The sequence below is a fragment of the Microbacterium sp. genome, assembly GCF_041641055.1.
Taxonomy (GTDB): domain Bacteria; phylum Actinomycetota; class Actinomycetes; order Actinomycetales; family Microbacteriaceae; genus Microbacterium.
Genome location: NZ_JBEPZB010000015.1, coordinates 1 through 57,671 on the forward strand (window position 1 = coordinate 1; position 57,671 = coordinate 57,671).

48 protein-coding genes and 1 pseudogene (1 of these 49 running past the window's edge) are annotated in these 57,671 nt (G+C 67.5%); 28 read left to right on the top strand and 21 right to left on the bottom strand.

Features of this window, described 5'->3' with window-relative positions; genetic code table 11:
* The coding region (gene rplI / locus ACESK8_RS10800; RefSeq protein WP_372968593.1) for a 50S ribosomal protein L9 at positions 1–225 on the top strand (225 nt) is incomplete at its 5' end.
* 229 nt (positions 226–454) lie between these two features.
* Here the strand turns inward: rplI and ACESK8_RS10805 are convergent.
* On the bottom strand, positions 455–1,837 hold the full coding sequence (locus tag ACESK8_RS10805) for a chaplin family protein (RefSeq protein WP_372968594.1): 1,383 nt from the start codon (positions 1,835–1,837) through the stop codon (positions 455–457).
* A 109-nt stretch (positions 1,838–1,946) separates the two neighbouring features.
* On the bottom strand, positions 1,947–2,972 hold the full coding sequence (locus tag ACESK8_RS10810; protein ID WP_372968595.1) for a hypothetical protein: 1,026 nt from the start codon (positions 2,970–2,972) through the stop codon (positions 1,947–1,949).
* Positions 2,973–3,526: 554 nt separating this feature from the next.
* Between ACESK8_RS10810 and dnaB the strand changes: the two genes are divergently transcribed.
* Together dnaB and ACESK8_RS10820 are read left to right on the top strand one after the other, a co-directional pair.
* Positions 3,527–4,900: a replicative DNA helicase gene (dnaB, locus tag ACESK8_RS10815; RefSeq protein ID WP_060928705.1), complete on the top strand. Its 1,374-nt coding sequence runs from the start codon at positions 3,527–3,529 to the stop codon at positions 4,898–4,900.
* Between the two features lie 271 nt (positions 4,901–5,171).
* On the top strand, positions 5,172–6,053 hold the full coding sequence (locus ACESK8_RS10820) for a Fic family protein (protein WP_372968596.1): 882 nt from the start codon (positions 5,172–5,174) through the stop codon (positions 6,051–6,053).
* 249 nt (positions 6,054–6,302) lie between these two features.
* On the opposite strand, the gene ACESK8_RS10825 is transcribed toward ACESK8_RS10820, so the two are convergent.
* Positions 6,303–7,121 carry a DNA/RNA non-specific endonuclease gene (locus ACESK8_RS10825; RefSeq protein WP_372968597.1) on the bottom strand — a complete coding sequence of 273 codons (819 nt, stop codon included), beginning with the start codon at positions 7,119–7,121 and terminating at the stop codon, positions 6,303–6,305.
* 50 nt (positions 7,122–7,171) lie between these two features.
* On the bottom strand, positions 7,172–8,068 hold the full coding sequence (locus ACESK8_RS10830) for an SDR family oxidoreductase (RefSeq protein ID WP_372968598.1): 897 nt from the start codon (positions 8,066–8,068) through the stop codon (positions 7,172–7,174).
* 157 nt (positions 8,069–8,225) lie between these two features.
* On the opposite strand from ACESK8_RS10830, the gene ACESK8_RS10835 reads away from it, so the two are divergent.
* Positions 8,226–8,783: a dihydrofolate reductase family protein gene (locus ACESK8_RS10835; RefSeq protein WP_372968599.1), complete on the top strand. Its 558-nt coding sequence runs from the start codon at positions 8,226–8,228 to the stop codon at positions 8,781–8,783.
* Between the two features lie 27 nt (positions 8,784–8,810).
* Here ACESK8_RS10835 and ACESK8_RS10840 read toward each other — a convergent pair whose 3' ends face one another.
* The 4 genes from ACESK8_RS10840 to ACESK8_RS10855 all read right to left on the bottom strand — a co-directional run bounded on the left by ACESK8_RS10840 (position 8,811) and on the right by ACESK8_RS10855 (position 11,935).
* The gene (locus ACESK8_RS10840; RefSeq protein WP_060928700.1) at positions 8,811–9,038 is read right to left on the bottom strand and encodes an RNA-binding S4 domain-containing protein; all 228 of its coding nucleotides are present in this window, start codon (positions 9,036–9,038) and stop codon (positions 8,811–8,813) included.
* Positions 9,039–9,068: 30 nt separating this feature from the next.
* Positions 9,069–9,884: a hypothetical protein gene (locus tag ACESK8_RS10845; protein ID WP_372968600.1), complete on the bottom strand. Its 816-nt coding sequence runs from the start codon at positions 9,882–9,884 to the stop codon at positions 9,069–9,071.
* Between the two features lie 64 nt (positions 9,885–9,948).
* Positions 9,949–11,265 carry a sensor histidine kinase gene (locus ACESK8_RS10850; protein ID WP_372968601.1) on the bottom strand — a complete coding sequence of 439 codons (1,317 nt, stop codon included), beginning with the start codon at positions 11,263–11,265 and terminating at the stop codon, positions 9,949–9,951.
* The gene (locus tag ACESK8_RS10855) at positions 11,258–11,935 is read right to left on the bottom strand and encodes a response regulator transcription factor (protein WP_372968602.1); all 678 of its coding nucleotides are present in this window, start codon (positions 11,933–11,935) and stop codon (positions 11,258–11,260) included. The genes ACESK8_RS10850 and ACESK8_RS10855 overlap by 8 nt, the downstream gene beginning before the upstream one ends.
* A 264-nt stretch (positions 11,936–12,199) precedes the next feature.
* On the opposite strand from ACESK8_RS10855, the gene ACESK8_RS10860 reads away from it, so the two are divergent.
* Positions 12,200–12,679: a hypothetical protein gene (locus tag ACESK8_RS10860; RefSeq protein ID WP_372968603.1), complete on the top strand. Its 480-nt coding sequence runs from the start codon at positions 12,200–12,202 to the stop codon at positions 12,677–12,679.
* 14 nt (positions 12,680–12,693) lie between these two features.
* Here the strand turns inward: ACESK8_RS10860 and ACESK8_RS10865 are convergent, their stop codons facing one another.
* The 3 genes from ACESK8_RS10865 to ACESK8_RS10875 form a co-directional block, all read right to left on the bottom strand.
* Positions 12,694–12,900: a CDGSH iron-sulfur domain-containing protein gene (locus ACESK8_RS10865; protein ID WP_372968604.1), complete on the bottom strand. Its 207-nt coding sequence runs from the start codon at positions 12,898–12,900 to the stop codon at positions 12,694–12,696.
* Complete coding sequence (locus ACESK8_RS10870; protein ID WP_372968605.1) at positions 12,897–13,937, bottom strand: iron-containing redox enzyme family protein; 1,041 nt, start codon at positions 13,935–13,937, stop codon at positions 12,897–12,899. Before ACESK8_RS10870 ends, ACESK8_RS10865 begins: the two co-directional genes overlap by 4 nt.
* A gap of 136 nt (positions 13,938–14,073) precedes the next feature.
* Entirely contained in the window at positions 14,074–14,523 is a 450-nt protein-coding gene (locus ACESK8_RS10875) for a carboxymuconolactone decarboxylase family protein (protein WP_372968606.1), read from the bottom strand.
* Positions 14,524–14,620: 97 nt separating this feature from the next.
* Between ACESK8_RS10875 and ACESK8_RS10880 the strand changes: the two genes are divergently transcribed.
* On the top strand, positions 14,621–14,800 hold the full coding sequence (locus ACESK8_RS10880; RefSeq protein WP_372968607.1) for a hypothetical protein: 180 nt from the start codon (positions 14,621–14,623) through the stop codon (positions 14,798–14,800).
* Between the two features lie 19 nt (positions 14,801–14,819).
* Here ACESK8_RS10880 and ACESK8_RS10885 read toward each other — a convergent pair whose 3' ends face one another.
* The 4 genes from ACESK8_RS10885 to sigJ all read right to left on the bottom strand — a co-directional run bounded on the left by ACESK8_RS10885 (position 14,820) and on the right by sigJ (position 18,628).
* Positions 14,820–16,205, bottom strand: coding sequence for an LLM class flavin-dependent oxidoreductase (locus ACESK8_RS10885; RefSeq protein ID WP_372968608.1), 1,386 nt, complete (start codon positions 16,203–16,205; stop codon positions 14,820–14,822).
* An 86-nt stretch (positions 16,206–16,291) separates the two neighbouring features.
* A complete protein-coding gene (pnuC, locus tag ACESK8_RS10890) occupies positions 16,292–17,020 on the bottom strand; it encodes a nicotinamide riboside transporter PnuC (RefSeq protein WP_372968609.1) in 729 nt (242 codons plus the stop codon).
* A complete protein-coding gene (locus tag ACESK8_RS10895; protein WP_372968610.1) occupies positions 17,017–17,544 on the bottom strand; it encodes an N-acetyltransferase family protein in 528 nt (175 codons plus the stop codon). Before ACESK8_RS10895 ends, pnuC begins: the two co-directional genes overlap by 4 nt.
* A 115-nt stretch (positions 17,545–17,659) precedes the next feature.
* Positions 17,660–18,628: an RNA polymerase sigma factor SigJ gene (gene sigJ / locus ACESK8_RS10900; RefSeq protein WP_372968611.1), complete on the bottom strand. Its 969-nt coding sequence runs from the start codon at positions 18,626–18,628 to the stop codon at positions 17,660–17,662.
* 135 nt (positions 18,629–18,763) lie between these two features.
* On the opposite strand from sigJ, the gene ACESK8_RS10905 reads away from it, so the two are divergent.
* From ACESK8_RS10905 to ACESK8_RS10930, 6 genes are all read left to right on the top strand, one after another.
* Positions 18,764–19,510, top strand: coding sequence for an SDR family oxidoreductase (locus tag ACESK8_RS10905; protein ID WP_372968612.1), 747 nt, complete (start codon positions 18,764–18,766; stop codon positions 19,508–19,510).
* 581 nt (positions 19,511–20,091) lie between these two features.
* Positions 20,092–25,644: a hypothetical protein gene (locus ACESK8_RS10910; protein ID WP_372968613.1), complete on the top strand. Its 5,553-nt coding sequence runs from the start codon at positions 20,092–20,094 to the stop codon at positions 25,642–25,644.
* A 327-nt stretch (positions 25,645–25,971) separates the two neighbouring features.
* Complete coding sequence (locus ACESK8_RS10915) at positions 25,972–27,492, top strand: SpaH/EbpB family LPXTG-anchored major pilin (RefSeq protein ID WP_372968614.1); 1,521 nt, start codon at positions 25,972–25,974, stop codon at positions 27,490–27,492.
* 86 nt (positions 27,493–27,578) lie between these two features.
* Complete coding sequence (locus ACESK8_RS10920; protein ID WP_372968615.1) at positions 27,579–28,604, top strand: class C sortase; 1,026 nt, start codon at positions 27,579–27,581, stop codon at positions 28,602–28,604.
* Positions 28,597–32,124, top strand: a complete 3,528-nt coding sequence (locus ACESK8_RS10925; RefSeq protein WP_372968616.1) for a SpaA isopeptide-forming pilin-related protein — start codon at positions 28,597–28,599, stop codon at positions 32,122–32,124. The genes ACESK8_RS10920 and ACESK8_RS10925 overlap by 8 nt, the downstream gene beginning before the upstream one ends.
* A 178-nt stretch (positions 32,125–32,302) precedes the next feature.
* Positions 32,303–33,961, top strand: a complete 1,659-nt coding sequence (locus ACESK8_RS10930) for a sigma-70 family RNA polymerase sigma factor (RefSeq protein ID WP_372968617.1) — start codon at positions 32,303–32,305, stop codon at positions 33,959–33,961.
* Between the two features lie 227 nt (positions 33,962–34,188).
* Here ACESK8_RS10930 and ACESK8_RS10935 read toward each other — a convergent pair whose 3' ends face one another.
* Positions 34,189–34,665, bottom strand: a complete 477-nt coding sequence (locus tag ACESK8_RS10935; RefSeq protein WP_372968618.1) for a hypothetical protein — start codon at positions 34,663–34,665, stop codon at positions 34,189–34,191.
* A gap of 161 nt (positions 34,666–34,826) precedes the next feature.
* On the opposite strand from ACESK8_RS10935, the gene ACESK8_RS10940 reads away from it, so the two are divergent.
* The 13 genes and pseudogenes from ACESK8_RS10940 to ACESK8_RS11000 all read left to right on the top strand — a co-directional run bounded on the left by ACESK8_RS10940 (position 34,827) and on the right by ACESK8_RS11000 (position 51,420).
* Positions 34,827–35,159 (top strand): hypothetical protein, encoded by a 333-nt coding sequence (locus ACESK8_RS10940; RefSeq protein WP_372968619.1) that lies wholly within the window; start codon positions 34,827–34,829, stop codon positions 35,157–35,159.
* Positions 35,156–35,893 (top strand): hypothetical protein, encoded by a 738-nt coding sequence (locus ACESK8_RS10945; RefSeq protein ID WP_372968620.1) that lies wholly within the window; start codon positions 35,156–35,158, stop codon positions 35,891–35,893. Before ACESK8_RS10940 ends, ACESK8_RS10945 begins: the two co-directional genes overlap by 4 nt.
* Complete coding sequence (locus tag ACESK8_RS10950) at positions 35,893–42,495, top strand: NucA/NucB deoxyribonuclease domain-containing protein (protein WP_372968621.1); 6,603 nt, start codon at positions 35,893–35,895, stop codon at positions 42,493–42,495. Before ACESK8_RS10945 ends, ACESK8_RS10950 begins: the two co-directional genes overlap by 1 nt.
* Positions 42,492–43,079, top strand: a complete 588-nt coding sequence (locus ACESK8_RS10955) for a hypothetical protein (RefSeq protein WP_372968622.1) — start codon at positions 42,492–42,494, stop codon at positions 43,077–43,079. Before ACESK8_RS10950 ends, ACESK8_RS10955 begins: the two co-directional genes overlap by 4 nt.
* 148 nt (positions 43,080–43,227) lie before the next feature.
* Positions 43,228–45,054 carry an RHS repeat domain-containing protein gene (locus ACESK8_RS10960; protein ID WP_372968623.1) on the top strand — a complete coding sequence of 609 codons (1,827 nt, stop codon included), beginning with the start codon at positions 43,228–43,230 and terminating at the stop codon, positions 45,052–45,054.
* 677 nt (positions 45,055–45,731) lie between these two features.
* Positions 45,732–45,836 (top strand): annotated as a pseudogene (locus tag ACESK8_RS10965) (RHS repeat domain-containing protein); the annotation flags it as partial.
* Positions 45,837–47,096, top strand: a complete 1,260-nt coding sequence (locus tag ACESK8_RS10970) for an RHS repeat-associated core domain-containing protein (protein ID WP_372968668.1) — start codon at positions 45,837–45,839, stop codon at positions 47,094–47,096.
* Complete coding sequence (locus tag ACESK8_RS10975) at positions 47,090–47,752, top strand: hypothetical protein (protein WP_372968624.1); 663 nt, start codon at positions 47,090–47,092, stop codon at positions 47,750–47,752. Before ACESK8_RS10970 ends, ACESK8_RS10975 begins: the two co-directional genes overlap by 7 nt.
* A 347-nt stretch (positions 47,753–48,099) precedes the next feature.
* Positions 48,100–48,486, top strand: coding sequence for a hypothetical protein (locus ACESK8_RS10980; protein ID WP_372968625.1), 387 nt, complete (start codon positions 48,100–48,102; stop codon positions 48,484–48,486).
* A 418-nt stretch (positions 48,487–48,904) separates the two neighbouring features.
* The gene (locus ACESK8_RS10985; RefSeq protein WP_372968626.1) at positions 48,905–49,228 is read left to right on the top strand and encodes a hypothetical protein; all 324 of its coding nucleotides are present in this window, start codon (positions 48,905–48,907) and stop codon (positions 49,226–49,228) included.
* 278 nt (positions 49,229–49,506) lie between these two features.
* Positions 49,507–49,752, top strand: coding sequence for a hypothetical protein (locus ACESK8_RS10990; RefSeq protein ID WP_372968627.1), 246 nt, complete (start codon positions 49,507–49,509; stop codon positions 49,750–49,752).
* A gap of 429 nt (positions 49,753–50,181) precedes the next feature.
* Positions 50,182–50,523 (top strand): hypothetical protein, encoded by a 342-nt coding sequence (locus tag ACESK8_RS10995; RefSeq protein ID WP_372968628.1) that lies wholly within the window; start codon positions 50,182–50,184, stop codon positions 50,521–50,523.
* A gap of 570 nt (positions 50,524–51,093) precedes the next feature.
* Positions 51,094–51,420 (top strand): low molecular weight protein tyrosine phosphatase family protein, encoded by a 327-nt coding sequence (locus tag ACESK8_RS11000; RefSeq protein WP_372968629.1) that lies wholly within the window; start codon positions 51,094–51,096, stop codon positions 51,418–51,420.
* A gap of 62 nt (positions 51,421–51,482) precedes the next feature.
* On the opposite strand, the gene ACESK8_RS11005 is transcribed toward ACESK8_RS11000, so the two are convergent.
* The 4 genes from ACESK8_RS11005 to ACESK8_RS11020 are packed head-to-tail and all read right to left on the bottom strand — an operon-like array spanning position 51,483 to position 54,531.
* On the bottom strand, positions 51,483–52,478 hold the full coding sequence (locus ACESK8_RS11005) for a hypothetical protein (RefSeq protein WP_372968630.1): 996 nt from the start codon (positions 52,476–52,478) through the stop codon (positions 51,483–51,485).
* Positions 52,479–52,506: 28 nt separating this feature from the next.
* Positions 52,507–53,136, bottom strand: a complete 630-nt coding sequence (locus ACESK8_RS11010) for an ATP-binding cassette domain-containing protein (RefSeq protein WP_372968631.1) — start codon at positions 53,134–53,136, stop codon at positions 52,507–52,509.
* Positions 53,127–54,167 (bottom strand): hypothetical protein, encoded by a 1,041-nt coding sequence (locus tag ACESK8_RS11015; protein WP_372968632.1) that lies wholly within the window; start codon positions 54,165–54,167, stop codon positions 53,127–53,129. Before ACESK8_RS11015 ends, ACESK8_RS11010 begins: the two co-directional genes overlap by 10 nt.
* A 31-nt stretch (positions 54,168–54,198) precedes the next feature.
* Complete coding sequence (locus tag ACESK8_RS11020) at positions 54,199–54,531, bottom strand: hypothetical protein (RefSeq protein ID WP_372968633.1); 333 nt, start codon at positions 54,529–54,531, stop codon at positions 54,199–54,201.
* 838 nt (positions 54,532–55,369) lie between these two features.
* Here ACESK8_RS11020 and ACESK8_RS11025 point away from each other — a divergent pair.
* On the top strand, positions 55,370–55,624 hold the full coding sequence (locus ACESK8_RS11025) for a hypothetical protein (RefSeq protein ID WP_372968634.1): 255 nt from the start codon (positions 55,370–55,372) through the stop codon (positions 55,622–55,624).
* 6 nt (positions 55,625–55,630) lie between these two features.
* Here ACESK8_RS11025 and ACESK8_RS11030 read toward each other — a convergent pair whose 3' ends face one another.
* The gene (locus ACESK8_RS11030; RefSeq protein ID WP_372968635.1) at positions 55,631–56,548 is read right to left on the bottom strand and encodes a DUF808 family protein; all 918 of its coding nucleotides are present in this window, start codon (positions 56,546–56,548) and stop codon (positions 55,631–55,633) included.
* A gap of 154 nt (positions 56,549–56,702) precedes the next feature.
* On the opposite strand from ACESK8_RS11030, the gene msrB reads away from it, so the two are divergent.
* Positions 56,703–57,191: a peptide-methionine (R)-S-oxide reductase MsrB gene (msrB, locus tag ACESK8_RS11035; RefSeq protein WP_372968636.1), complete on the top strand. Its 489-nt coding sequence runs from the start codon at positions 56,703–56,705 to the stop codon at positions 57,189–57,191.
* A protein-coding gene (msrA, locus tag ACESK8_RS11040; RefSeq protein WP_372968637.1) for a peptide-methionine (S)-S-oxide reductase MsrA crosses the window boundary here: on the top strand, positions 57,188–57,671 show its 5' portion. 62 nt of this gene lie beyond the right edge of the window; 484 of the gene's 546 nt are visible here — the first part of the coding sequence; it begins with the start codon at positions 57,188–57,190; the stop codon falls past the right edge of the window. Before msrB ends, msrA begins: the two co-directional genes overlap by 4 nt.

A 57,671-nucleotide genomic window follows, 5' to 3' on the forward strand; every position in this document is an offset into this window, starting at 1 on the left:
AAGGTGCGCCTGGCCGTCAAGGCCGGCAACGAGGGTCGTCTCTTCGGTTCGGTCAAGACCGATCACATCGCGGATGCTGTCGCAGCCGCGGGTCTCGGCTCGATCGACAAGCGCAAGGTGCACATCACGTCGGCGATCAAGTCGACCGGTGAGCACGAGGCCACGGTTCGTCTGCACGACGACGTGACCGCAGTCATCACGCTGCAGGTCGTCGCCGCCAAGTAAGGCGCGACGCTCTCGAACGCCCCCTGTCCTCCGGGACAGGGGGCGTTCTGCGTATCGGGATGCGCTGAAGGGCACGACGGATGCCCCGCGCTGGGGACACGGGGCATCCGTGAACTGTGCGGCACCGCAGATGACGACGGAGGACTGGGGATTCTCCGACCGTCCGGGATCCGCACACCGACGGTGCCGCATCTCCTCCCCCGAGGATGACGACACCGCCGGGGTATGGCTACGCCGTCAGGTGACGACGACGCAGCATCCCTGCTCCGAGGAGCAGGAGGAGGGCTGCGACCGCGGCGAGTCCGAGCGAGGACGAACCGCCGGTGGCGGCCAATCCCTGCGCGGATCCGGCCGCCATCACGGAGACGCCACCGGTGACGGTCACGGCCGCGCCGCCGTCGGTCCTGGGATCCGTGGCGGGGTCAGTTCCGGGGTCGGTGCCGGGGTCAGTTCCCGGGTCGGTGCCGGGATCAGTTCCCGGGTCCGTACCGGGGTCGGTACCGGGGTCGGTGCCGGGATCCGTCACGGTGCTCTCGCCACCCACGGCGATCGCGTTGCCGTCGATCGTGATCGGGAGCGTGATCGGGGCGGTGACCTGGGTGCCGCCGAGGATGCCGTCGTCTCCGGTGGTGGTGCTGCCGGTGGTGTTGCCGGTGCCGGTTCCGCCGGTGGCGGGGGTGGTGCCGGTTCCGCCGGTGACGGCGCTGTCTCCGAGGACGGAGATGGCGTTGCCGGTGGCGGTCACGGGTGCGGTGACGGGGGCGGTGACCTGGGTGCCGCCGAGGATGCCGTCGTCTCCGGTGGTGGTGTTGCCGGTGCCGGTGCCGGTTCCGCCGGTGGCGGGGGTGGTTTCCGCTGCCGATCCATTCGTCGACGAGCTCTCGCCGAGGAGCGAGATCGCGTTGCCCGAGACGGTCACAGGAGCCGTGACCGGCGCGACGGCCTGGGTGCCGCCGCCGATGCTGTCAGAACCCGACGTCGTCGGGGCCGTCGAACCGGTCGCGGAGCCGCTCGAGGATGCCGGTGCTGCGGCATCCTCTGTCTGGGCGTCGCTCTCACCGAGGACGGCGAGAGAGTTGCCCGACACGGTGATCGGGACGTCGACCTGCAGCAGGGCCTGGGTGCCCGACAGCAGTCCGTCGACGCCGTTCGTCGTGATCGACGGGGCCGCCGGGGCCGTGGCCTGGGGAGCCTCGGCGGGAGCTGCCGGTGCGGTCTCGCCCGACGACTCGCCGAGGACGCTGATCGCGTTGCCGTCCACCGTGACGGGCAGGGTCACATCCACCACGGCCTGGGTGCCGGAGGCGGTACCTGAGTCGCCGCTCGTGCTGGGAGCGGGGGCCGGCGCGGGAGCAGGAGCGGGTGCAGGTGCGGGTGCGGGTGCGGGTGCGGGTGCAGGTGCAGGTGACGGCTGCGCCGTCGACGTTCCGAGCACCGAGATCGCGTTGTCGACGATCGTGACGGGGACCGAGATCGGGGCTATGGCCTGGGTGCCCGAGAGCAGCCCGTCCTCGCCCGATGTGTCGGCCGCGCTGGCGGCGGTTGCGCCGAGCAGGGTGACCCCGCCGGCGAGCAGCGTGCCCCAGAGGGCCCGCTTGATGAAAGTACGCATGATGACCTTCTCCTGACTGGAATTGGGTGTGTCCGGATGGGTGCACGCGAAGAGAATGTGCGCGCGCAGCACGTCATCTGTCGTTCACGGAGAACGACCGGACTACCCGTCAGTCAGGAGAGACGTCGGTGTCGGCGACCAGCGACGTCGGGAGGACGTCGTCGGGTGCGCCAGGAGCGCGTTCCACAGCACGGAACGCAGGAATGCCCACGTCGCTGAGGCGCGCGTGGGAGAGAGCGGATGCCCCGCCGGATGCGGCGGAAGAGGAGGGGACGGCGGGTGCGCCGACCGGAGGAGCAGCGGGCGCACGCTCCTCGTCGGTTGCGGGCGCACTGGTCGCCGGCGCAGCGAGGGGTGCTGCCGCAGCGGAGTCGGATGCCGTGTCAGCGGGGTGGAAGAGCGCCGGTACGGCGGACGCACTCGTGACCGACTCGTTCGCAGCGGACCAGGCGGTCGACGGACGCGCCGAATCGGGCGTCGGCAGCGGAGATGCGCTGCCCGGCACGGAGGGGTCGAGCGCCCCGAGAACCGGCGGCACGGTCTCATCCACGATGCCGCCGACGATGTCGGTGGAGGCGTCGACGACTCCGGTCAGATCATCGAGAAGTGCGGTGACGCCCAGTTCGTCGATCACGTGGCCGACGACGGGCAGTGCGGAGACCGCATCCCGCACCGGCGCCACGACCTGCGACGCCGGAGCATCCTGCAGAAGGTCTGTGACGGGCTCGACGACGGCCTGGGCGGTGTCCGTCACCGCGGTGACGACCGGAGCCGCCACCGGCCCCACGACGGGAGCCTTCGTGACGGTCTCGGAGACGTGCTCGACGACCGGCGGGGCGGCCTGTTGCACGGGAGCGACCACCTGGGTCACGACGGGAGCCACCACCTGGGTGACGACCGGCTTCACGACCTGCGTCACCACCGGCTTGGTCACGGCCGTGACGGTGTCGCCGACGGATGACACGGTCTGGCTGACGACGGAGGTCACACCGCCGAGCAGGGAAGGGTCAGTCTCTTCGTCGGCATGGGCGGAGGAGCCTCCGGTCAGAACGGTGATCGCCGCCCACGCGAGCGCGCCCACGCCACCCCAGAGGGCGACGGCAGGTAGGCCGCGCCGGGTTGCCTGAGCGTTCACGTCGACTTCCCTCCCCCGAGAGACGTTCGTTCGTTCCGACGCACATCGCGTCGATTGGGGGTGACGATACTCCCGGTATATCGCGTTGTCTAGGGGGATCTGCTCGAAAACGATGACATCTCGCGCACTGTTTCCCAGGGTTGCGGACTGCGACGCGCCCGCCGAAATCTCGGCTTGACTTTCCCCAGGTTCTACACATCCCGTACCGGATTCCATGAACCTTCAATGGGGGGTTGAAGCACATTCTCATCCACAGGGTGGGGAAACAGAAAAGGCCAGTTCGCAGGCTAAAAGAAAGTTGCAGCGCGCGGTACTCCACCGGGTTATCCACACCCGTTCTGCACAGACACTCCGGACTTGTTCGCACGCTCTCCACAGTGTTATCCACAGGCTGTGTTGCGACCGAAAACCCGCGCTCGTAGCGTGGGCGAGCGACCCGATGTCGGAAGTGCCTGGTTTGCTGTGCAGACGGTCCTTCTCGAACGGACATCACAGTGCGCGGCCGGCCCCACCGGCTCCGCAGACCGGGAGAACGTCGCAGCGAAGGGAGCAGTGTGTCGATCGCCGACATCTCAGAGGAGCGCCTCGGAGGCAAGCGTCCGCCGGAGCGGACGCCTCCTCACGACACCCTCGCCGAGCAGAGCGCGCTGGGCGGAATGCTGCTCTCCAAGGATGCCGTCGCAGATGTGATCGAGACGCTGAAGGGTGCCGACTTCTACATCCCCAAGCACGAGCTGATCTTCGAGGCGATCCTGTCGCTGTACTCGCACGGTGAGCCGACCGACGTCGTCGCCGTCACTGACGAGCTCATCAAGACCGGCGAGCTGAGCCGCGCCGGCGGTGCGGACTACCTGCACACGCTCACCTCGATCGTGCCGACCGCCGCGAACGCGGGCTACTACGCGGGCATCGTGTCGGAGCGGGCGATCCTCCGTCGTCTCGTCGACGCGGGCACCCGCATCGTGCAGCTCGGCTACGACGGACAGGGCGATGCGACAGACATCGTCAACAACGCGCAGGCGGAGATCTACTCCGTCACCGGCACCGAGACGGCGGAGGACTACGTTCCTCTGACCACTGCCGTCGACGCCGCGATCGAGGAGATCGAGGCGGCGAACGGCCGCGACGGCTCGATGACCGGCATCCCGACCGGCTTCAAGGAGCTCGACGAGCTCACCAACGGCCTCCACGGCGGGCAGATGATCGTCGTCGCCGCGCGACCCGCCATGGGTAAGTCCACGCTCGCGCTCGACTTCGCCCGCGCGGCATCCATCGGCCACGACTTCCCGTCGATCTTCTTCTCGCTCGAGATGGGCAAGAGCGAGATCGCGATGCGTCTGCTCAGCGCCGAGGGAGCGATCCCGCTGCAGAACATGCGCAAGGGAACCCTCGACCCGCGCGACTGGACGACCGTCGCGTCGACCCGAGGGCGCATCAACGACGCGCCGCTCTACATCGACGACAGCCCGAACATGACCCTGGTCGAGATCCGCGCGAAGTGCCGCCGTCTCAAGCAGCGGGCGGGGCTGCGCATGGTCATCATCGACTACCTCCAGCTCATGACCTCGGGCAAGCGCGTCGAGTCGCGTCAGCAGGAGGTCTCGGAGTTCTCGCGAAGCCTCAAGCTGATCGCGAAGGAGCTGCAGGTCCCGGTCATCGCGCTGTCGCAACTGAACCGTGGTCCCGAGCAGCGTCAGGACAAGAAGCCGGCCATCAGCGACCTGCGTGAGTCGGGATCGATCGAGCAGGACGCCGACATGGTGATCCTGCTGCACCGCGACTCGGTCTACGACAAGGACGTCCGCCCCGGCGAGGCCGACCTGATCGTGGCCAAGCACCGTAACGGTCCCACTGCGACGATCACCGTCGCGTTCCAGGGCCACTACTCGCGCTTCAAGGACATGGCGCCGGGCGGCGACTTCAACTGAGTCGGCCGGTCCGCGCCGACGTCGGCGGGAGCGATCGAACTCGCGATGGATCACATGGAATCGGTGGTGCCTAGATACGTCGGCGAACGGACGCCCTCACACGTGCATCACCTCCCGTACGGCGTCTACCCGGTCGAGGTCCTTGGACCCTGCGACGGGGCAGCTTTTCGGCGCCGCAACCCCGACAAGATGCCATTATGCGTGAATGCGCGCGGAATCTTGGCCTCGTTCACGGTAACCTGAGACATCAGGGGGATCTGTGATCAACAACGTGACGATCGAACGTATCGAAGCGCTCTGCGCTCGCTATCGGGATCTGGCGGTGCGGCATCCTGGGGCGCTCGTGCAGATCGCACGGGGTGAGACAGCGGAGTCCGTTCATCAATCGAACGCGATCGAGAACTCCACCCTCACGCTCGAGGACACTGAGAAGATCCTCTCCGGTGGCTTGCCCTCCGCGGCGCACGACCTTCGGGAGGTCTTCGAGGCGAGCAATCTCGCCCGCGTCACAGAGGACCTCCTGAACCCCACTGCCGAGGACGCAGACGGCACGCTGACCGTCGATCGCATCCTCCGCTGGCACGCTTCTCTCCTGAGCGGCATTCGCGATGACGTCGCGGGACGGTTCCGGCAGGGAGACGAATGGGTGCGGGTCGGCAGCCATCTCGGTGCGAATCCCCTGTTCGTGAGAGAGCTCATGGACCGGGCGCTCGATCGGTACGTGACCGGCCCGCCGGTGAATGCCATCGAGAGGATCGCCTGGTTCCACTGCGAGTTCGAGGTGATCCATCCGTTCGTCGACGGCAACGGGCGTATCGGTCGTGTCCTGATGAACCACCAACTACTCGGACAGGGGCTGCCACCCGTCATCGTCCGTGCGCGGAACAGGCGAGCCGAGTACTACCCGGCGCTCGACGCGTACTCTCGGGCGAATCGCCACGACGAGATGACGAGGTTGCTCGCGCTGCTGGTGCTGGAAGCGCTGCACAAGCGGATTTCCCTCCTCACCAGTCCAGAGGTCATCCGGCTCTCGGACTGGGCGCGGAATGTCGGGATGCGCGGCAACGTCGCGGCGAACCGCGCCAAACGACAGACGCTTCCCGCGTTCAGGGTGAGGGACAGCTGGATGATCGCTGCGGACCATCGCGGCTGACATCGACCGAGCCACGGCCGCGAACGCAGATCCTTTCGGCGGTCGCTCGGCCCTGAGGCCAGGGAGGACGGGACGCCCCCACCACGGGGGAGGCGGCAGAAAGGGCGCCCCATCCGATGCCGTCATATGGGCGGCACCCCAGCTGTCGCGTTACAGCGCGACAGAGCTGTGACGCAAGCGTGACATCGGCGGGCGCACCGCGCAAGACCTTTGTTCATCGGTATACCGGATGCGGGGGCCACGCCCGGCTCACTGCAGTGCGATGTCTCCCGTGCTCCGGAGCGCGATCCACTCGGTCGGTCGCGTCGTGCGTCGGGCGAGCACGTCGGCGCCGGCCAGCATCCCGACGTCGACGCCGGTCATCCGAGCGATCTCGGCGATCGGCACCTGGAACGTGCGGAAGGCCCCGAGCGGCGGAGCGGCGAGCATCCCCTCGCTCGTCTCGACCAACTCGGACTGATCCAGCACGAACCCGGCGGCGGCCAGACCCTCCTGGCCCTCCCATGCGGCGATCTTCCAGAAGTGGAGCGGGATGCGGATGCCTCGGTACGGCGGGTCGTCATCGCCGAGCACCGGCGCGGTGAACACCGACACCCGCTGCCCGGTGGCTTCGGCGTACTCCAGCACGTGGTCCTCGAGGCCGAGCCAGAGCTCCTTCGACTGGTTGAAGCCGGCCGCCTGCGGGGCGGCGTTCGGGTAGAAGAACGTCGCCTCCGTCGCGGCCCTCGCCTCCTCGACGTCGCCCCACCCGGGATCCCGACGCCGCACCAGGTGTCCGCGGTCGAGGTCGTTGCGGGTGTAGACCTCGGGACCGGCCTGCTCATCGGCGCCGATCCTCGGATCCAGCTGCCACTCGCCGGTGCGCGGGAGCTCGCGCACGGTCGCACCGTCGATGTTGACGCCGGTCACGGCCGCGAGGGCACGGACCGGATCGAGCAGCACCGAGAAACGCGGGTACGCCAGCTCGCGCACTGCGCGGGGCGGACGGGGGAGCGGCAGTCGCGTCGGCAGGAAGTCCGGATCGTAGCCGCTCGGAGTGAGCTGCTCGTTCTCCCTCGTATCCTCCACGCGACCGCCGCGCCCCTCGGTCCGCCTCGATCGAGGTCGCCAGGCGAAGCTCACGGCGTCGGCATGCCGCCGTTGACGTTGAGGGTCTCCCCGGCGACATAACTGGACTCCGGCGAGGCCAGGAAGACATACGCCGGCGCGAGCTCTGCGGGCTGACCCATGCGGCCGAGAGGGGTGTCCTCGCCGAACTGATCGATCTTCTCCTGCGGCTGGCCGTCGCTCGGCTGCAGCGGCGTCCAGATCGGACCGGGTGCGACGGCGTTCACGCGGATTCCCTTCGGCGCGAGCTGCTGAGCCAGGCCCTTGGTGAACGCGTTGATGGTGGCCTTGGTCGAGGCGTAGTCGACGAGGATGTCCGACGGCGAGTATGCCTGGATCGACGTCGTGTTGATGATCGTGGAGCCGGCGGGCAGGTGCGGCAGCGCGGCCTTGGTGATCCAGAACATCGCATAGACGTTGGTCTTGAACGTGTCGTCGAACTGCTCGTCGGTGATGTCGGTCAGCGACTCCTGGTAGATCTGCTTACCGCCGTTGTTGACGAGGATGTCCAGGCCGCCGAGCGCGCCGACCGCTTCGGAGACGAGCGTGCGGCAGTACTCCGGATCCCGCAGGTCGCCGGGGATCTGCGCGACCTTGGCGCCGGCATCGCGCAAGATGCCGGCGATGCGCGCCGCATCCTCCTCCTCTTCCGGGAGGTACGAGAGGGCGACGTCCGCACCCTCGCGGGCGAAGGCGATCGCGGTGGCCGCGCCGATACCGGAGTCGCCGCCCGTGATCAGGGCCTTGCGACCGGTCAGCCGACCGGTGCCGCGGTAGCTGTCCTCGCCGAGGTCGGCCTTCGGGGCGAGATCGGCGTCGAGTCCCGGCTCCGGCATGTGCTGCTTCTCGGGCTCGATGTCGGCGTAGAGCTCGGCCGGGTTGGTGAACGTGTACTGGTCGCGAGACATGGGGGATGTCCTCTCCTCGAACTCGAATGGGGTGACAGGTCTCATGCTCCGTGCGAACCCCGGAAAGGGACAAACGCCTTGCGCCGTCGGGGATGCGCCGCTATACGCATGGGCATCGGGGGTGCCGACCGGCGGATGCGCGGAGTAGCGTCGCCGCATGGGCCGACTCATCTACAGCATGATCACGTCACTCGACGGATACGTCAGCGGACCGGACGGAGGATTCGACTGGGCGCTCGACGAGGAGCTGCACGACTTCATCAACCGGCAGTTCGCCGACGTCCGCACCTATCTGTACGGCCGTCGCATGTACGAGACGATGGTCTATTGGGAGACGGCTCACCTCGAGCCCGACCAGCCCCAGGTCGGGATCGATTACGCCCGCGTGTGGCAGGCGGCCGACAAGGTGGTCTTCTCACGGACGCTGCCCGAGGTGATGAGCGCCCGCACGCGACTCGAGCGGAGCTTCGACCCGGAGACCGTCCGGAGGTGGAAGGCCGAGTCCGAGGGGGATCTGACCGTCGACGGTCCGACGCTGGCGGCCGAGGCGATCCGCGCGGGCCTCGTGGACGAGTTCGGGCTGTTCATCGGGCCGGGGATCGTCGGGGGCGGAAAGCCGTTCTTCCCCGACGGGGTGCAGGTCGGCCTGGAGCTGGTGGAGGACCGGCGGTTCACCGGTGGCGTCATGTTCCTCCGCTACGCGACCCGGTCGTGACGCGCGGCCTGGTGCTGTCCCGCGCCGTCAGGGACGGACGCGGACGGTCCGGCCTTCGAAGGTGACCAGATCGCCGTCGTGCAGCTGGCGCCCACGACGGCGATCGATCTCGCCGTTGACCTTCACGAACCCGTCGATCACGACCTCCTTGGCGTCGCCGCCCGAGTCGAGCAGTCCCGAGAACTTCAGGAACTGCCCGAGGCGGATCATCTCGCCGCCGATGGAGACATCGTCGATCGGACCGGAATTCGTCATACCTGAATGCTAATCGCAGACGTCTGCGCGTCAGTCGTCGATGTCGGTGCCGACGACGGCGTAGTCGGCGCTGAAGTCGATGTCGATCGAGCGACGGTCGCTCGTCAGCACGGAGGCGTCGTACGGGCTCACCTCGTCGTTGTCGGCGTCGAGGTCGGTGATCATGCCGTCGGCCTCGGCCAGGGCCGCGTCGACGAGTGCGCGGATGGCGGCTTCGTCGAGCGTGTGAGTGGGGGCGGAGTCGTCGTCGTCCTGCTCGGAGGAGATCACCGTGGCGGCGAGATCGTCGTCCACCCGCACCTCGGTCTCGCTGCCGTCGGCCGTGGTCAGCTGGACCTCCCAGGTGCCGTCGCGCTTCGCGTCGATCGAGGTGACGTCGCCCTCGGCGGCGCCGCGTGCGGCATCCGCGATCGCGACGAGCTCGTCGGCCGAGTCCGAGCCGATGCCGGTGACGGGGCCGCCACCCTCGGGCGCGCCCTGCTGGTCGTCGTCGCCGTCCTTGTCGTCGTCACCGGGCTGTCCACCGTTGTCACCGCCACGGGGTCCGTCGGAGACCGAGGGACGATCGTCGTCATCGCCGATGTCGTCGCCGATCGCCGCGCCCAGGGCCACGCCGCCGCCGGCGAGCACCACGGCCGCCGCGATGCCGCCGCCGATGAGGAGGGCGCGCTTGCGTCCACGCTTCGCGGGAGCTTCCGGAGCCGGAGCTGCGGCGGGTGCCTGCTCGGCGGCCGTCGGCTCGACCGGCACGGTGGGTGCGTCGGCGGGAGAACCGGGAGCCGGGGGAGCGGGAGGCGTGGGGAAGTTCTCGGGCGTCTGGTCGGGGGTCTGGTTCTTGTCGTTCATGTCTCGATGCTCTCGCGAGGGTGCTGAAGCCACCCTGAAGCCTCCTGAAGCGTTCTTCAGGAAGTCAGGGCGCGAGAGGCAGAGTCACCACGAACCGGGCGCCGCCCCAGCGGGAGACGTCGACCGACACCGTGCCACCGCTCGCGGCGGCGATGCCCTGCACGATGGCGAGACCGAGGCCGCTGCCCCCGGCATCCCTGCTGCGCGCCTCGTCGAGTCGCACGAAGCGCTCGAAGATCCGGTCCCGCTCGTCGTCTGGCACTCCGGCACCGTCGTCCTCGACGGTGAGGAACACCCACTCGTCGTCGGGGATGACGCTGATCGCCACGCGCCCGGCGGCGTGCCGGACGGCATTGTCGGCGAGGTTGCGCGCCAATTGCCCCAGGAGTCGCGGATCGCCCTCGACCCTGGCGGCGCGGATGCCGGAACCGTCGACCTCGACACCCCGAGCACGCAGTCGGCGTACCTCGCCCAGCGCGAGATCGTCGAGATCGACCGGCTCGTCGTGGGCGCCGCCGCCCTCGTCGAGACGGGCGAGCAGCAGCAGGGATTCGACGATGCCCTGCAGCCGCAGCCCCTCCTCGGACACGACCTCGGCCAGCTCGCCGATGCTCGTCGTCGCCGGATGCGCCTGCGCGAGCTCCGCGTGCTGGCGGATCGTCGCCAGCGGCGATCGCAGCTCGTGCGATGCGTCTGACACGAACCGGCGCTGCGCCGTGGCCGACGAGTCCAATCGATCGAGCATCCGATTCATCGTGCTCGCCAGCGCCGCGATCTCGTCCGCCGAGGCGGGCACCTCCACGCGTCGGTGCAGGCGCTCGGCCGAGATACCGTCGACTTCCTGGCGGATGCGCGTGACCGGTCGCAGCGCGCGGCCGACGACGAGCCAGGTCGTGATGGCGACGAGCAGCAGCAGCAGAGGCACCGCGACGGCGAGGAGCACCGCCACGGTCGACAGCGTCTCGGCATCGTCATCGACCGGAACCGCGAGGACGAGCGTCTCGTCGTTCTCCAGGTCGTCGGAGATGACCAGATGCGCATGGCCGTCGATCGACAGGGTGCGCGGGTGGTCCGCCACGGGCAGCGACGCCGATCCGAGGTCATCGCGGGCATCCTCGCTGGCCGCCCGGACGGTTCCATCTCGACCGATGATCTGCACGATCTCGTCTTCGAGGGAGTCGATGCCGCGCCCGTCGGGCCCGTCGAGACGCCCGGCGAGCTCGTCGAGGCGCTGTTCGGCGGCGCGCTCGGTGCTGTCGTGGATGCTGGAGCTCAGGATGCCGTAGAACGAGAACGCTCCGATGAGCAGCGCGATCGCGACCACGAGGGTCGCGCCGAGCGTGGTCCTCGCACGCACCGACCGCCACGGGCGACTAGCCACCGTCGGCCGCCAATCGGTAGCCGGCGCCGCGGATCGTCTCGATCGCCTCGCGTCCGAACGGCTTGTCGAGCTTGCGCCGCAGGTGCCCCACGTAGACCTCGACGATGTTCGGATCGCCGTCGAAGTCGTCATCCCACACGCCGTCGATCAGAGCGCGCTTGGAGAGCACCTGTCCGCGGTGCCGCATCAGATGCTCGAGCACGGCGAACTCGCGGGCCGTCAGTGTGACCGGCGTCTCACCGCGCCAGACCTTGTGCGATGCGGGGTCCAGCCGCAGGTCACCCGCCTCCAGGATCGAGGGTCGCGCGACAGCGCCCCGCCGCACGAGGGCGCGGATGCGGGCGACGAGGATCGCGAACGAGAACGGCTTCGTCACGTAGTCGTCGGCCCCGGTCTCGAGTGCCTCGACCTGATCCCATTCGCCGTCCTTGGCGGTCAGCATGAGCACCGGCGTCCAGTTCTCCTCGGCGCGCAGCGCCTCGCACACCTTCCATCCGCTCATCCCTGGCATCATCAGGTCGAGGACGATCGCGTCGTACCGCGTCTCTCGCGCGCGCCAGAGCCCGTCGACGCCATTGTGCGCGACGTCGACGGCGAAGCCCTCGGCCTCGAGTCCTCGGCGTACGGCGTCGGCCAGGCGCACCTCGTCGTCAACCACCAGGATCCGCATTCCTCCAGTGTGGCGGGCGCACGCTGAATCCGCGCTGAAGCGGGGTGTCCCTGCCCGCAGTCTGCGAAGGAGATCTCTCGTTACGAAGGAGCGGATGGAGTGAGGAGTCCTTGCGAGCGAGAGATCTCCTTCGCACGACGTGAGTCGCACGACGTGAGCTCCACCGCGACCGTTGGCACGACCCCCTGCCTGTGGTTGCATGGGCACATGACCGGAATCCGGGGGGATGGGTCGAGAGGTGCGCGTCTGCTTCTCGTCCTCGCCATGACCACAGTGCTCGCGGGCTGCAGCCTGGCGAGCCCCGCACCGCTCGGAGCGCCGCCCGCCGCGACCCCGACGCCCACTCCCACTGCGGCGTGTCCCGAGATCGAGGGGGTCGACCTGCCACCGGACTGCGCGCCGTACGATCCCGACAAGGCGATGGCCGAGAACGACCGGTACCGCGATCGGATGGATCTGCCGGACGAGAGCCGGGATGCCGCCGAAGACGCGGCCGTATCGGTGCGAACCGCCCTCGAGACCATGCTCACCGCGGGCGACGTCTCGGTGGAAGCGGTCGAGGATGCGATCGCCGGCACGGGCCTCGCCGGTATCCAGACCCAGGGCGATGCGCGGTCCGTCGCGTTCGGCGTCGCCGCACCGGAGGGCGGATGCGTCTTCGGCGTGGTGTCGGCCGAGCAGCTGACCGTCGAGGTCGGCGGCTACATCATGGACGGCGGATGCCTGCCCGCAGAGGGGCACTGACCCGCGCGACCCGATCAGGCGTCGGTGCGAAACCCCGCGGCCTTGTGGGTCCCGTCGCAGAACGGCTTGATGGTCGAGAGCCCGCACCGGCAGAGCGCCACCGTGCGCCGCTTCACCTCGATCGGCTCACCGTCCGACGATTCGAGCACGGCGGCACCCCGCACCAGCAGCGGCCCGTCGGGGTAGGCGGTGATGGTGACAGGCTCCTCGGCCCCGCTCATCGGTCGTCTCTCGGTCGGAGCGATGATTCGCCGCGCATCCACGAGTCGAGCATGTGGCCCGCCGCCCATCCGTCGACGGTGAGGCACGCCGATGCTCCGAACATGATGTCCGCGAGCAGTTCGGGGTGGTCCTCGGCCAGGCCCCCGGCGAGGTCCCTGGCCGCGATCTGCTCGTGCACGGCATCCGCTTCGACGTGCTCGTCGAAGTAGTCGGTGACGTCCTCCCTGAAGCCGAGTCGTCGCAGGCCGTCGCCGTAGAGCCGGTTGGGGATCGACGAGGTCATCTCGAACGCGGCGAGGTGACCGACGATCGCGCCGACGAGGCGTCGATTGAGACCGAACATCGACATCGTGTTGAGCGAGGCCAACGTGATGGCGGGCACGTCGTCGACGTAGGCACCGTACGTGTCGTCGAGCCCGGCGCCGCGCATCGCCCGAGCGAAGATCGTCGCGTGCACGCGGTCGGGCCGGCCTCCGCCGTACTCGTCGGACTGGATCTCGACGAGCGCCGCCTTCGCCCGCCCATGCAGGCGCGGGATGGCCCAGGAGTGCGGATCCGCTTCACGCAGCGTGTAGATCGAGCGCTGCATGAAGAACTCCTGCATCTGCTCGGCGGTCGCCTTCTTCGCGACGTAGCGCGACAGGCTCGGGCCGGTGTCGGCCTCGGCGAGGGCGAACAGGGCGCGGCCCACCGCGTCGACCGTCGGCTCGGGAAGAGCGGGCTGCGGCACGGTCGCCCGCAGCGCACGCTCGAACGCGTGCTCGAGCAGACCTCGGGTCGTGATGAGGGCCGCATCCCATTCCAGCGCGGGGTCGAGACCGGGAAGCGAGCCGTACGACGAGGCGTAGAGCACGAAGAGCGCGAGCTGGATGTCGTCGTCGCGCACGATGTCGTCGGTCGTCGCGAGCGCGGTCTCGGCCTGAGCGCCGAGGTCGTCGGCGTCGCCGCCGGTCAGTCGCCGCAGGATCGCATCGCTGAGCGGGCCGCGGGCGGTGACGCCGTGGAGGGTGGGCGGTGTGAGCGATGGCGCGGACATGGACGTGCTCCCAAGGGTCGGATGCTGGAAGTCTCGTCGCGGATCCCTCGTCCGAGAAGGGACTTGACGCCGGTGCATCGAGTGCGGAAGGGCGGATGCCGCGGCATCCGCCCTTCCGTTCTGCCACATCCCGGCGTCAGGGGTGCACGGGGTAGTGGCTGCTGATCGCGATGCGGTTCCAGCTGTTGATGACCACCGCGAGCCAAGTGACCGCCGCGATCTGCTTCTCGGTCAGCACGCCGTCGATGTCGACGCCGCGATCCGCGAGGCGACCGTGGTCGCCGATCATCGTCACGCGCTCGGCGATCTGCAGCGCCGCCTGCTCCTCGGGCGAGAAGTACTGCGATTCCCACCAGCCGGCGAGCACGGCCAGCCGGTCGGCCGTCTCTCCGGCCTTGACCGCATCCGCGCTGTGCATCCGCAGGCAGAAGGCGCAGCCGTTGAGCTGAGACGCCCGCACCTTGACCAGCTCGACGAGCAGCGGCGAGAGGCCGGCATCCGTCCCCGCCTCTGCGGCTCGTCCGGCGAACTCCAGCATCGCCTGGTACGGGGCTGCGTAGATCTTGCCGATGTTCACGTGCGACACGTCTTCTCCTTCACTGGTGGGCGCCGGTCGCGCCTCACCAGTACTGACGACGCAGCCCCCGGATCTGTGACGTCGCCGCGCCGCCTAGGCTGGAACCATGAACAAGAACTCGCTCTGGACCATCGTCGGCGTCGTCCTCGCCGTGGTGATCGCCTGGTGGATCGTCAGTGCGCTGTTCTCGATCCTGTGGTTCATCGCGAAGCTCGCGATCGTGCTCGTCGTCGCGGCCGTGGTGTTCCTCGTGCTGCGCGGGATGTTCAGCTCGAAGGCCGACTGACGCTCGCCCCGGTACTCGCTCAGCCGACGGACACCTTCGCCCCGATGCGGTAGCGCGCCGCGCGGTGGGTGTCCTGCACCCGGTCGCCCTTGCCCTGCAGCTTGTGGCGCAGGGTGCCCGGCGTGTACTCCTCGGGGTAGACGCCGCGCTCGCGCAGCACCGGGATCACGTGCTCGATCACGTCCTGCCAGGTGCCGGGCGTGACCGCATAGGCGAGGTTGAAGCCGTCGATGTCGGTCTCCTCCACCCACGACTGCAGCTCGTCGGCGATCTCCACACCCGAGCCGACGACTGTCGGGCCCAGGCCGCCGATCGCGTTGTGACGGCCGAAGTCGCCGACGGTCCACTCGCGTCCGAGGTCCGCCTCCTCCTTCAGGTGCTGGAGCACCGACTGGATGGCGTTCGACTCGACGTTGCCGACCGGCTCCTCCTCGGCGTACTGCGACAGGTCGACGCCCATCCACCCCGACATGAAGGTCAGCGCGCCCTCGGGGCTCGCGTAGGAGAGGTACTCGGCGTGCTTCGCCGCGGCATCCTCGCTCGTGGCCCCCGTGATCACGGTGAGCAGGGTGTAGATCTTGGCGTCGTAGCGGTCGCGGCCGGCATCCTCGAGGGCGTCCCGGATGCGCTTCACGGTGCCGGCGAGCACCTCCTTCGAGGGAGCGGCGACGAAGATCGCCTCGGCGTTCTCCGACGCGAAGCGCACGCCGCGGGGGCTGGCTCCCGCCTGGTAGATGACCGGGGTGCGCTGCGGCGACGGCTCGGAGATGTGGATGCCGGGGACGCTGAAGTGCGTGCCCTCATGGCCGATCGGATGCACCTTCGACGGGTCCGTGAAGATGCCGCGTTCGCGGTCCTCCACCACGGCGTCGTCCTCCCATGACCCCTCCCACAGCTTGTAGAGGACCTCGACGTACTCGTCGGCGTGGTCGTAGCGGTCGTCGTGCGCGAGCTGATCGGTCTGACCCATGTTGCGGGCGGCGCTGGGCAGGTACCCGGTCACGACGTTCCACCCGATGCGGCCCTGGGTCAGGTGGTCGAGGGTGCTCAGGCGTCGCGCGAACGGATACGGATGCTCGAAGGCCGTCCCGGCGGTGATGCCGAAGCCGAGGTGCTCGGTCACGGCGGCCATCGCGCTGACCAGCAGGATCGGATCGTTCACCGGCACCTGCGCGCCGTTGCGGATGGCGGCCTCATTGGTGCCGCCGTAGACGTCGTACGTGCCGAGCACGTCGGCGATGAAGATCCCGTCGAATGTCGCGCTCTCGAGCAGCTTCGCGAGATCGGTCCAGTACGAGATGGTGTTGTACTGGCGTGACCGATCGTCGGGATGCCGCCAGAGCCCGGACGACTGGTGAGCGACGCAGTTCATGTCGAAGGCGTTGAAGCGGATCTGTCGGGTCATGGCGTCTAGCAAACCGCCCGATCGACGGGACGACCACCGTGGCGACACGCGCCGACACATTCCGGGATGCTCGGGCGCCCGGCGCGTCAGTCCCGGTCGTCGACCGTCTTCGTCGTGGAGGTGATCGGCCGGGGGTCCGGCATGATCGTGTCGACCTGCGGTTTGGCGTTCGCCTGCGCGCGGCACCACACGACGAAGCCCACCGCGGTGAAGACGCCGTAGAACACGTACATCAGGCCCGTCGCGTAGAAGCCCGAGCTGAACAGCAGCGGCACGCCGACCACGTCGACGGCGATCCAGATGAGCCAGAACTCCGTCCAGCCCTTGGCCATGCTGTAGGTGGCGAGCAGCGATCCGACGAACGTCCAGGCGTCGGCCCATACGGGCTCCCACGAGCCGAGCGCACGGAACAGCGGAGTCAGCGCGATCGTGCCGATCACCATCACCAGCACGAGGCCGATGCGGGCGCTGTTCGGCGCCCATCGCGGGGTCACACGCCCGCCGTCGGCTGCGGCCTGGCGCCAGCGCACCCACCCGTAGATCGCGACGATGATGAACATCACCTGGCGGCCCGCCTGGCCGAGCAGGTGCGGGAGCTCGTGATCCGGATTGAGGATCGATCCGAGGAACACCGTGAGCAGCAGCAGGTTGCCGACGATGCCGACCGGCCACGCCCAGATCTTCCGCTGCATACCGCCGAGGGCGCTGGCGAGGCCGAACGCATTGCCCACCACCTCGCGGATCAGCAGCACCTGACCGCCGGGGAGCACCCACTGCGAGTTGAAGGCGTCGGCCAGCCAGAGCAGCGGGTTCATCGGATGTCGTCCGGGAACGGGCGCTCGTCGAGCACGAGCTGCAGGAAGGTGAGGTCGAGCCAGCGGTCGAACTTGGCGCCGACCTGCGGCATCCGTCCGACCTGCAGGAAGTCGAGGCGCTTGTGCATGATGATCGAGCCCGTGTTGCTGCTCTCGACCGCGGCGACCATGACGTGCTTGCCGAGGGTGCGCGCGCGGTGGATGAGCTCGATCATGAGTGCCTTGCCGATGCCGCGACCGCGCTCGCCGTCGCGCACGTAGACGGAGTGCTCGACCGTGTGGCGATAGCCGCTGTGCGGGCGCCAGTCGCCGAACGTCGCGTAGCCGAGCACGCCGGATCCATCGACGGCGACGATCACCGGGTACCCCCGGGCGGTGCGGTCGGCGAACCAGGCGGTGCGGTCGGCGAGGTCGACGGCATCCTCGTTCCAGATCGACGTGGTGTGCAGCACGGCGTCGTTGTAGATGGCCGTGATCGCCTCGAGGTCGGCGGTCTCGGCATCCCGGATCTGGGGCTCGCTCATCGGATCTCCTGCGTCTGCGCTCGGGTGCGCACTGGACGACGCTAGCAGGATGCGGCGTCGAGTCCCGCAGTCTTGCGGCGGGCCGCGCCCGACCGGCCAGGGGAGGGGCGAACGGTCAGGAGTGGGGCTGGCCCTCCGTCGTCTGCCACTGCGTGAGTTTGGCGGGATTCAGCACGATCCACACGCGGCTGACGACGCCGGCCTCGACCCGCAGGTTCATCACCGAGACGACGGCGCCGTGCTCGCGGAAGACGAATCCGAGACCGTCCGCGAAACGCTGCTCGTGCATCGTCATCTCGGGTCGTTTGGCCGCGATGCCGAACAGGAACCTCGCGACGTTGTCCTGGCCGCTCACCACGTTCAACGCCGCCCTGACCACTCCGCCGCCGTCGCTGCGCAGCTGGACATCCGGAGCGAGGGAGCGCATCAACGCCGCGATGTCGCCCGTGCGAGCAGCATCCTGGAACGCGCGCACCACGCGGTCGTGCTCGGCGCGGGGCACGGCGGTCGCCCTGTTCTCGCGCACGTGGCGCCGAGCGGATGCCGCCAGCTGCCGCACCGCCGCCGACGAGCGCCCCACGGCCTCAGCGATCTCGTCGAACGGCACGGCGAAGACGTCGTGCAGCACGAAGGCCACGCGCTCGGCGGGCGTCATCGCCTCCAGCACGACCAGGAGCGCGGTCGAGACGTCGTCGTCGAGCGTGACACGGTCGAGCGGGTCGCCGGGGCCGGACGCCGACGACACAGCGAACGCACCCGACGTAGACGACGCAGACGGCACCGCCGATCCGAGCGCACCCGCGAACGTGCCGTCGGGCACCGGCTCCGGCAGCCACTGCCCGACGTACTGCTCGCGGCGACGCCGGGCCGAACCCAGCAGATCGAGGGCGACGCGACCGGCGACCGTGGTGAGCCATCCCGCCGGGTTCACGATCGCCGCGCGCTCCGCATCGTCGAGGCGATACCAGCGCAGGTAGGTCTCCTGCACCACGTCCTCGGCATCGGCCAGCGTGCCCGTCATCCGATATCCGAGGGCCAGCAGCCGTCGTCGCTCTCGGAAGACGTCGTCGAGGTCGTCGTCCATGGGGTCCTCCGATGGTGGGGAGCGGATGCCTTCGCAGGATATGACGAAGCGGGCGTCCCGGATGTGAGGACCTCACATCCGCCACCGCCATCTCGTCATCTCTGAGACGGTGGACGCAGGCAGAGAGGGAGTCGGATGAGGATCGCAGTCGCAGGAGGCACAGGAACGGTCGGCAGGTACGTCGTCGATGCGGCCGAGACGGCCGGCCACGAGGCGCGGGTGCTCTCCCGGGCCCGAGGCGTCGACGTGCTCACCGGCGTGGGTCTCGAGCAGGCGCTCGAGGGAGTGGAGGCCGTGATCGACGTCACGAACACGACGACCCTTTCGGCGGCGAAGGCGACCCGATTCTTCGAGTCGGCCACCGCGATGCTTCTCGCCGCCGAGCGGCGGGCCGGTGTCGGTCATCACGTGACGCTCTCGATCGTCGGCATCGACACGATCCATGCCTCGTACTACGCGGGCAAGCTGGCGCAGGAGCGGGCAGTGGCCGCGGGCACGGTGCCGTTCACGATCGCGCGCGCGGGGCAGTTCCACGAGTTCGCCGGGCAGCTGCTGACCGGCATGGCAGGCCCCGTGGCGCTCGTTCCGAAGATGCTCACCCGGCCCGTCGCCGCGCGGGAGGTCGGTGCGCACCTCGTCCGGGTCGCCGAGCGCGGTGCCGTCGGACGAGCTCGAGACCTCGTGGGTCCCCGTGATGAGGTGCTCGTCGATCTGGCCCGTCGTCAGCTCGCCTTCGAGGGCAGTCGCCGACGCGTACTCGGGCTCAGACTGCCCGGCGCCTATGGGCGCGGGCTCGCCTCGGGATCGCTGCGAGGAGGACCTGATGCCCTGCACGGCGAGGTCGCGTTCGACGAATGGCTGCGCAGCGCCGATCACCGCTGACAGAACCCCGTCGGAGCGCAGCACCCCGGGAAAGCAGAAGATCTTCTTGTATACGCGCAGACCCGGGGTGTACTCTGCCGAAAACGTGATTCCGCCCCGGACCCTGTCGGACACGTCCTCACACGGACGGATGCGACGATGCTCGAAGACGAGCGGCGAGAAACCGCAGCGACGGTCCCGGCGAAGCCGAGGATGACCGGCCGGATCCGTGTGCATTCCGACGAGCGCGGCCGTCCCGGCCCGTCGTCATCGACGTCCCGGTCGCGCATTCCGCTGCGGTCGGACGCTTCCGGTCCCCAGCCCGGAAGTCGCGCCCGCCTTCGGGGGAGGGCGCAGGCCTGCGATGAGTCGACACCGAGCCATCTCCCCAGGATGACGTCGGCCATCGCAGGCCGCGAGCGCAGAGGTCCCGTCGAAGCGCGGACCGGGTAGGCGAACGGGATCAGGAGAGCCGCGCGTCGCCTCCTCGGACGAGGCGACCGCGGAGACGAAGGGGGAGCGTTGTGAACAGGGCAATCAATGGGGATCGCCGGAGCACGAGAAGGTGGAGCGGACGATTCAGGTCGGCCGCTGCGGGACTCGTGGCGGGGATTCTGGTCGCGGGCAGCCTCGTGGCGACGGGACTCGTCCTCCCGTCTTCCGCCCAGGCGGCGCCGGGTGATCCGTTCGCACCGTCGGTGCCGGTCGTGTTCATAGCCCAGGGAGTGCCCTCGCAGCTGCAGCGAGCCGAGACCTCGGGATCGGGCGAGTTCGCCTTCACTCCCGAGGGCGGTCCGGCTCCCGTCAGCTACAACGCGATCGGCTACCGCCCGGCGAACGGATACCTCTACGGCCTGGTGAACTCGAATCCCACCGCCGCACTGCCGGTCGGCTCGCTGGTGCGGATCGGTGAGGGCGGCGTCGTGACCAGGGTCGGGACCCAGATCTACGCCCACCCGGCGACCGGATCGAACCGGCTCTTCGCCGGAGCGTTCAACCCGGCCAACGGTCTGTTCTACGTCTCGGACTCGGCACCGAACACGACGGTCTTCGCCATCAACGCCACGACCGGTGCGATCGCCCAGACGATCAACCTCGGTCAGGCGCCCGGAGTGCAGGACTTCACCTTCGCCGGCGGATTCGCCTGGGGCGCGAACAACCTGGGAGATGTCCGTCGGTTCGACTTCGCGACGGGCACCGTCACCACCTTCCCGGGCGTCGTCCCCCCGGCAGCCGGCGGCTACGGCGGTGCGTGGACCTTCGGCAACGGCAACCTCGGGTTCTCTGACAATGTCAGCGGCGATGTCGTGCAGCTGCGGATCGAGAACGGCGCGACTGCCACCCCGACGTTCTCCGTCGTGTCGGTCGTGCCGGGCCCGCCGTCATCCATCAACGACGGCACGTCGATCCCCGGACTCCCCGCAGACCTGGCCATCGTCAAGACCGGACCGGCGACGTACCAACCGGGCGATCGCATCAGCTACTCGGTGACGGTCACGAACAACGGGGCAGGGACCTCGAGCGGATGGACCGTGAGCGACACCCTGCCGGCGGGACTGAGCAACCCCTCGGTGGCGGGAGACGTCTCCTCGACGGTCGTCGGGAACACGGTGACGGCGAGCGGCGGTCGGCTCGACCCCGGCGAGGCCGTCACCTTCACGATCGAGGCGGACTCGAGCGCGACCCCCGGTGCCTGCATCGCGAACACGGCATCCGTCCTCGGCAACGAGGCCGATCCGGTCGCCGGCAACAACCAGTCCACGACCACCGCCTGCGATCTGCAGCTGAGCGTCACCAAGACCTCGGATGCCACGGCCGACACCCGCGTCGGCGATGTGGTCACCTACACCGTGACGGCCACGAACACGGGAGCGGGCGACTACACCGCCGCCAACCCGGCGGTCGTCTTCGACGACCTCACCGGCGTCCTCGACGACGCGGCGTACAACGACGACGCGGTCGCGAGTGCTGCCGGTGACCTTGCCTACGCGCAGCCACTGCTCTCGTGGTCCGGCGCGTTGGCGTCCGGCGCGGCTGTGACCCTCACCTACTCCGTCACCGTGGGCACTGGCGGCGACGGTGCCGCCCGTAACGTCGCGTGGCAGCCGAACGATCCGGACGACCCGGTCACCCCGGCGTGCGACCCCGCAGCGGGCGGAGTGGATGCCGTGACGGGAGAGCCCTGCGCGGTCGAGCAGTACGTGCTCCCTCGCCTGACGATCGACAAGTCGGCGGACCGCTCGGATCTGCCCGCGATCGGAGAGACCGTCACCTACACCGTGACCATCACGAACCCCGGCCCCGGCGCGTACACCGTGGCCGCGCCGGCCACGGCGACCGACGACCTGTCCGCGGTGCTGGACGACGCGACCTTCGACGATGCATCGCTGTCGGCGTCGACGGGCACGGTGACGCGCACCGGAGACACCGTGTCGTGGTCCGGCGCTCTGGCCTCCGGCGCGTCCGCGACGATCACGTACTCGGTGACCTATACGGGCGACGGCGATCAGGTCCTGCGCAACTCGGCGTGCGTGCCGGTCGAGGACACTCTCTCCGGCTCGCCGAGCTGCGACGTCGTCCGGATCCCGGGCGCCGCGCTCACGCAGTGGAAGACGGCGACGCCGTCATCCGATCCGGTGATCGCAGGGTCGACCATCACCTACACGCTCTTCTTCGACAACGACGGGCAGACGGCGGCGACCATCGATGCCGTGGACGACCTGACGTTCGTCCTCGATGACGCGACGGTCACGACAGAGCCGTCGTCGCCGGACGGACTCACCGCGAGCCGCACCGGAGCCGAGATCAGCATCACGGGTTCGGTGCCGGTGGGGGCGACCTACACCGTCGTGTACACCGTGACCGTGCTGCCGGACGACGAGCGTGCGGACAGCGTCGCGACGAACTTCCTCCTCGCACCCGGTGAGGATCCTCCGGCGGACGGCGAATGCACGCCCGTCGACGCGCAGGAGCCGAACTGCACCTCGACCCCCATCACCGGCGTCAGCTACTCGAAGTCGGTGCAGTCGTCCGACACCCCGGCCCGCACGGGCACCGAGCTGACCTACACGGTGACCGTCACGAACACCGGTGCCACCGCCGTCGACGTGCTGAGGGACGACGATCTGAGCGAGGTCCTCGATGACGCGACCCTCGCGGACGCGCCCGCATCCGACACCCCCTCGGTGACGGTCGCAGGACCGACCGACGACATCCTCAGCCTCCGCGGCACACTCGCTCCCGGCGAGGTCGCGACGATCACCTACTCGGTGACGGTGAACGCGCTGGCCGACCGGGGAGACAATCGAGCCACGAACTTCCTCGTGCCCCCCGGCACGCCTCCTGGCCCGGTGTGCGACCCCGCGACCCAGCAGTGCACCACCACACCGATCCAGGCGTACACGGTCACGAAGAGCGTCGACGTCACCTCGACCACTCCGGGCGGCGTCGTGACCTACACGGTCGTCGTGACCAATGCCGGAGAGGTCGACTACACGGCGGCGGACCCCGCCACTTTCACCGACGACCTCTCGGGGGTGCTGGACGACGCGGCCTACAACGGCGACATCACCGCAGGAGGGGCCGTGGTCGGGAACACGCTCACCTGGTCCGGCCCGCTGGCGGTGGGAGCGACCGCCACCATCACGTACTCCGTCACGGTCGATGACCCGCCGGCCGGCGACTCGGTGCTCGACAACGCCGTGGTCCCCACGGCGCCAGGCGGCGAGTGCGACCCCGACGGCGAGTGCGTCACCGCGACGCCGATCGCCTCGTTCACGCTCTCCAAGGACGTCGATGTCACATCGGCCATGCCCGGCGACACCGTCACCTACACCGTGACCGTCACGAACACCGGGCAGTCGCCGTTCACCACGGCCGCCCCGGCATCCTTCGAGGACGATCTCGCCGGGGTGCTCGATGACGCCACCTACAACGGCGACGTCTCCGCGGGCGGCACCGTGACCGGATCGGTGCTCACCTGGTCGGGTGCGCTCGCCGTGGGGGAGTCCGCGACGGTCACCTACTCGGTGACCGTGAACGATCCGATCACCGGCGACCAGGACCTGGCGAACGTCGTCACCCCGACGGCACCGGGGGGCAACTGCGAGATCGCGGCCGACTGCGTGACGAGCACGCCCGTCGCCTCGTACACGGTCGCGAAGGAGGCGAGCGCGACCTCCGCGCTGCCCGGTGACACCGTGACCTACACGGTCACGGTCACGAACACCGGCGACGTCGACTACACGGGCGCAGACCCGGCCTCCTTCACGGACGACCTCTCGGGCGTGCTCGACGATGCGGTCTACAACGACGACGTGAGCGCCGGCGGCACCGTGACCGGCAGCACGCTCACCTGGTCGGGTCCGCTCGCTGCGGGCGACTCGGTGACGGTGACCTACTCGGTCACCGTCGACGACCCGATCACGGGGGACTTCTCACTGCTGAACGTCGTGACCCCGACGGGGCCCGGCGGAAGCTGCGACGACGTCTGCACCACGACGACCCCGCTCGGCTCGTTCCGCATCGTGAAGGAGACCGAGGCGACCACCGTCGTGCCCGGCGACGTCGTGACATACACGATCACCGTGACCAACGTCGGCGAGGCGGCCTACACGGCGGCCGACCCTGCGTCGTTCACCGACGATCTCTCGGCGGTGCTCGACGACGCGACCTACAACGGCGACGCGACCTCGACGACCGGCACCGGGGTGGCCTACGCCGCTCCCGTGCTGTCGTGGTCGGGCGAGCTCGCCGTCGGCGCGGTGGTGACCGTCACCTACTCCGTGACGGTGAACAGTCCGGCGACCGGCGACGCCGGCCTGTCGAACACGGTGGTGACGCCACCGGGCTCCGGCGGCAACTGCGAGCCAGGATCGACCGACCCTGCCTGCACCGCCGATGTCCCGGCGGCGGCGTTCTCGATCGAGAAGACCGCCGAACCCGCGATGGCGGAGCCCGGTGACGTCGTCACCTACACGGTGACGGTCACGAACACCGGCGGCCTCCCCTACACGGATGCGGAGCCGGCATCCTTCACGGACGACCTCTCCCGGGTGCTCGACGACTCGTCGTACAACGACGACGTGTCGGTCGGTGGCGGTGTCGCCGGTGACACCCTGACCTGGTCGGGTCCACTGGAGATCGGCGAGACGATCCAGGTCACGTACTCGGTGACGGTCGACGACCCGGTCGAAGGCGACTTCCTGCTCCGCAACGTCGTCGCGCCGGCCGCGCCGGGCGGCGAGTGCGTGCCCGACTCCTGCATCACGGAGACGCCTGTCGCGTCGTATCGGGTGCAGAAGCAGGTCGATGTGCCGAACGCGAGTGTCGGCGACGTCGTGACGTACACGGTCACCGTGACCAACACGGGCCTGGTCGCCTACACCGACGCGTCTCCGGCCGTGTTCGACGACGACCTCTCGGGAGTCCTCGATGACGCGACGTACAACGACGATGCCAGCGGCGGCGCCTTCGTCGCGGGCGATCTGATGTCGTGGACGGGAGCGCTGGCCGTCGGGGCGACGGCGACCGTCACGTATTCGGTGACGGTCAACGACCCGGTGACGGGCGACGGGCTGCTGCGCAATGCGGTGACCGCGTCAGGACCGGGCGGGTCGTGCGCGGCAGCGGCGGACTGCATCACCGAGACTCCCATCGCGACCTACCGCGTCGACAAGGACGTCTCGGCCACGAGAGCGTGGGTCGGCGACAGGATCACCTTCACGATCACGGTGACGAACACGGGAGAGGTGCCGTACACCGACACCCGCCCCGCCTCCTTCACAGACGATCTGAGCTCGGCACTCGCTGTCGGACGGTACAACGGCGATGCCAGCAACGGAGCGACCTACAGCGCGCCGACACTCAGCTGGGAGGGCGCGCTCGACGTCGGTCAGGTGGTCCGGGTCACCTACTCCGTCACGGTCACGGAGCCGGGCGACATCGTGAACGTGGTCGTGACGCCGCCGGGGTCCGGAGCGAACTGCTCGAGCGGATCCGGCGATCCCGACTGCCGGACGGTGACGACGATCTCCCCGGCCGGTCTCGCGGTCACCGGAGGCACCGTGTGGACCGCCGCCGGTCTCGGCGGGATCGCGATGCTCGTTCTCGGCCTGCTGCTGGCGCGACGTCGGCGCGGAGCACCGCGCGGCTGAGCTGCCGTGTGAGAAGAGCGGCTGGGTTCTCCTCGGGGAGATGAGGTCGACCCAGCCGCTCACGGGCACCTCCCCAGGTGCCCGGCGGCGCGTGCAGAAGTACGCGCATCTATCAAGACCTCGCGCGGTCGGAATCGTGACGCGTCGCGAGGATCTCCCGACGTCGGCCTGACGACTCTCGGCGTCGCGCGAGGTCTCTCCAAGAAATCTTCGACTGTTCGCGTCACGATCCGGCGATCCCTGTATCGGGTTGGGAGAAGGGGATCACTGTGCATACCGCTGGTGGCCCGAGGACGGCCGGAGGGCCATCAGGGATGGAGAGTTCAGGTGTCTGAACGTAACAACACGCGCCGTGCGTTGTCGCTTCTGGGAGCGACCGCACTCGGCCTGGGGGCGATGCTCAGCGCGGGCGCTGCTGCTCACGCAGCTCCTCAGGACTACGGGAACATCGATCCGGATCGCACCGGGTCGCTGACAGTGCACAAGTATCTGCACCAGGACGGTGCCGTCGAGGGCGACATCAGCCAGGCGCCGGCGCCCGGTGACTTCACCGACCCGGTGGCGGACGTCGTCTTCACGGCGTACCCGCTGCTGCAGAACGGCACGCCGCTCGACCTCAATGTCGCGTCGAGCTGGGACGGCCTGAACGCCATCACGCCGGGCGCCGCCTGTACGGCACCCGCCGGTTACACCCTGGGTGCACCGGTGGCACTGCCTGCGACGGATGCCGAGGGTACGGCCACGGTGTCGCTGCCCATCGGGGCGTACCAGGTGTGCGAGACGTCCGCGCCGGCGCAGATCATCGACCGCGCGCTCCCGTTCATCCTCACCGTGCCGATGCCGTACCAGAGCGGGTGGGTGTACGACGTGCACGCCTACCCGAAGAACGGCGAGGGCGAGATCGAGAAGACGATCGACCCGCAGCAGGACACGGGACTCGGTTCCGTCATCCGCTTCCCGGTGACCGTGCCGGTGCCGACGATGCAGCAGGAGTGGACCGGCTTCGCCATCCGCGACACGCTCGACGATCGTCTCGAGCCGGTGCCCGCGGACGACGTCGTCGTCACCGCTGACGGCGCTGCACTCGACCCGTCGTTCTACACGGTCGAGATCGTCGGACAGCAGATGACGATGAACTTCACCGCGGCCGGCATCGCGTGGCTCAACGAGGGTCCCAACGACCACGTCGGCACCGAGATCCAGGTCGTCTTCGCGGGAACGGTCGTCAGCGTCGGAAACGGCACGATCACCAACGAGGCCGAACTCTGGCCGAACAACCCGGGCTTCGACCCGGCTGTCCAGCCGCCGCTGCCCTCCAACGAGGTCAAGACCTATTGGGGCAGCCTCGAGGTGCAGAAGCGCGTCGCGGGCACGACCGGCACGCAGGGCACTCTGAACGGTGCCGTGTTCGAGGTGTACAACGCTGTCGACCCGTACGCGGCCGACTGCTCTGCGGCTGAGCCGACCGGTGCGCCGGTCGTCGTCAACGGCGAGACCGAGTTCACCTCTGCCGGCTCGGGTCTCATAACCGTTCCCGGCCTGTTCGTGAGCGACAGCGTGAACCCGGTGATCGACGCCCAGCAGCGCTGCTACGTGCTCAAGGAGACGGTCGCACCCGCGGGCTTCGTCCTTCCTGCTGACCCGTTCACCGCGGTCGCCGTGAAGATCGGCACCACGACCCCGGCTGACAACGTCGAGATCGAGAACACGCAGCAGACCGTTCCGGCTCTGCCGATGACGGGTGCCGCAGGGCAGATCGCGCTCATCACCGCAGGAATCGGTGCGCTGAGCCTGGCCGTCGGGCTGCTTCTCGTGAAGCACCGTCGTCGCGCCGAGGCGACGAACTAAGAGCACCACCCTGTACCGGACGGATGCGCAGGCATCCGTCCGGTACAGGCCATCGACCACGCGCAGATCCGGGGAGGAACGACGCGATGCTCATTCTTGAAGACGAAGCGGTCCCGCCGACAGCCGACGGCGACCCTGGTGACGGGGTCGGCTCGACCAGGTCACGGCCTCGATGGAAGCCGGGATGGCTGACCATTGCCATCACCGTCCTCGGACTCGGAGGACTCGGCGCCGGGCTGTACCCGATGACGGCCGCCTGGGTGTCGTCGTACAACCAGTCCCAGGTCATCGAGGACTACGGATCGGACGTGAAGACCGTGCATCCCGGCGCCCGCGAGCAGCTGGACGCGGCGCGGGATTACAACGACGCCCTGACCGCCGGAGCGGTGGTGCTGGGCGAGAACGCGAACATCCCGGTGGGCGAGGGCACGCTCACCGACGACTCGCTCGACTATGACCGGATCCTCAACGCGAACGCCGAGGGTCTCATGGCGCGCGTCAAGATCCCCAGCATCGACGTCGATCTGCCCGTGTTCCATGGGACCAGCGACGCCGTGCTCACCAGAGGCGCCGGCCACCTCGAGGGCTCGCACTTGCCGATCGGCGGAGACGGCACCCGCTCGGTCATCACGGCGCACCGCGGACTCGCGAACGCGACGATGTTCACCGACCTGGACAAGGTCGAGACCGGTGACCTGATCGTCGTCGAGGTCTTCGGCGAGGTCCTCGCGTACCGCGTCCGTGACATCGAGGTCATCGAACCGCAGGCCAACGGCACCATCCGTCCCGAGGAGGGTGCAGATCTGCTCACTCTCATCACCTGCACGCCGCTCGGCATCAACACGCACCGCATCGTGGTCACCGCCGAACGCGTGACGCCGGTGCCGGCGGCCGAGGAGGCCTCGGCGGGCGCACCGCCCACCATCCCGGGATTCCCGTGGTGGGCCGTCCTCGGTGGGGCGGGGCTGCTGCTCATCGCCGGCTATCTGACCACCCAGGGTTTCCGGGATGCTCGCGCACCGCAGAGCTCCGATCCGTCCGAACTCACGGACTCCAGAACTGACGACAGACTTCACGACGAATCCGTGGGGCTAGGGGGAAGCAATGAATAGGGATCATCGAACGACACCGGAGGTGGTCGGACGCAAGGCGCTCCGCCACCAGAAGAGAAGCGCCAGGCTGCGTCAGTGGATGCGCCGGGCGAGCTCCGCCGTTCTCGCCGTGGCCGTGGTCGGGGCGGGAGCACTCGTGCCCACCGCCGCCGCGGACGCGGCGACCGTGTACGAGATCGAGGGGGAATGGCAGGCGCCGGTACCGCCGCAGGTCGCCTCGGGCGACTCGCTGATCTCCGTCTGGCGTTTCAACATCAACGATGACAGTCCGGCCCCGTCCAACGATCCCGTGGACAACGTGACCGTGACGTTCACGGTGCAGAACGCGAAGTTCGTCACCATGCCGGACGTGTGTCTGACGAACGGGGTCACGCCGGCCTCATCCATCTCCGCCGACGGCACGACGCTGGTCTGCAATGTCGGCACCCGCGACCAGGGCACGGCGGAGCTGATGCTGACGGGCCTCGAGGCGAACGGCAGGACCGGCGACACCGTCACCATCACCGGCGCTGTCGGAGGCGTGGAGGCGACGCTCCCCGAGATCCCGATCGTGAACGACTTCGCCATGGACATGAAGTTCGACGGCGGGCGGCCGAAGAGCTCGACCTCGGGCGCTCTGCAGCAGCTGTCATTCCCCTGGTCGCTCCGTCACGCGCCCGGCTCCACCGCGGGTCCGAACACGGTGAGCTACGACCTGACGTTCTCGTCGACGGCGGGCAACGTGGTGACCGCTCAGACGGTGGGATGCACGCCGCAGAGCCTCGTCCAGGCCGGGCATCCGTTCTCCGGCGCGGGCCACACGGCTGCGGACACGGCTCCGTTCCCGCTGACCTGCACGCTGACGCCGACCGGCTCGAACCGGATGCGGCTCACGATCACCGGCATCGACTACTCGAAGACCCTCGACCCCAGCCTCGATTCCGGCGGCAGCGCCCTCGAGGCGGGGTGGGACGTGGTCGCGGCAGGACTGATCAACGTGCAGTTCACCTACACGTCCGGCACTCTCACGAGCATGACGGCGTCGGCACCGACCTACACGTCGCAGCAGGGCGAGACGTCGGCGGATTCCTCCGCCAACAACTCGAACTCGATCCCGTCGACCCGAGGTGAGTGGACGGGTGCGTGGGCGCTGAACACGCTCGACCCGCCGGCGCCCGGCACATTCTGGACCGACACGTACCGAACCATGGCCGGCGCGCCCGTGCGCAGCTCCTCGGCGGTGCGTCCGCCGACCGTCGGAGCCACGCAGAGCACGCAGGTGTGCAACGTCATCGACACGCGCTACGTCGTTCCGACCGCTGCGGTCGTGGGGGTTGCCGAGAACGGTGACATCACCCCGTATGCCGGCATCCAGTACATGTACTACACGGGCACCGGGACGAACAACAACCTCAACCCGGCGCACGCCAACTACAACCCGAACACCTTCGTCTGCGACGGCAACACCGGGTGGACCTCGGTCAAGCCGGCCGACATGAGCACGGTCAGGGCGGTGAAGGCGATCATCCCGCCCGCCGCCGCGCTCACCATCACGGAGCCGCTCGCTCGTCTGTTCGTGGACAGCGTCGTCAAGCCCGACGTGGCCGTCGGCCAGGACATCTGGACGTGGACCTCGTACAGCTTCACCGGCGGGACGACCTGGTTCAACCCGACCAGGACGATGAATGCCGGCGATGTGGCCGCCGGCGGAGTGGTGACCCCGGACTCCCGCTACCCGTACACCGGTGGCGGTCGTGACGTGCTGCGGATCATCGCGGCGACGCCGACCATCGTCAAGGAGGTCGACCAGAAGGAGACGATCCCCGGGGCGACGGTCAACTACACGCTGCGCTACCGCGCCGACGCGCCGATCGACACGACGATCGCCGAGGCGACGCTGCAGGACGTCCTGCCGGCGGGCATGGAGTATGTCGCCGGCAGCGCCTCGGTGGCGCCGACGACGATCTCGGGCCAGACGTTCACCTGGACCCTGTCCGATGTGCCGACCAACACCGACCTCGTGATCACCTTCAGCGCCAGGATTCCACTGGATGCAGAACCCGGTGACGTGTTCACGAACAGCGCCGCGTTCACGATCGACGGGGTCACCGCCGGGGCGAGCGCCGAGACGCGCATCCGCGACGGGGGGAGCACGATGCTCACCAAGACGGCGGCCGCCGCGAAGGTGCCGCACGTCGACGGGACGGCGGAGGACTCCTGGACCGTGCGGATCTCCTCGAAGGACACGAGGACGCAGACCTTCACCGACGTCGTCGACGTCCTTCCGTACAACGGCGACGGTCGAGGCACGAGCTTCTCGGGCAGCTATGCGCTGAGCGGCCCCGTGACGGCTGTCGCCGGAGCGACCGTCTACTACACCACGGCCGATCCGACGACGCTCGTCGACGACCCCGCGGACCCTTCGAACGGAGCGGCCGGCACGGTCAGCGGCAACACCGTCGGCTGGTCGACGACGTATGTCGCGAACGCCACGGGTGTGCGCGTCATCGGGCCCGCTCTGACGCCGTCGAGCGCGCAGGAGTTCGTGATCCCGGTGATCACGGACGGCGCGACGTATGAAGACGTCTACGTCAACCGCGCGGAGGCGCGCTCGGATCGGACCGAGCTCGTCATGCGCACGTCGAGCCGGTTCGAGATCGGCGCGGTGAACTCGGTCGCGCTCAAGAAGTACGTCCAGGATGCCGACGGTGAATGGCACGATGCCAACGACGTCGACGACTACCCGCCGCTCCACGTGGGGGACACCCTCACCTACCGCCTCGTCGTCACCAACACCGGTGATCAGACGCTCTACGACCTCGCGGTCACCGATGACAAGGTCGATCTGGCTTCCCTCGACCCGCTTCCTGCGGGGCTGGAGCCGGGCGCCATCATCGCGGAGCTGAAGCCCGGTGAGGAGAACGCGGTCGTCATCGAGTACCAGGTGCCGCTCACGGCGATGCCTGACGGCGGCCAGCTCGTGAACACCGCCTGCGTCGCCCCGGAGGACACCACGCCGCCGGCGGAGGGGGAACCGGCGCCGGTGGAGGAGTCGTGCGATCCCGCCGGGATCACAGTCCTGCCGTCGAGCCTGACGTGGGAGAAGATCGCCGCCGGCTCCGAGGTCCCGCTCGCCGGGTCCGAGTGGCAGCTCACGCCGGTCGACGCGGATGACGCACCCACCGGGACACCGCTGGACATCGTCGACTGTGTGGCCGCGGATGCGACCGGATGCACGGGCCCCGACGTCGCGCCCGAGGCCGGTGTGCTGAAGGTAGATCCTCTGGCCGAGGGTCGGTACCGCCTGGTGGAGACCAAGGCGCCCGCCGGGTACCAGCTCGATCCGACGCCGCACTACATCGATGTTCGGGGCGAGACGGCGTTCGAGAGCCCGATCGAGAACGTGCAGTCCGAGGTGCCGTCGATCCCGCTCACGGGTGGGATGGGCAGCTACCTGTTCTGGATCACAGCGGGGGCGCTTGCGGCGGCGGCTGTCGGAGGACTGCTGTGGCAGCGCCGCCGACGCACGCCGCGCGGCTAGGGAGAGCCGACCCGGCCCGGCCGCCGCTTTCGCGGCGGCCGGGCACGCGGTGATCCGCGATGGACGAAGACGTTGCGTCGCCGCGATCGCGTGGTGAAGAATCCTGAATGAAGGGGAGACCTTGTCCGATCATCCAGATGGCCCCGGTGCCCGCTCTGATGACGATCTCGTTCAACTCGTGCGCAAGGGAGACACGAAGGCGTACGGCGAACTCTGGAAGCGTCATACGGGCCCCGCGTACTCCGTCGCGCGCACTTTCGTGTCGCTCGACGCCGATGACATCGTGTCCGAGGCGTTCGCGCGCGTGCTGCGCGCCATCCAGGCCGGAGGCGGCCCGACCGCCGGGTTCCGTCCCTACCTGATCATGACCGTGCGCAACGTCGGTCGGCGGTGGTACGTGCAGCACAACACGATCAACGTCGCCGACCTCGAGGCGGAGGTGGATCCGGATGCGCGCCACGGCGAGGACTCCGTGGTCGCCGACCTCGAGAACGAGGCGACGGTCGCGGCGTTCCGGTCGTTGCCGTCGCGGTGGCAGGAAGCCCTCTGGTACAGCGAGGTCGACGGCATGAAGCCGCGCGAGATCAGTGTGCTGCTGGGTCTCGCTCCCAACGCCGTCTCCGCGCTCATCGTGCGCGCGAAACGCGGGCTGCGCGATGCGTGGATCAGCGCGCAGCTGAGTGGTGCCCGCACGGCGGAATGCGAAGCAGCGATCAAGGACATGGGTGCGTACACCCGTGGCGCCCTCTCGACGCGTGCGAACGCGACCCTCGAGCGACACCTCGCGACCTGTCCGAGCTGCCCGAAGTCCCTCGCCGAGGCGAGGAACCTCGCCAACATCGCCGTCGCCATCCTCCCCGTCGTCGCAGGGACCGCCGGTGCCGCCGGCTACCTCAGCACTCTGGATGCTCCGCCGATGTCGGCCGCCATGGCCTCCGGTGACGGCCTCGGGATGTCGGAGACTGCTGCTCCCTCACGGGCGGAGGATCGCAGGCGACGGCGGTGGTGGTTGCTGCTGATCGCGATCCTGGTGCTGGCTGCTGCGCTCGCCGCCACGGTGTGGCTGATCAACCCGCCCCCCTCCGACCCGGGCGGCTCGGAGAGCGGCGCGGACGGTGCGGTCTCCGCGCCCACGGACGGACCGACACCGACCGCTCCGGCCGAGCCGTCGGAGACGCCGACGCCGACACCGGTCGCGACGGCACAGCCCTCCCCGGATGCGGGCACGCCACCCGGCGGCCCGGGGTCACCGCAGCCCAGCGGTCCGCCGGGCGACTCGCAGAACCCGCCGGTGGATGCGCCGGCCGTACCGCCGCCCGCCCCCACCGCCTCCGTCTCGCAGCTGAACGGCAGCATGTACCCCCGGATCGGCGGGGATGACGCGGCGCCCGGTGCGCGAGTCGACGTGCTGGCCGGCGGCTCGGTGCTCGCCTCGACGACGGCGCGCAGCGACGGCTCCTGGTCCGTGCACCTGACCGATGCCGCGCCGGGCAGCCATGTCGTCGCAGCGAGGCAGGTCGTCGGAGGCGTCACCTCGGCATCCGGTTCCGGGCTGTCGTACACAGTCGGCGGCGGGCCCAGCCCGTCCAGCCCCGCCCCGGGGTCCACCGTCACAGCCTCCCGCTTCGCCTTCACGATGACCGCTCCGGCCGGAACCGTGCTCCAGCGCGAGACCGTCGGCGTCACCCCGGTGCAGACCATCCGCATCCCCTCGAGCGGGGCCTGGAAGGAGTACCTGGCCGTGCCGCCGGGCTCGCACACACTGCGACTGCGATACGCCAATCCGTCGACCGGAGACTTCGGTCCGTGGTCGAGCACGAGCTTCACCGCCCAGTAGCGCGCTTCGAGCGGCGCCGTGCCGAGACCGGGGACTTCAGGAGGGGGAGCGAGAGGCGCTCACCCCTCCTGCCCGGACCGGGTGCCGGGTTGTCCACCGACGGGGAGGTCGGTGTCTTCCGAGTGGGGATCGGAGCAAGGGGTTGGGGCCCCTTACACAAGACCAGATCCCCCTGGGTGTGGATCGTGACGTGACTTCGGCATGATTCTTCGGCGAAGGAGCCGGCGTTACGACGCGCGTCGGAGCGCCGCCCGTGCCCGCTCGGCCGCTTCGGATGCCACGCAGTAGATCGCGAGGATCAGAGACGTGATCCGCACCGAGTGGTTCAGCCACCCTCGCGCCGCGAGCGTGTTGGTCACCACTGTCTGCTCGCCCTGCGGGTCGCCGTGTCCACGCAGGCCGTCCGAGAGCCACAGCCGGGCGAGCGTCATGTCCGCCTGAGTGATGGCTCCGCCCGGGGGCACGATCGAGCACCCCTCGGCATCCATCGGGATCGCATCGATGGTGCGCAGCGCGTCGAGGGCACCCGAGAGGGCGCCACCGACGAGGTACTGACTCGTCTCACCGCGCATCAGGGCGGCCCAGGTGTCGAACGTGGCGATGTCCTGCAGGCTGAACGACTTCGCGTCCTCGGCGGTGAGGGCGCGCTGCAGTGCGCGGTAGACGTCACGGTGGTGAGCGGGAGGCGTGATCGTGGTGCTCATGGGGTCCTGACTCTCTCGATGACCTGTCTCATCCGTTACAGACCCGCCAGAGGTCGATCCGTTACGCGGATCTCCGTACTCGGCGTCACATATCCGGCCGTCGAGGGTCTGAGTAAGAGGACGTACGCACGTCACAGAGCGCACAGGAGAAGGACAGCACGGTGATATCGACATTGAGCATCTGGAACGACCTCGCCCCGCTGTTCGGGTTCCTGGGTGCGGCGGGGCTCGTGCTCGCCGTGCTGGCGGCCGTGGCCGCCGGAGTCGCCGCCGCCTTCGACCGGGCGGATGCCGTGGGCGTGAGCACGGGCGTCTGGCTGACGGGCGTGCTGCTGAGCGGTTGCGCGGGGTATGCCGGCGGATGGTGGGTGATCGGGGTCGCGCTCGCCGCGTACCCGGTGGCGCTCCTTCTGGGGGCGGTGGCGCGGATCGTCGTGCTGAACGTGAGACAGCAGCGCGATGAGGCGCTGCTGAGTGCAGGGGGAATCTCGTGACACGTCGATCGATGTGGCGACGTGGTGTCGGTGCGGTACTGGGTGCGGCGGCGGTGTGGGCGATGGTGCTCGCTCCGCAGGCTGCGGTCGCTGCGATGGAACCGGGAGCGCACTCGCCCGCGGCAGAGGTGTCGGTGTCGGTGTCGGTGTCGGTCGACGCCTCGACGATGTCGACAGCGGACACGAAGGACGCTGACGACGACACGATTCCCGATGTCGTCGAACGTGAGGTGTGCGGCATGGCGACGTGCGCGGTGGGCACGGAGGACGAGGATGCCGACGGCATCCCGGACTGGACCGAGGTGCTGTCGTGTGACAGCACGACGTGCGCGTCGGCGACGAAAGATTCCGATAAGGACGGCATCCCTGATTTCGCGGAGCGTCTGGTGTGTGACACGGACACCTGCTCGAACTCGCTCGAGGACGCGGACGGTGACCGGATCGGCGATTGGGTGGAGTTCGTCATCTGCGGCACGCGCACGTGTGCGGACGGGTCTGAGGACTACGACGGCAACGGGGTGTCGGATGCCTCCGAGCTCGCGGCGTGCGTGGTGCGCGTCGACGACCTGGCCATCACGGGTGGCCTGATCGCCTGGGGGCTCATCCTGCTGGCGGTGCTGCTGGTCGGCGGTGGCGGGGCCCTGTGGTGGTGGCGTCGGCGCCGAGCCGGCGCTGCTGACGCAGACGTCGACGCGGAGGATGTGGGCGCGGAGCTGTTCGGGGCTGACGTCTGATGTGGTTCCGGTCGCTCGCCGCCTCGACGGCGGCGGTACTCGTGCTCGGCATCGGCGCTGTCGCGCCGGCTCCGATGACGCCGGGCGAGCTGATGGAGGCCGCCCGCGCTCAGGTGCTCGAGAAGGTCTACGCGGCTGCGGGGCTCAACGCCGACGGCGAACCGGTTGACGACGACTCTGAGACGGAGGCGACGCCGACGTCGGCTCCCGCTCCGGCCGGCTCCGGAGGGGGCGCGGGCCGTGTGGTGAAGGCGGCGGCGGAGGATTCGGCCGAGACCGAACTCGCGCCCGGTGAGGAGGCGGAGGTCTCGTCGACGCAGCTCGGCGTGGCGGCGGTGTTCTCGGGGCATGAGGTCGCGGAGCCGGTCACGCTGACGCTCGCGGAGGCGCCGTCGGAGGCGCAGGCGCGGCGCAGCGCGGTGGTCGACACGTCGGGCATCGTCGTCAGCGACCCGGTGGAGATCGTGGCGCAGGATGTGGCGGGCGAGAAGGTGACCTCGTTCCCGGCCGAGCTCATCGACGTTCCCGATGACGACCCGGAGACGGGTCCGATGGTGAAGGACGTCATTCCCGGTATCACGCTGGAGTTCGACGTCAACCTCGACCGGGTGGAGGAGTCGGGGGTCGAGACTTCGACGCTGCGTATCTACACGCGTTCCACTCCGGAGGACGAGTGGGTCGAGCTGCCGTCGTATTTCGACGCCGAGACCGGCACGGTCAAGGGCGAGTCCGATCACCTGTCGCAGTTCGTCGTGATCGGTACGCCGTTCCCGGTGCCGCCAGGGCCGGTCGTGGTGCTCGACCCCGACAACGACGAGGCGTCGGTGCAGACGCCGTCACCTGCGACGGAGTTCCCGTACAACTGGCAACTCGTGCAGGGCGTGAAGGCGTACCTCGAGCAGCAGTGCCGCGCGCGCGTCGTGGTCACCCGTCCCGCGGGCGTCCCGTACGTCACTCGCGAACTGCGCGCACAAGTGGCTGCGAATGCGAACCCGGTCGCGACCGTCGGGTTCGGGTTCAACGCGTGGAAGGGCCATGGGTGGGGCACGGCGTCTGAGGGCGGCACCATCGGGTTCTCCCGTGGTTCCGGGGCCGACAACGCGCTGCGGGACTCGTTCGTTTCGCAGATGCCGGCGTACACGGGCCGCCCGGCCGAGGCGCAGGCGTCGACGAGCAACTTCCCGTTCGCGGAGTACAGCGGTCTGCCAGGGGCGTACGCGCATATCGAGACGCTGTTCCTCGACCACAACTACGACCGTCCGGTCATCGACAACGGGTTCCGGTCGATCGTCGACGGTGCGTTCCGCAGTCTCGGCGGGTACCTCGAGGGAGCCGGGTTCGACTGCACCGACCCCGTCGTGGGCGGATGGCCGTCACCGCCGTCGAAGGCGGAGCTCGCCCGGTGGCGCCACCTGGGGTATCAGAACTACCAGACGTACGGTGCTGACCCTGTGTCGTTCTCGACGGGCAACCTGGTGGAGTCGTTCCCGCTGTTCGAGCTGACCGGTCGTGGTGAGCAGTCCCTCGCGGCGACGCTCGTCTACAACGCGCAGGACGGGCGGCTCTCGCGGGTCGGTGCGGGCTGGACGTTCGGGCTCGGCGCCCGAGCGCAACGCTTCGACGACGATTCCGTGATGGTCGTGCGGGGCGACGGCGCCTCCTTCGTGTTCACCCCAGATGGAAACGGCGGATACGAGGGCGAGGACGGTCTTGGCCTGACGCTCACAGAAGCAGGCGTTGGGCAATTGCAACTGGACAGCGACACGGGCGAGTCGTGGGTGTTCGATGCGGCTGATGTGTGGGGCATCGGTGAGCTCGTGCGTCACGTGGACAGGCAGGGTAACGCGACGACGCTGACGTATGGGGCTGCGAATCGGGACGTGCATCAGTTCACGCCGCTGACCTCCATCACGGATGCCGCGGGCCAGAAGGTCACGGTGACGACTGACGGCGTCGGGCGTATCACGGCGTTCGCGCTGCCTGATGGGCGTACCTGGAAGCTGGCGTACAACGCCGCGGGCGACCTGGTGAGTCTCACGGGCGCCGATGGTGCGGTGAAGACGTTCACGTACGACGCCGCACACCGGATGCTGACGGCGACCGACGCTGCGGGCGTGACGTATCTCGTGAACGAGTACGACAAGGCGGGACGTGTTGTGCGTCAGATCGATGCGGACGAGAACGTCCGCATGTTCGAGTACGGCGACGGTGAGACGGTCTACACCGACAACGAGGGCACGGAGACGGTCTTCGCGTATGACAAGAAGTCCCGCATCATCGGCATCACCAACGCCGCCGGCGACGACGCCTCGTGGGAGTTCGACGACACCGGCAACGTCACTGAGCACACGGATGAAGCCGGTCGCACCTGGAAGTATGCGTACGACGACGACGGGAATCTCACGAAGGAGACCGACCCGACTGGCGCGGTGACGGAGTACACCTACACCGCGGGCGGGGACGTCGAGACGGTCACGGACCTCGACGGCGACCGCACCGAGACCAGCGTCTACAACGCCCAGGGCCTCATCACTGAGGTGCAGCAGGCCGATGGGACCACGCTCGGGTTCGAGTACAACACTGCGGGGGACCTGACGCGCAGCATCCAGCCTTCGGGCTCAGCGACCACGTATGCGTACGACGGCCGCGGCAATCTGGTGTCCTCGACCGACCCGCTCGGGCGGGTGACGACGTTCGCGTATGACGCGAGCAATCGGCTCGTCTCGGTCACCGATCCGGCCGGTGGCACGACGGCGTTCGGCTGGGATGCCGCAGACCGGCTGGTCACCTCGACGGATGCCGAGGGCGGCGTCACGACCTACGCGTACGACGCGAACGGCCAGCTGACCTCGGCGACAGACCCGGTCGGCGCCGTCACCACGTATGAGTGGGATGCTCTGGCCCGGATGGTGTCGGTGACCGACCCCGAGGGCGGCACGACCTCGTTCGCGTACGACACCGAAGACAACCTGACCGGGAGCGTGGACCCCGAGGGCGGCACGACGACGTTCCTCCTCGACGACACGTACCGCACGGTCGGCATCGTCGACCCCAACGGCGGGGAGTGGGAGCACGCCAACGACCCCACCGGCATCCTCACCGAATCGACCGACCCGCTCGCGGCCGCGACCTCCTTCGACGTCGACGAGCTCGGACGCCCCACGACCACGACGGATGCCACCGGCGTCACCGCGTCGGTGACGTACGACAGCGCCGGGCGAGTGGTGACCGAGAAGGATGCCGCCGGAGGTGTCACGACCTACACGTACGACCTGATGGACCGCGTGACCAAGGTCACCGACCCCGCCGGATTCGAAACCGAGTACCTCTACGACATCGACGGATACCTGGTCGGCATCATCGACCGCAACGGCAACCCGACCCTGTACGAGGTCGATGCGGCAGGACAGGTGCTCACCGAGACCGACGCCACCGGCGCGGTCACGACCTTCGAGTACGACCCGGCCGGACGCATCACGAGCGTCCTCGACGCCGACGGGCGCGTCACCGCGTTCGAGTACGACCGCAACGGGCAGGAGACCGCCGTGGTCGCCCCTGGCGGTGCACGCACCGAGTACGCCTATGACGCCGCGGGCCGCCTCGTGTCGACCACTGATCCGCTCGGCGCCGTCACGACCTACGCGTATGACAAGGCGTCGCGCATCGTCACCGTCACGGATGCACTCGGCGCGGTCAACACCTATGCCTACGACAAGGCCGGCCGGCAGACGTCGACCACCGATCCTCGCGGTGAGGTCACCGCGTTCGCGTACGACCCTGCCGGTCAGCTCGTCGCCGTCACCGAGGGGTTCGCGCCCGACGCATCCGCCTCCGCCGACACGAACGTGGTCACCGAATACGCGTACACCCCCACGGGGTTGCTGGAGAAGATCACGAACCCGCTCGACGCGGTGACGAGCTTCGCCTATGACCCCGCCGGTCGCCCCACCCAGGAGACCGGACCCACCGGTATCACGACGAACACCTCGTACGACGATGCGGGGCGCGTGGCACGGGTGTCGAACCCGATGGGCCTGGTCGCCTCGTACGCGTACGACAAGCGCAGCGACGTCAAGACTCTGACGCGCGCGGACGGCGACGTGTCGTTCGAGTACGACGGCGAGCAGCAGCCGATCGTGATGGACGACCCCACCGGCACGACCGGGTGGATCTACGACGAGGTCGGGCGCCTGTTGGAGCAGGTCGACACGAACGATCAGACGCTCACGACCACCTACACCGCGGCAGGGTTGCGGGAGTCGCTCACCTACCCGGATGGCACGACCACCGCGTACACGTTCGATGCGGCAGGGAACCCGGTCACGCAGACCACGCCCGAGGGTGAGCTGGGGTACTCGTGGGATGCCAGCAACCGGCTCACCGGTATCACGCGTCCGAACCAGGTGACGACGTCGATGACGTATGACGCTGTCGGGCAGGTCACCCAAGTGCTGCACGAGACCCCGCAGCCGGAGGAAGCGCCGGTCGTTGCGCCGGAGCCGGTGGTGCCGTTGCAGATGGATGCCGAGCAGTGCCGCGCGATCGACGGATACCTCGCCGACCGTGACACCCCGACCGCGGGCGGGCAGAAGCCGTGCGTGAAGACGTGGGACTACCTGGAGCGGCGGTCGCTCCCCGACCCGGTGTCGCCGGTGCCCGCGGGTGCGGCGTTGCAGTACGACTACGAATACGACCCGGCCGGGAACGTCACCGACACGGTCCGCACCATCACGGGACCCGCGATCGCGGACCCGGCGCCGACCGACCCCGAGGCGCCTGTCGAGGAGCCGAGCGAGGAGCCGGTGGGTGAGGAGCCGGTCGTTCCGGCGCCGGAAGTCGTGGAACCTGAGGTCCTGTCGCACGCGTTCGCGTATGACCGGATCGGGCGGCTCGCCTCGTCGGAGGATTCCGACGGGGAGGTCAACGAGTACGGGTATGACGCGGCCGGTAACCGCACCGCGTGGGCAGTCACCGGAGCCGAGGCAGGGGACTCTGCCCTGACGGCGACGTTCAACCCGGCAGGTCAGCTCACCGGGACGACGACCACGGGAGCGAACGCGGGATCCGCGTCCTACAGCTTTGATGGTGCGGGGAACAGGTCCTCGCAGACCGTGAACGGGATGACGACATCCTTCGGTCACGACCCCGCCGGCAGGCTGCTGTCGACCCAGGCGGATGGCCGGTCGACGTCGTATGCGTATGACGGGTTGGATCGTCGCACGAGCATGACCGACCAGACCCCGCACGGGACGGACACGACCACCACGGCGTGGGACGGGCTCGAGCCCGCCGCGACCGACAGCGACCTCCACGGGGACACGAGCCTGTTCCGTGACCCGGTCGGCGCCGTCGCATACCAAGACGGCCCTGACGCCAACAGGTGGGTGCTGGGGGATCAGCGCAACGCGACCGCAACCGCGGGCGCGAACGGGCAGATCACCGACCTGGTGAACTATGCGGACTTCGGTGGCGCGGAGTATGAGTCCACGGGGTGGGCATCCCTGGTCGGTAATGACCAGCAGCCCGGTGACCCCACCCTCGGCCTGGACAACTACTACGCCCGTGACTACGACCCCACGACCGGATCTTGGGTGCAGCCCGATGACTGGCGTGGACTGCTCGTGCGCCCGCAGTCGGTGAACCGGTACTCGTACATCGAGAACACCCCGGTGTCCTTCAGCGACGACCTCGGCTACGTCATCAGCTACATGCGCATGCGTGAGAGCGGTGGGGGCAGTTCGACTGTGGCGCGGAACACGGCGAAAGCCTGGGCTGCAGCGAGCGTCAGCATCTTCAACGGGGGCGTCGCCGCAGCTGCGGTGCAGGTGGCGAAGCTGCTGCGCGGTGGTGGAGATCGCGCGTCGGATGACCGCGGTGGGCGTGACACCCGGGTGAAGTCGGTGAAGTCTCCCGAAGATCGTCAGACGCATCTCGCTGACCGGCATAAGAAGCCGCCTCGGTCATCGGATCCGTGGGGTGATTTCTGGGGTGGGGTGTCGAAGGCGGCAGCCGATGTGGGCAAGATCATCACCGACAACCCGATCGCTCAGGCGGCGTTGACCGCGTGCGGGTTCGTGCCTGGTGCGGTGTCTGCTGCGTGTGGGGCGGTCGAGGCCTCCGCGTGCGCGGTGCAGGGCCGCTACGGTGACGCGGCTGTCGCGCTCGGTGCGGGGTTGCTCGGACCCGCGGGCCGACTCGGCAAGCTCGCCGCCCAAGGCGGCAAGGCCGCCGCCGCAGCCCGCGGAGCAAACAACACGGCGAACGCAGCGCCGACAGTGACGTTCAGCCGGAGTCGCGCTCCGGGACTTGCAGGCAACTTCGACACTGCGGTGGCGAACGGCGCGCCGACCAGCTTGACGAGGGTTGGTGACGCCACGCGTAAGGCTAACCGTCGTGATGCGTTGCGTGGCCATGCTCGCGCACCTGTCGGGCAGTCGCTGGACGAGTATCCGTTTGCTTGTTCGGCCCAGGGCGGCTGTGGCTCGTTCATCCGGTCGGTTCCGGTTGGTGAGCAGAACTATCAGGGCGGGGTCCTGAGCCAGTTCTTCCAGAGATCCGGCGTGCAGCCAGGAGACCCCTTCAACGTTATGTTCGGACCATGATGATTGACGATCCTTCTGTGTCGCTGACCACGATTGAATCGGCATTGCGACGGCTTGACCGAGAGGCCCTGTTGGAGTCGCTGCAGGGTGGCCTCGTGGCAGATGCTGTGAAGGCCACGCTCGACTCGATTGGCTTGCGATCCACGCCCGAATTGGAGGCTATGTACGGCTGGCGCAACGGGACCGCAGCCGACAGCCCGGCAAGCCTCGATGACATCCAGCTGTTCCCTGGCTTTCATTTGCTGTCGCTGGAAGACGCCGTCACGAACTATCGGGCTTTCGTCACCGACGAGCGCTGGACGCCGGGTTGGCTGCCGATATTCGCCAACGGTGGGGGCGACTTCTACGTTGTGGACAGCAGCCCGACGGGAGCTGGAGCGGTGCGTCACTTTTGGATCGATGAGGTGCAGCATCCGATCGAATTCTTGTCGTTGAGAGCGATGCTGGCGACTCTGGCGGCGGGCTTCGAACGTGGGATCTTCTACGTCGACCCCAGCGGATACCTGGAGATGGACGACCTCGTCTTCGGCGGGTTGGCGTCCGAGCTGAATCCCGGTGTCGCCTACTGGCGTGCGTTGACGTGACTTGCCAGACGGTGCGGAGAGCATGCACGATGACGGTGATGGTAGGTCCATCCTCATTTCACGGTCACGAGCCTCCAACCAAACCAGGCGCCTCATCCTCGCCTTTTGCGACCTGGCGGGCTGATTGCGATGGGTCCTGAGCGATACGGTGACCGACACGGTCCGCACCATCACCGGACCGCAGATGGCGGACCCGGCGCCGACCGACCCCGAGGCGCCTGTCGAGGAGCCGGGCGAGGAGCCGGTGGGTGAGGAGCCGGTCGTTCCGTCGCCGGAGGTCGTGGAGCCTGAGGTCCTGTCGCACGCGTTCGCGTATGACCGGATCGGTCGGCTCGCGTCGTCAGAGGACTCCGACGGGGAGGCCAACGAGTACGGCTATGACGCGGCCGGTAACCGCACCGCGTGGGCGCTCACCGGGGCCGAGGCAGGCGATTCTGCCCTGACGGCGACGTTCAACCCGGCAGGTCAGCTCACCGGGACAACGACCACGGGTGCGAACGCCGGGTCCGCGTCATACAGCTTCGATGGGGCGGGGAACCGGTCATCACAGACCGTGAACGGGATGACGACGTCCTTCGGTCACGACCCCGCCGGCAGGCTGCTGTCAACGCAGGCGGATGGCCGGTCGACGTCGTATGCGTATGACGGGTTGGATCGTCGCACGAGCATGACCGACCAGACCCCGCACGGGACGGACACGACCACCACGGCGTGGGATGGGTTCGAGCCCGCCGCGACCGACAGCGACCTCCACGGGGACACGAGCCTGTTCCGCGACCCGGTCGGCGCCGTCGCGTACCAGGACGGGGCATCCGGTGGGGAGTGGGTGCTCGGTGACCAGCGCAACGCGACCGCAACAGCGGGCGCGGATGGGCAGATCACTGACCTGGTGAACTATACGGACTTCGGTGGTGCGGAGTATGAGTCCACCGGGTGGGCATCCCTGGTTGGTAACGACCAGCAGCCCGGGGACCCCACCCTCGGGTTGGACAACTACTACGCCCGCGACTACGACCCGTCGACCGGGGCGTGGGTGCAACCCGATGACTGGCGCGGACTGTTGGTGCGCCCGCAGTCGTTGAACCGGTACTCGTATATCGAGAACACCCCTGTCTCGTTCAGTGACGACCTCGGCTACGTCATCAGCTTCATGCGCATGCGTGACGGGGGAGGCGGCCGTTCGAGTGTGGTGAAGCGCGCAGCAGCGAAGGCGGCAGCCGCCGCCGGTGTCGCATCGCGCAACGCCAAAGCCGCGGCCGTGCGTACGCGGACCATGGCCAGCCTGAGCCGCGGGCCTGGCGGAGGAGGCTCGGGTATCCAGCCGATGAGTATCTCGACCGGGCAGCGGATAAACACTCCATCCGCTCGGACAAGCACATTCGTTTCGGCGACGCACGCGGAATGTGTGTACTTCGATCACCCCTGCCGCGCGACTCTCTCTGGGCCCCCTGTCCGGCTCTCTGCGGAACAGTGGGTCGGAATGGGACTCGTGGTCCTCGGTGCAGCTGCCATCGTCGCGGGCATGGTATGCATCGCCGCCAGTGGCGGAACGTGCGCCGCGCCGCTCGTCGTTCTCACGAACACGGCAGTGACGGCAGGCCGAGGGGCAGTAGTTCTCTCAAGCGTCACGATCACCGTGGGGGCCGCGGCGGGGACGGCCGTCGGAATCGGCGGCGTTGCCGGGATCACCAACGGCACCGGCATGCTCTTTAATAAGTCCAATGGCGGGTCCAGCGGGCAGAGCGCTCGGCCGACGTTGAGTCAAGCAGCCAGGCAAGTGGAAAAAGGACAAGCTCCGCGTGGAATCGTCCGGCTCGACAAGGGCGGCGGGACAAAGGGGGAGATACCGCACGTACATTTCAGCAACGGCGCGGCGTTGAATATCAACGGTACGTGGAAACATGGTTTTACGACGTTGACGCGAAAGCAGATCGAATGGCTGCAAAAGATAGGATGGAGGACTCCAGTTGGATAGCGACATCATCAATCACTGGCTCGAGACACAGTTAACTGCCCTTGGCGACGGATCAGTAGGATTTGTCTCCAGCCATCTGTACGAGATTGACTCGCGTCTCGCTCACGACGATGGAGACTTTGCCTTCGGTCGGGAGTTGCTGACGCACACCACTGATCAGGTAGCGCGCAAGGGTTTGGACCTCGTGGTGAGGCTCCGGATCGAACTTTCATTTTCGACGGAGCTGGACACTACGTTGCCAAATCTGGAAACGATACGAGGGCCTCGCGGGTTGAATGAGCCTCAACCCGCCATCTATCTGATCCGTCCCACCCTGCTTGGCGAGCCAGTGAGACGGGAGTCCTACCGATGCACGTATCTCGAAACGCCCTGGGGTGACGGATACGTCGTTGAGTACGAGTGCTTTCGACCGCTCGAAGACTGGTGGCCTGGAGAAGAATTCGGGCGAGACCTTTGGGTGCAGGTTCCTGTCGCCTGATTCGCTAACGCGGAGCATTGCGGCTGGTAGCCGCACCGCGTGGGCGCTCACCGGGGCCGAGGCAGGCGATTCTGCCCTGACGGCGACGTTCAACCCGGCAGGTCAGCTCACCGGGACAACGACCACGGGTGCGAACGCCGGGTCCGCGTCATACAGCTTCGATGGGGCGGGGAACCGGTCATCACAGACCGTGAACGGGATGACGACGTCCTTCGGTCACGACCCCGCCGGCAGGCTGCTGTCAACGCAGGCGGATGGCCGGTCGACGTCGTATGCGTATGACGGGTTGGATCGTCGCACGAGCATGACCGACCAGACCCCGCACGGGACGGACACGACCACCACGGCGTGGGATGGGTTCGAGCCCGCCGCGACCGACAGCGACCTCCACGGGGACACGAGCCTGTTCCGCGACCCGGTCGGCGCCGTCGCGTACCAGGACGGGGCATCCGGTGGGGAGTGGGTGCTCGGTGACCAGCGCAACGCGACCGCAACAGCGGGCGCGGATGGGCAGATCACTGACCTGGTGAACTATACGGACTTCGGTGGTGCGGAGTATGAGTCCACCGGGTGGGCATCCCTGGTTGGTAACGACCAGCAGCCCGGGGACCCCACCCTCGGGTTGGACAACTACTACGCCCGCGACTACGACCCGTCGACCGGGGCGTGGGTGCAACCCGATGACTGGCGCGGACTGTTGGTGCGCCCGCAGTCGTTGAACCGGTACTCGTATATCGAGAACACCCCTGTCTCGTTCAGTGACGACCTCGGCTACGTCATCAGCTTCATGCGCATGCGCGAGAGCGGGGGAGTACGCGCGGGATCCCGGATGGTCCGGAAACCGTTCGTGCGCTCACAGCCCGCTCAGCGCGCCGGCGTGTTGGCTGACCTTAATTCGAGCACTCTCAATGACGTCATCCGCGGCAACAATAGGCCGAGCGCTCGTCAGACTGCTCCAGCTGGCATCCGCAAGCCTCTAGTCCAAACCAACGCGGGAACGCCTTGGCTTCGTTCAGACATATACCTGTCAACAAGGCACCCGAGTGTCACGGGGAGCGGAAATACGCTGGACGCGCCCCCCTGTGCATCCAACTTCTACGTTTCCAACCAATCGTGCAGGTTCCCCAACGGGACCTTGCGCTCCGGTACAGGTGGTCCGTCTGGCAACGGCGCTGGCACGGTCATTTGCGCGGCCGCCGAAGCAGGAGCAGTGATCGCTGGAGCAGGCGCGAGTGTTTGCTCGGTGGTCACCGCGGACTCACGAATCAGCGTCCTTCTCAATGCTGATGTGGGACTAGGCGCGCAACTGAAGATGGGCGGGTCGGGAGCGATATCATTCGGCTACACCAACGCTCGCACACCCGAAGATCTCGATGCTTTGATGTACGCGATCAATGCGAGTTACGCAGCCGGACTAGGCGGCGGTGCATCATATCAGTGGGGGCAGAATGCGAAGGGGGAGACCATCTACATCCTTCTGGGAAGCCTGCGGGCAGGATTCGGCGGAGGCTTCGGGATCGGTGCGAGCGCGGGGCTTTCATGCCGGATCGGAGTTACGTGCTGACATCGGGTCTTGCAAAGCTGCGCGGCATTCACGCGTTCGATGAAGGGGCGAGCTTGCCGGAGTGGTTCCGCAGGCAGTTCCATTCAGCAGAACCCCTTCATCGATACTCGGAAGCTGTGCGAACGGTCGGCGGGATGCTAGGGGTTGCGTTTGGGGTGTTCCTCTTCGTGTTGTTCGCTTGGGTCATCTCGACGGATGGGACCCCCCTCGTATTCGGCGTGCCTGCGGCGGTTATTCCCCTTGCCGTTTTCGGTGTGTGCGCGTGGAGCGCAAGGGCTTTCGCGCAATGGCCGAGCCTGGCGGAGCGCCGGACGGCGCGTGCCCGAAGCGAGCGGGTCTTCGCCGTTGGCATGATTCCGATGACCAGCCGATATATGGTCCTACGTGATGCAGGTGTTCTTTTCGCATTGGGCCAGGATGAAGAACCGGCAGGCATCGCCTGGTCGCGAATCGAAGCAGCTGGAGTGTCATCATCGCAGTTCGGAGTGGGACTGACTCTCTCGATCGACGGTGATTGGTATGACGTTCCCATTGTCCTTGAGGTCGGCGGCAGGGCAGCGAGCGCGTGGTCGTTCGCACCCGTCGGCGCTAAGGCAGCGTTGATGAGTGCAGTAGAGGACGCGCTTCGCGGACGCGTTCCACTGCACGTTTCTTAGTAGTCATTGCGCGAGCCGATATCCCGAACGATGGATGAGGAGTTGGCCAGACCATCGGTATCAATGGCGCTGGGAATGCAACCTCCCGCCTGCCACATGCTGAGAGCAAGGACCGCTTCGGTGCGAAGAACGATGCCGTATCTCATGGAATTCGTGGTCGATCCGCATCTCGGCGACCTCGCGCCGCAGGCGCTCCAGCGTGGTGGGCGCAGCCGGCATCGTGGTGGTTGCTCCAATGAGCGCTGAGAAGTTCTCGACCCACACCGGGTTCACCGCGTTAACGCGAAAGCAGATCGAATGGTTACAGAAGAATGGATGGGTGATCCCGCGTGGATAATCCTCTAGTGTTGGAGTGGTTCGAACGGCAAGCTGAAGCCCTGACTCAGAATTCGTCCGTCCTCTTTACGACCAATCACCTCGACGAAATCGACATCGCGCTGGTCGATGGCGAGCTCGATGTGCGCAATGGTCTGGACGTCCTGATTTTGATTACTCATTTGGCTGACCGAAGACTTCCCGACGTCGCTGTCTCGCTCGCTCTAGACTTGGGTTGGTCAGCGCGCCTCAATGTCGAACCTCCGGACCTTGAAGAACTTTACGCGGCCCCTGATGTCCTCCATGCCCCTCCTTCTTTATATCTGATCACACCGACTGAATACGCGCCTCCGACAAGCCGGGAGTCGTATCGCTGTCCATATGACTCGACCCCGTGGGGGGGCAAATTACGCCGCTGAGTTTGAGTGTGCCCGGTCCCTTCACGAACGGTCGATGGGGTGGGAGTTCGGGCTTACGGTCTGGGTGCATGTGCCCAAGCAGTCGTCCTAGTCTGACCGATAGGGTCTACGTACGGGCACGGGCGATGGCCAGCCTGAGCCCCGGGCCCGGCGGAGGCGTCTCAGGTTTTAGGTCGCAACCGCCGGGGTTCTGCGGTATCCCGCTCGCCGCCCACGGCGGCGGAAGCCTCGCTCTTGCGGGAGAAGGAGCCCTCGCCACCGCCACAGTGGTGACCGTCGACACCGTCACCGGCGGCATCCTGATCGTGGGCGGCGCATGCCGGCATCGATACGCCGGACGGCAGGTCGGCATACATCGATGCGGTTTTTCGTATCGAAGGAGTTGGATCCCTTCCAGAGGGGCAATACCTTCACACAGATGACCGAGCGGACGGCGTGGACCGTGGACGGCTCGGTCGTCACCAGCACCGATCGGCTCTTCGGGCTGAAGTTGGGGCTGTGGCCCGCTCCTGGAGCTCAGCTGACGCTGAGCGCCGCGAGTGCTGTGTTCGTTGCTGGCGACGTGCCGGGACTCGATCGAATCCCCGACTACCTCGATGATGACGAACTCACTATCCGCGCCCCTCTGGCTTCATGGCGGTCGGCGTTCGGGCCGGTCAGCGCTGTCTTCCTGGATCGTCGCTGCCGGCTTGATCCTCAGCCGGCCGTGCAGCAGCCTTTGATCGCCGCCGCATCGTCATGAATCCTCGCTCGCAGAGTCTCTGTTAGGGGAGGAAGCGGCGCCCCAACTGAGGAGGACATCGTGAACCGTTGGATCAGCATCCTCGCTATCGTCGCTGGGGTCGCGCTTCTCGCTCTGGCTGTGCACCTTGACTTCCGTGACGGGTCTCCGACGATGAGAAAAGGGGATCAACCGTTGGAGGTCGTCGTAGTAGGAGCACTCGGTCTCGTATCGCTTGGCCATGGGCTGTACTGGCTTATCCGAAGTTTCAGGCGCAGGAAGTCCGATAGGGGGGATCAGTGACGATCGAGAACTACATTGTGCTGGCCGTCGGTTTCGTCGCGGTCGTGTGCGGGCCTCTGATTGTGCGAAATCGGGTGAAGGTCTTTCAGCTCATTTCGGATACTCAGCGGGCACTCGGCGGGGCGGTCGGACGTGCAGTCGCCGCGGGGTCGAGTCCCTTCTGGATAGGTTTCGCCGGTGTCGGGCTGATGATCATCGGGCTGGTGGCTATCGGCGCAGGCATTTTCGGACGGGACGTGTAAGCGGTGGCCCCACTCATTGCGGCAGCTTTCTCGCTCGCCATATTTGCAGGCATTGGCGGCGCAAGCATTCTCACCTTCCGTACGCGAATTCTGACGTTCGTTCGCGAGCGATTCGCGAAGGTTCACCGCGAAGAGGCCCTCACGGAAGCTGAGAGCGCCCGCCGGAGCCCGAAGCTGTGGATGGTCGTGACCGTCGGGGTCGGCTGGCTCGTTGTCGCGACGATCGCAGTCTGTGCGGGATTGGCGAATGAGGGTCTATTTTCGAGCTGACTTGAACAACGCGCGATGCGACTGCCGACGGCATCCGCATCGGCGAGGCCGTGTGGCAACGCGAAGGGACTCCGCCACTGAGACGCCCGCGACCGCACGCTCCTGCGCTGCCGATGAAGGGCTGGCTCGGCGATGTCGGCGCAGGGGAGGCGGGAGCAGATGCACTTTGAAAGCACGCCATTCGAGGAGCTTCGTCACCTTCCTGTCCGCTTGTTGGCGACGGAGGAGCCCTGGCAGACGCGACTTGCGATGGATGCACCGGGCGCGGGCCGCGTTGACGTGTGCTGGGACTCGGTTGCCGCGTCCGCCAGCGTCGTGTGGATGCAGGACGACGACCCGATGGTGGCTCTGCACCGAGATCTCGTCAATGCGGTCTGGGTGTCCAGCGAAGGCGGTGAAGTCAGGGTCACGATCGAATCGGCAGGGCACGAATGGAAGAGCAGGCTCGGCCTCGTCGTCGGAGCGAGGGTTCGCATCGATGATTCGCTATGGCAGGGGTAGGCGGGATGGATCGCCCCTGTCGATGGAAGAAATAATAGGCACGTGAACCGTGCGCCGGCCGAGGAGGGGCCTGAGATGACCACGACTGACTTAGAGGTTCCAGTGGCGACGCTAAGGCACGCTGCCGAGGTCCTGCTGCAGCATCTGGAGAGTGTTACGGGCTCGACGATACGGCTGGACACCGACTATTTCTGGGCTATCCCGCGAGAGCAACGTAACGATCCGTGCTCGAGGCCCAGTGAACTGACGATCGGGCAGCTCACGGAGTCGCTCGACAACGTGGAGAGAATGGTTCGGACCACGACTCGACACTCTCGTATGGGTTGGTGTGGCTTTCGGACGTCTTGCGTGCAGTGGGTGAAAAGGTGGTGCGCTGAGTGTCCGGCAGACAGAGGCGCAACACCCTGCGCGCACTCGTGGCGTGGAGTGGTGACATGACGCAACTGACCGCGGGCCTGTCGCACGGCGCGACTCTTCGGCGACCCTGCCGACGTCGCCCGATCCCTGCGGCGTCGGCTTGCCGCCGAATAGCATGAGGGCTCCGCAGCAACGAATGAGAAGGGCGATGGGATGAACGTGCTGTTCGTCTGCAGCCGTAACAGGCTCCGCAGCCCGACTGCCGAATCGGTGTTCCGCGACTGGCCCGGCATCACCGTCGCATCCGCAGGACTCAAGCGCGATGCGGAGGAGGTCGTCGGGCCTGAGGACCTCGAGTGGGCCGATCTCGTGCTCGTGATGGAGAAGCGCCACCGCAGCGAACTCACCCGACGGTTCATGCCGAGCCTGCGTGACACCCGCATCGCCGTGCTCGGCATTCCCGACGACTACGACTACATGGACCCTGAGCTCATCGGCATCCTGCAGCGCACGGTCCCTCCGTATCTTCCGGCCCGCTGATCCGATCGACGGAGAATCCGCGCTGTCGCGTAACGGAAGCGCCCGGAGCATTTTCGTGCGTGCTATCGATCCTTCGCGAGCACAGTGGGATCCCGGCGCAAGAAGGGCGTCGCACCTATCGGGTAGACAGCGAGCCATGTGAATGCGGCAACTCCCGCGGCCGCGATCGTACCGACAGGGTGCCCGAATGATCCGTGCCACGCGACTGTGGTCAGCGACGCGGAGCACCAGAGGACGGCAGCGTACAAGGCCTGTTCGAGCGTGCATATCCCCAAGGTGGCGCGAATGGTGGTTCCCGACATCCGGTAGGTGGCGATCTCGCTCCCGCGGGCAAACAGGGTCACAAGACCGAGAAGCGCGCACCCCAGCCCGCCGAGGGCCGGCGCCCACACAGTGATCCTCGTCGAGTATGAAGCGACCGGGTCGACGGCATCGGTAGTTGCGCGAGTAACCAACGGTGGGCCCGTCGACTGCAGCGATGCGAGCAGCAAGGGCAGATAGTCGTGAACGTGCGCAAACGAACGGAGCCGTACGATGCAGGTGGGTGCTGTGGTGTCGGAGCCCAGCAGCGGCGAAAGCGCCAGAGAGTTCACGTCGACTCCGGCGGGCTGCGCAGAAGCCCTCGTGTAGCTGCGCACATACCCCGATCCGGAAGTCAGCGTTCCCGATTCGGCAGTGCCCAAGGCGCTGCCGATGGCGAGATCGGCAACTGCCAACTCTGGGATCAGGGTCGAACTCGCGCGAGCAGTTGCAACGCCGACGCCCAACTGATCGAACGACGAACGACCACCGAGAACGATCACCCCTGCGGCTTCAACGCCTTCGAGAGACGTCAGCGCCTCGCAGCTGGCTACCTCGATCTGAGCTGACATCTGCGGAGAGGCGGAGATAGTCACCACGCTCCGGCCCTGGGCGTCGGCCGATCGCACCTGCTGCGTCAGACTCGACCAGTCGTAGAGTTGGAGTGCCGCGATGAGGACGCCGATCGCAACGCTCAAGGCCGACATGACGATCGCGCGCGTTCCGGTTGCTGTGGCGTTTACCACCGCCTCGCGCACAAGCGCAGAGAAGCGCCACCCTGTTCCCCTAGCCACGCCGGGCAAGCTCTCTCATGTCGATGACGGCGTCTGCGGCCTCCGCCACGAGAGGATCATGCGTGGCGACGACCACGGTCGATGATCCGCTCAGGCGCTTGAGGAGCCTGGTGAGAATCACGGTGTTCGCGGAATCGAGGTTCGCTGTGGGTTCGTCGGCAAGGATGATGGGACGCTCAGCACAGAGCGCCCGTGCGAATGCCAATCTCTGCAACTCGCCACCGGACAGCTGGCGGGCATCGCGGTCGGCCAGATCTTCAAGTCCGACTCGCTCGAGAGCGATCACTCCGGCGGCATACGCCTCATTCCACGTGCATCCGCGCGACAAGGCACCCAAGGCCGCGTTGTCCCGAGTCGAGCGGTGGGGTAGGGCGTTCGATCCTTGGGGCACCCACGCCACGAGTGCTGGAGCGGGGCGTTGGTCGCACCCATCGTGTCTCACTACGACCTCACCGTGGTCAGGCTGTGCCGAGCCGCCGATGATCGACAGGAGGGTGGACTTTCCGACGCCGGACGGGCCCACCAGCGCGGTGATCGAGCCGCCAGTGATATGCGCCGTCATCCGCTCGAGGACCTTCTTCGCACCGAAAGACTTCGAAACGCTCAGAACATCTATTCGCATTCTCGGCGTTCCTCCAGGCTGGGCCGCGTCGACACGGAGAGTCCGACGTATTCGGCGCTGATGAACGCAACGCCCAACTCCGGCGACGGGACGATCGCGACGGGTGTGACGTCGCCCTCCACGAGTACGCACGTGGCTCCCTGCGGCGTAGTGATGATGGCGCCAGACGGCAGGGCTCCGTACTCCTCAGGTTCTGCCAACTGGAGAAACAGCTGAGCATAGACCCGTGTTCCGTCGGCGTCGGAGATCGCGGCTTTCGGGTAGCTCCCGGACGCAGCGGCCTTCTCGACGGTGCCGATGACCTCGAGGAGGGTGGCTGCGTTCAGATTCTGAGAATCGGATATGTCGATCGTCTCGTCGCCTATCTCGACGCGAATCTCACTGTTCGCGGCGAACGCTGGCATCTGCCCGGATTCTGACGCGCGGAACATCCCGACGCTGATCGCTGGGGTGAGTGATGCCAGTGTGTCCCCCGGTTCGACACGCGCTCCGACCTGCGCCGGTGCCGCTGCCACGCGAGCAGCATCAGGGCTCGCATAGACCGTGTACTCGGGGCGGAACACCCCGTCGACGGGAGCATGTATGAGTCTCTGCAGTGCTCGCGTGGCGACGTCGAACTTCGGTCCGAACAGATCATCCGGGTTGCTCAGCAGGCCCAGCTCTGACAGCAGCTGACCGTACGCCAGTACGTCGGGCCCTTTCGCACCGACCGCGAGCTCTCGGTAGAAGGGCACGGAGGATCGATGAACGAGGACATCAATGCCGTCGATGGAGAACGCGACCTCCCCGAGCTTGAGGTCTGTGCCGACACCGAGATTCAGAGTCGTTAGGGTGCCACCGACTCGGGTGCGTAGTTCCTCCGGTGCCTCTACGTCGACGTGGAGTTCAACGGCAACTCGTTCGTCGACTGTTCTCTTCCCCACCTCGATCACGGCGGGCAGTGGCACCGCGATCGACTTCTCCTCGGCCTGGGCCCATACCGCGGACATGACGAAAATGCCTGCGACCGGAATCAGCCACGCGAAAATCATGGCTCCGACCGTGACTGCAGTCTTTCGGCGTTCAGCATTCACCTATGTCGAGTCCTTCGGCCTCGAATTGTTCCAGCAGGCCTTTCATTGTGTCCGCAGGAGTTATCCCCTCAGCGAGGAGGCATGCCCGAAGGAATTCCGCCGAAGAGCCGCTGTCTTCGTGGGCGACCTGGTACGCAGAGTCGACCGGGCCATAGTGAAGGTCGTAGCATTCTTGATCTGCCCCGTTCACCACCGCGTCATTCGAGATGCTGTAGTTGATGACGCCATTGGTGTCAGCTTCGTTCTCGATGACGGAGAATCCGGCGCTCTCCATGCAGCCGACGTAGTTCCGGAATGCGCGCTGATACTCGTCGATCGTCACCGAGCCATCCGACATCGCCTCTCGGACCTCTGGGGAGGAGAGCGCGGCACCATCCCCCGAATCGTCCGGAGTCGCTGCGGCGCAGCCACTCAAGCCGAGCGTGAGAGCGAAGACGGCGAGAAGAACGCGTCGGAGTCTCATGTGGCGAGTCGGTAGGTCGAACCCCAGGTGGCGCTGGTCACCTGGTGTTCCCCACCGACCATGATGTTCCCGGGCTTCTGCTCGGCAAAGTCGGAACCTGTTTTCCAGCTTGTCCAATACACGGGGGACCCCGAATACAGCTTGTATGACGCACGTACTTTGGAGTCGCCGCAGTATCCGGAGCCAGCGGTCCCTGGGGATTCTTGTGTATACGCCCGGGCGGTATTACTGACCGCCGCGAACGTTCGATACGTTCTATTGTCACAGACGGCACTTCTTGTGCCGAGTGCTGTGGCTGGTGCTGCGGCGCTTACTGCGAGCCCGACCCCGATCGTGATAGCGCCTAATACGCTGAGCGTCTTCTTATTCCACATATCATTCACCTTTGAATGTAATTGCCGAAGGGTTCCCCGGGCTGTTGTGAGAGTAGCATTCGCCGTGGGATATACCAATAGATAGGATATGTGGCATTTTATGACTCGTCAAAAGTCCCATTTCATGCGCTTTTATAATGCCAATCGGTCGCGATTCAGGCGCTCTTAGTCGGGGCGCCCCCCGAGCTCATCGGCATCCTGCAGCGCACGGTTCCTCCGTATCTCCCGGCCCGCCGAGCAGATCGTCGGAGAATCCAGCCTGTCGCGTAACGGAATCCCCGATCCAGGGTCTTCTACGTAGGCGGCGATTTCTCACCGCGGAGATGATCGGAGCGCAGATGCGGCATCCCTACGAGGTGACGGCTTTCGTCGAGCGAGGCTGGTGGCTGGTGCACGCCGTGGACGTCGGCGCACAGGTGCGGGTCAGCACGCTCGCGGAAGTCGAATCTGCGGCCCGCGAGCTCTATGCGCGGCGTCTCGGCATGAAGCTGGCCGACGTCGCGGTCACCATCCAGGTGTACCGGTCGACTCCTGCAGCGGTCATCCGCGCCCGCTGGACGGGGCGCGTACGCCGCTGACCGGCGTCACACGTGGACGTCTGCCGGCGACTCCTCGCCTTCGTGGAAGCTGGGCTTCTTGCCGATCAGGCGGCCGATGCCGAGGATGACGCCGACGACGATCAGACCGGCGATGAGGCCGGCGATGGCCGAGAACAGGGTGTCGCCGATCCAGACGATGACGCCACCGGCAGGCTCCAGGAAGTGCTCGATGGCGTGCAGGATGTCGGCGCCGAAGTGCACGCCCACCTCGCCGAGGTTCACCAGCAGCAGGTGGCCGCCGACCCACAGCATCGCCACGGTGCCGAGGATGCTGATAAAGCGGAAGACGGCCGGCATCGACCGGACGATCCTGGTGCCGGTGTGACGAACCCGCTTCGACGCGTTCTTCGCCATCTTCAGGCCGATGTCGTCGATCTTCACCAGCAGCGCGACGGCCCCGTAGACGACGCCGGTCATGAGCAGGGCGATCACCGCGAGGATCGCCAGGGTGGTCCAGATGTCGAGCCCAGCCTCGAGGTTCGCGAGCGAGATCAGCATGATCTCCGTCGAGAGGATCAGGTCGGTGCGCACCGCACCCCACACGAGCTTGTTCTCGTTGCGGTCGCTCTCATCGGCATGACCGTGCTGCACGCCGAACCACTCGAGCACCTTCTCGGCACCCTCGAAGCACAGGTACGCGCCACCGAGGATCAGCAGATACGGCAGCACCCACGGCGCGAAGGCCGTCAGCAGCAGCGCGATGGGGATGATGATGAGGAACTTGTTCGCCAGCGAGCCGACGGCGATCTTCGCGACCACCGGCAGCTCGCGAGCGGGTGTGATGCCCTGCACGTACTGCGGGGTGACGGCGGCATCGTCGATCACGACGCCGGCGGCCTTGGCCGACGCCTTCATCGCCGCGCTGAGGATGTCATCGACGACGGCGAGCAGTCCAACCGACATGTGCGTCTCCCTGGGGTGTGTGTCCGGCTGAGCAACTCTATCGACTGGTTTCGAACTCACAGCGCGCTCACAGTTCCGCGGGACCAAATCGGGCCTCCACCTGGTTCTCCTCTATGACGCTGCAGCCAGCCGCGTCAGACAAAGGAGACAGACCATGTCGAACGAGTACGGCAAGACCCCGCAGGCGGTCAGCGACCTCACGCACCTGCAGTACGAGGTGACGCAGGAGGATGCCACCGAGCCGCCCTTCCGCAACGCCTACTGGAACAACCACGACGACGGCATCTACGTCGACGTCGTCTCGGGCCAGCCGCTGTTCGCGTCGACCGACAAGTTCGACAGCGGCACCGGATGGCCGAGCTTCACCAAGCCGATCGAGCAGGATGCGGTCACCACCCGCACCGATCGCACCCTGTGGATGAAGCGCACCGAGGCCCGCTCCAGCGGTGCCGACAGTCACCTCGGGCACGTCTTCGACGACGGACCGAGGGATGCCGGTGGCCTTCGCTACTGCATGAACTCCGCCGCCCTGCGCTTCATCCCGGCTGACAGCCTGGAAGATGAGGGGTACGGTCGCTACCGTCACCTCTTCGCCGGCTCCGACGCCGACACCACCGCATCCACCTCTGAGGAGCAGTCATGACCGACACCGGAACCATCACCCGCACCCCCGGGACCGAGACCGCCGTGCTCGCCGGCGGTTGTTTCTGGGGCATGGAAGACCTGATCCGCCGCCAGCCCGGCGTGCTCGACACCCGTGTCGGCTACACCGGCGGCAGCAACGACCACGCGACCTACCGCAACCACCCCGGTCATGCCGAGGCCGTGGAGATCGTCTTCGATCCCACGAAGACGACGTACCGCGACATCCTCGCGTTCTTCTTCCAGATCCACGACCCCTCGACCAAGGACCGTCAGGGAAACGACATCGGCTCGAGCTACCGCTCGGCGATCTTCCCGCTCTCCCCCGAGCAGGAGGCCGTCGCCCGTGACACCATCGCGGACGTCGACGCCTCCGGCCTGTGGCCGGGCAAGGCCGTGACCACGATCGAGCCCGCCGGGCCGTTCTGGCAGGCCGAGGAGGAGCACCAGGACTACCTGATCAAGTACCCGAACGGCTACA

Excerpts from the sequence above, each read along its gene's own strand:
- ACESK8_RS10955 (WP_372968622.1), top strand. The coding sequence starts at position 42,492 with ATGATGATTGACGATCCTTCTGTGTCGCTGACCACGATTGAATCGGCA.
- ACESK8_RS10840 (WP_060928700.1), bottom strand. The coding sequence starts at position 9,038 with ATGACGAATTCCGGTCCGATCGACGATGTCTCCATCGGCGGCGAGATG.
- ACESK8_RS10870 (WP_372968605.1), bottom strand. The coding sequence starts at position 13,937 with ATGTCCGCGCCATCGCTCACACCGCCCACCCTCCACGGCGTCACCGCC.
- ACESK8_RS11010 (WP_372968631.1), bottom strand. The coding sequence starts at position 53,136 with ATGCGAATAGATGTTCTGAGCGTTTCGAAGTCTTTCGGTGCGAAGAAG.
- ACESK8_RS10855 (WP_372968602.1), bottom strand. The coding sequence starts at position 11,935 with ATGCGGATCCTGGTGGTTGACGACGAGGTGCGCCTGGCCGACGCCGTA.
- ACESK8_RS10845 (WP_372968600.1), bottom strand. The coding sequence starts at position 9,884 with ATGAACGACAAGAACCAGACCCCCGACCAGACGCCCGAGAACTTCCCC.
- pnuC (WP_372968609.1), bottom strand. The coding sequence starts at position 17,020 with ATGAACCCGCTGCTCTGGCTGGCCGACGCCTTCAACTCGCAGTGGGTG.
- ACESK8_RS10995 (WP_372968628.1), top strand. The coding sequence starts at position 50,182 with ATGCACTTTGAAAGCACGCCATTCGAGGAGCTTCGTCACCTTCCTGTC.
- ACESK8_RS10970 (WP_372968668.1), top strand. The coding sequence starts at position 45,837 with ATGACCGACCAGACCCCGCACGGGACGGACACGACCACCACGGCGTGG.
- ACESK8_RS11025 (WP_372968634.1), top strand. The coding sequence starts at position 55,370 with ATGATCGGAGCGCAGATGCGGCATCCCTACGAGGTGACGGCTTTCGTC.
- ACESK8_RS10985 (WP_372968626.1), top strand. The coding sequence starts at position 48,905 with ATGACCGAGCGGACGGCGTGGACCGTGGACGGCTCGGTCGTCACCAGC.
- ACESK8_RS11030 (WP_372968635.1), bottom strand. The coding sequence starts at position 56,548 with ATGTCGGTTGGACTGCTCGCCGTCGTCGATGACATCCTCAGCGCGGCG.
- ACESK8_RS10935 (WP_372968618.1), bottom strand. The coding sequence starts at position 34,665 with ATGAGCACCACGATCACGCCTCCCGCTCACCACCGTGACGTCTACCGC.
- ACESK8_RS10835 (WP_372968599.1), top strand. The coding sequence starts at position 8,226 with ATGGGCCGACTCATCTACAGCATGATCACGTCACTCGACGGATACGTC.
- ACESK8_RS10895 (WP_372968610.1), bottom strand. The coding sequence starts at position 17,544 with ATGAGCGAGCCCCAGATCCGGGATGCCGAGACCGCCGACCTCGAGGCG.
- ACESK8_RS10920 (WP_372968615.1), top strand. The coding sequence starts at position 27,579 with ATGCTCATTCTTGAAGACGAAGCGGTCCCGCCGACAGCCGACGGCGAC.
- ACESK8_RS10805 (WP_372968594.1), bottom strand. The coding sequence starts at position 1,837 with ATGCGTACTTTCATCAAGCGGGCCCTCTGGGGCACGCTGCTCGCCGGC.
- msrB (WP_372968636.1), top strand. The coding sequence starts at position 56,703 with ATGTCGAACGAGTACGGCAAGACCCCGCAGGCGGTCAGCGACCTCACG.
- ACESK8_RS11015 (WP_372968632.1), bottom strand. The coding sequence starts at position 54,167 with ATGATTTTCGCGTGGCTGATTCCGGTCGCAGGCATTTTCGTCATGTCC.
- ACESK8_RS10865 (WP_372968604.1), bottom strand. The coding sequence starts at position 12,900 with ATGAGCGGGGCCGAGGAGCCTGTCACCATCACCGCCTACCCCGACGGG.
- ACESK8_RS10885 (WP_372968608.1), bottom strand. The coding sequence starts at position 16,205 with ATGACCCGACAGATCCGCTTCAACGCCTTCGACATGAACTGCGTCGCT.
- ACESK8_RS10860 (WP_372968603.1), top strand. The coding sequence starts at position 12,200 with ATGACCACAGTGCTCGCGGGCTGCAGCCTGGCGAGCCCCGCACCGCTC.
- ACESK8_RS10905 (WP_372968612.1), top strand. The coding sequence starts at position 18,764 with ATGAGGATCGCAGTCGCAGGAGGCACAGGAACGGTCGGCAGGTACGTC.
- ACESK8_RS11000 (WP_372968629.1), top strand. The coding sequence starts at position 51,094 with ATGAACGTGCTGTTCGTCTGCAGCCGTAACAGGCTCCGCAGCCCGACT.
- ACESK8_RS10925 (WP_372968616.1), top strand. The coding sequence starts at position 28,597 with ATGAATAGGGATCATCGAACGACACCGGAGGTGGTCGGACGCAAGGCG.
- sigJ (WP_372968611.1), bottom strand. The coding sequence starts at position 18,628 with ATGGACGACGACCTCGACGACGTCTTCCGAGAGCGACGACGGCTGCTG.
- ACESK8_RS10830 (WP_372968598.1), bottom strand. The coding sequence starts at position 8,068 with ATGTCTCGCGACCAGTACACGTTCACCAACCCGGCCGAGCTCTACGCC.
- ACESK8_RS10950 (WP_372968621.1), top strand. The coding sequence starts at position 35,893 with ATGTGGTTCCGGTCGCTCGCCGCCTCGACGGCGGCGGTACTCGTGCTC.
- ACESK8_RS10880 (WP_372968607.1), top strand. The coding sequence starts at position 14,621 with ATGAACAAGAACTCGCTCTGGACCATCGTCGGCGTCGTCCTCGCCGTG.